This is a genomic window from Dysgonomonas sp. GY75 (assembly GCF_015234155.1).
Classification (GTDB): Bacteria; Bacteroidota; Bacteroidia; order Bacteroidales; family Dysgonomonadaceae; genus Dysgonomonas; species Dysgonomonas gadei.
Genome location: NZ_JADCLQ010000066.1, coordinates 1 through 55,673 on the forward strand (window position 1 = coordinate 1; position 55,673 = coordinate 55,673).

At 38.8% G+C, this 55,673-nt stretch carries 45 protein-coding genes and 1 pseudogene; 26 read left to right on the top strand and 20 right to left on the bottom strand.

Translation table 11 applies throughout. From position 1 onward, the window contains the following. Window positions 1-450 precede the first annotated feature (450 nt). Window positions 451-1,659: a hexokinase family protein gene (locus tag IR083_RS23485; RefSeq protein WP_194226142.1), complete on the top strand. Its 1,209-nt coding sequence runs from the start codon at window positions 451-453 to the stop codon at window positions 1,657-1,659. A 59-nt stretch (window positions 1,660-1,718) separates the two neighbouring features. On the opposite strand, the gene nadD is transcribed toward IR083_RS23485, so the two are convergent. Both nadD and IR083_RS23495 read right to left on the bottom strand, forming a co-directional pair. Next, window positions 1,719-2,315: a nicotinate (nicotinamide) nucleotide adenylyltransferase gene (gene nadD, locus IR083_RS23490; RefSeq protein ID WP_006799299.1), complete on the bottom strand. Its 597-nt coding sequence runs from the start codon at window positions 2,313-2,315 to the stop codon at window positions 1,719-1,721. A 74-nt stretch (window positions 2,316-2,389) separates the two neighbouring features. Then, window positions 2,390-2,551, bottom strand: coding sequence for a hypothetical protein (locus IR083_RS23495; RefSeq protein ID WP_006799300.1), 162 nt, complete (start codon window positions 2,549-2,551; stop codon window positions 2,390-2,392). A gap of 227 nt (window positions 2,552-2,778) precedes the next feature. Here IR083_RS23495 and IR083_RS23500 point away from each other — a divergent pair, with 227 nt between their 5' ends. Both IR083_RS23500 and IR083_RS23505 read left to right on the top strand, forming a co-directional pair. Then, complete coding sequence (locus IR083_RS23500; RefSeq protein WP_194226143.1) at window positions 2,779-4,395, top strand: ABC-F family ATP-binding cassette domain-containing protein; 1,617 nt, start codon at window positions 2,779-2,781, stop codon at window positions 4,393-4,395. Between the two features lie 78 nt (window positions 4,396-4,473). Continuing rightward, on the top strand, window positions 4,474-4,956 hold the full coding sequence (locus tag IR083_RS23505) for a hypothetical protein (protein ID WP_194226144.1): 483 nt from the start codon (window positions 4,474-4,476) through the stop codon (window positions 4,954-4,956). A gap of 70 nt (window positions 4,957-5,026) precedes the next feature. Here IR083_RS23505 and IR083_RS23510 read toward each other — a convergent pair whose 3' ends face one another. Further along, window positions 5,027-5,473 (bottom strand): tellurite resistance TerB family protein, encoded by a 447-nt coding sequence (locus IR083_RS23510; RefSeq protein ID WP_006799303.1) that lies wholly within the window; start codon window positions 5,471-5,473, stop codon window positions 5,027-5,029. Window positions 5,474-5,712: 239 nt separating this feature from the next. Between IR083_RS23510 and panB the strand changes: the two genes are divergently transcribed. From panB to IR083_RS23525, 3 genes are all read left to right on the top strand, one after another. Next, window positions 5,713-6,531, top strand: coding sequence for a 3-methyl-2-oxobutanoate hydroxymethyltransferase (gene panB / locus IR083_RS23515; RefSeq protein ID WP_194226145.1), 819 nt, complete (start codon window positions 5,713-5,715; stop codon window positions 6,529-6,531). A gap of 333 nt (window positions 6,532-6,864) precedes the next feature. Continuing rightward, window positions 6,865-8,967, top strand: a complete 2,103-nt coding sequence (locus tag IR083_RS23520) for a DNA topoisomerase 3 (protein WP_194226146.1) — start codon at window positions 6,865-6,867, stop codon at window positions 8,965-8,967. Further along, window positions 8,964-9,701, top strand: coding sequence for a hypothetical protein (locus IR083_RS23525; RefSeq protein WP_194226147.1), 738 nt, complete (start codon window positions 8,964-8,966; stop codon window positions 9,699-9,701). Before IR083_RS23520 ends, IR083_RS23525 begins: the two co-directional genes overlap by 4 nt. Window positions 9,702-9,836: 135 nt before the next feature. Here IR083_RS23525 and IR083_RS23530 read toward each other — a convergent pair whose 3' ends face one another. Further along, complete coding sequence (locus IR083_RS23530) at window positions 9,837-10,370, bottom strand: RNA polymerase sigma factor (protein WP_006799307.1); 534 nt, start codon at window positions 10,368-10,370, stop codon at window positions 9,837-9,839. 360 nt (window positions 10,371-10,730) lie between these two features. Between IR083_RS23530 and htpG the strand changes: the two genes are divergently transcribed. Beyond that, the gene (gene htpG, locus IR083_RS23535) at window positions 10,731-12,620 is read left to right on the top strand and encodes a molecular chaperone HtpG (protein WP_194226148.1); all 1,890 of its coding nucleotides are present in this window, start codon (window positions 10,731-10,733) and stop codon (window positions 12,618-12,620) included. 101 nt (window positions 12,621-12,721) lie between these two features. On the opposite strand, the gene IR083_RS23540 is transcribed toward htpG, so the two are convergent. Further along, window positions 12,722-13,222, bottom strand: a complete 501-nt coding sequence (locus IR083_RS23540) for an OmpH family outer membrane protein (protein ID WP_194226149.1) — start codon at window positions 13,220-13,222, stop codon at window positions 12,722-12,724. Window positions 13,223-13,536: 314 nt separating this feature from the next. Here IR083_RS23540 and IR083_RS23545 point away from each other — a divergent pair, with 314 nt between their 5' ends. The 7 genes from IR083_RS23545 to IR083_RS23575 all read left to right on the top strand — a co-directional run bounded on the left by IR083_RS23545 (window position 13,537) and on the right by IR083_RS23575 (window position 23,101). Next, the gene (locus IR083_RS23545; protein WP_006799310.1) at window positions 13,537-14,382 is read left to right on the top strand and encodes a hypothetical protein; all 846 of its coding nucleotides are present in this window, start codon (window positions 13,537-13,539) and stop codon (window positions 14,380-14,382) included. A 254-nt stretch (window positions 14,383-14,636) separates the two neighbouring features. Continuing rightward, window positions 14,637-16,091, top strand: coding sequence for a glycosyltransferase family 2 protein (locus IR083_RS23550; protein WP_194226150.1), 1,455 nt, complete (start codon window positions 14,637-14,639; stop codon window positions 16,089-16,091). Between the two features lie 5 nt (window positions 16,092-16,096). Next, window positions 16,097-17,038 carry a DUF4922 domain-containing protein gene (locus IR083_RS23555; RefSeq protein ID WP_194226151.1) on the top strand — a complete coding sequence of 314 codons (942 nt, stop codon included), beginning with the start codon at window positions 16,097-16,099 and terminating at the stop codon, window positions 17,036-17,038. Between the two features lie 95 nt (window positions 17,039-17,133). Beyond that, window positions 17,134-18,432, top strand: a complete 1,299-nt coding sequence (locus IR083_RS23560; protein WP_194226152.1) for a SpoIID/LytB domain-containing protein — start codon at window positions 17,134-17,136, stop codon at window positions 18,430-18,432. 34 nt (window positions 18,433-18,466) lie between these two features. Continuing rightward, entirely contained in the window at window positions 18,467-20,326 is a 1,860-nt protein-coding gene (locus IR083_RS23565; RefSeq protein ID WP_194226153.1) for an MFS transporter, read from the top strand. Between the two features lie 141 nt (window positions 20,327-20,467). Next, window positions 20,468-21,703, top strand: coding sequence for an exo-beta-N-acetylmuramidase NamZ domain-containing protein (locus tag IR083_RS23570; RefSeq protein WP_194226154.1), 1,236 nt, complete (start codon window positions 20,468-20,470; stop codon window positions 21,701-21,703). Between the two features lie 120 nt (window positions 21,704-21,823). Next, window positions 21,824-23,101 carry a DUF1080 domain-containing protein gene (locus tag IR083_RS23575; RefSeq protein WP_194226155.1) on the top strand — a complete coding sequence of 426 codons (1,278 nt, stop codon included), beginning with the start codon at window positions 21,824-21,826 and terminating at the stop codon, window positions 23,099-23,101. Between the two features lie 110 nt (window positions 23,102-23,211). On the opposite strand, the gene IR083_RS23580 is transcribed toward IR083_RS23575, so the two are convergent. Beyond that, on the bottom strand, window positions 23,212-24,033 hold the full coding sequence (locus IR083_RS23580; RefSeq protein ID WP_194226156.1) for an endonuclease VIII: 822 nt from the start codon (window positions 24,031-24,033) through the stop codon (window positions 23,212-23,214). A 37-nt stretch (window positions 24,034-24,070) separates the two neighbouring features. Beyond that, window positions 24,071-26,443, bottom strand: coding sequence for a cation:proton antiporter (locus IR083_RS23585; protein ID WP_194226157.1), 2,373 nt, complete (start codon window positions 26,441-26,443; stop codon window positions 24,071-24,073). A gap of 313 nt (window positions 26,444-26,756) precedes the next feature. Here IR083_RS23585 and IR083_RS23590 point away from each other — a divergent pair, with 313 nt between their 5' ends. Together IR083_RS23590 and pheS are read left to right on the top strand one after the other, a co-directional pair. Then, a complete protein-coding gene (locus IR083_RS23590; RefSeq protein ID WP_006799319.1) occupies window positions 26,757-27,905 on the top strand; it encodes an OmpA family protein in 1,149 nt (382 codons plus the stop codon). Between the two features lie 679 nt (window positions 27,906-28,584). Further along, a complete protein-coding gene (pheS, locus tag IR083_RS23595) occupies window positions 28,585-29,604 on the top strand; it encodes a phenylalanine--tRNA ligase subunit alpha (RefSeq protein ID WP_006799320.1) in 1,020 nt (339 codons plus the stop codon). Between the two features lie 92 nt (window positions 29,605-29,696). Here pheS and IR083_RS23600 read toward each other — a convergent pair whose 3' ends face one another. The 3 genes from IR083_RS23600 to IR083_RS23610 form a co-directional block, all read right to left on the bottom strand. Continuing rightward, entirely contained in the window at window positions 29,697-31,601 is a 1,905-nt protein-coding gene (locus IR083_RS23600; protein WP_194226158.1) for a DUF4139 domain-containing protein, read from the bottom strand. Between the two features lie 213 nt (window positions 31,602-31,814). Beyond that, the gene (locus IR083_RS23605; RefSeq protein ID WP_194226159.1) at window positions 31,815-33,293 is read right to left on the bottom strand and encodes a DUF3868 domain-containing protein; all 1,479 of its coding nucleotides are present in this window, start codon (window positions 33,291-33,293) and stop codon (window positions 31,815-31,817) included. 11 nt (window positions 33,294-33,304) lie between these two features. Then, entirely contained in the window at window positions 33,305-33,886 is a 582-nt protein-coding gene (locus IR083_RS23610; protein WP_194226160.1) for a DUF3575 domain-containing protein, read from the bottom strand. 540 nt (window positions 33,887-34,426) lie between these two features. Between IR083_RS23610 and IR083_RS23615 the strand changes: the two genes are divergently transcribed. Both IR083_RS23615 and IR083_RS23620 read left to right on the top strand, forming a co-directional pair. Next, the gene (locus tag IR083_RS23615) at window positions 34,427-34,864 is read left to right on the top strand and encodes an Hsp20/alpha crystallin family protein (RefSeq protein WP_194226161.1); all 438 of its coding nucleotides are present in this window, start codon (window positions 34,427-34,429) and stop codon (window positions 34,862-34,864) included. A 553-nt stretch (window positions 34,865-35,417) separates the two neighbouring features. After that, entirely contained in the window at window positions 35,418-37,829 is a 2,412-nt protein-coding gene (locus IR083_RS23620) for a carboxypeptidase-like regulatory domain-containing protein (RefSeq protein ID WP_194226162.1), read from the top strand. Window positions 37,830-37,833: 4 nt separating this feature from the next. Here the strand turns inward: IR083_RS23620 and IR083_RS23625 are convergent, their stop codons facing one another. After that, window positions 37,834-38,721: a hypothetical protein gene (locus IR083_RS23625; RefSeq protein WP_194226163.1), complete on the bottom strand. Its 888-nt coding sequence runs from the start codon at window positions 38,719-38,721 to the stop codon at window positions 37,834-37,836. Between the two features lie 193 nt (window positions 38,722-38,914). Between IR083_RS23625 and IR083_RS23630 the strand changes: the two genes are divergently transcribed. From IR083_RS23630 to IR083_RS23645, 4 genes are all read left to right on the top strand, one after another. Beyond that, on the top strand, window positions 38,915-39,871 hold the full coding sequence (locus IR083_RS23630; protein ID WP_317174793.1) for an iron-containing alcohol dehydrogenase: 957 nt from the start codon (window positions 38,915-38,917) through the stop codon (window positions 39,869-39,871). Between the two features lie 99 nt (window positions 39,872-39,970). Beyond that, window positions 39,971-43,345, top strand: coding sequence for a transcription-repair coupling factor (mfd, locus tag IR083_RS23635; protein WP_410492900.1), 3,375 nt, complete (start codon window positions 39,971-39,973; stop codon window positions 43,343-43,345). A 114-nt stretch (window positions 43,346-43,459) separates the two neighbouring features. Beyond that, on the top strand, window positions 43,460-44,635 hold the full coding sequence (locus tag IR083_RS23640; protein ID WP_194226164.1) for a DUF418 domain-containing protein: 1,176 nt from the start codon (window positions 43,460-43,462) through the stop codon (window positions 44,633-44,635). A 31-nt stretch (window positions 44,636-44,666) separates the two neighbouring features. Further along, entirely contained in the window at window positions 44,667-45,065 is a 399-nt protein-coding gene (locus tag IR083_RS23645; protein WP_194226165.1) for a VOC family protein, read from the top strand. A 79-nt stretch (window positions 45,066-45,144) separates the two neighbouring features. On the opposite strand, the gene IR083_RS23650 is transcribed toward IR083_RS23645, so the two are convergent. From IR083_RS23650 to IR083_RS23690, 9 genes are all read right to left on the bottom strand, one after another. Beyond that, window positions 45,145-45,594, bottom strand: a complete 450-nt coding sequence (locus IR083_RS23650) for a DUF4293 domain-containing protein (protein ID WP_194226166.1) — start codon at window positions 45,592-45,594, stop codon at window positions 45,145-45,147. A 9-nt stretch (window positions 45,595-45,603) separates the two neighbouring features. Beyond that, entirely contained in the window at window positions 45,604-45,936 is a 333-nt protein-coding gene (locus IR083_RS23655; RefSeq protein ID WP_006799332.1) for a DNA-directed RNA polymerase subunit omega, read from the bottom strand. Between the two features lie 37 nt (window positions 45,937-45,973). Next, window positions 45,974-46,825 carry an outer membrane protein assembly factor BamD gene (locus IR083_RS23660; protein WP_006799333.1) on the bottom strand — a complete coding sequence of 284 codons (852 nt, stop codon included), beginning with the start codon at window positions 46,823-46,825 and terminating at the stop codon, window positions 45,974-45,976. 94 nt (window positions 46,826-46,919) lie between these two features. Next, window positions 46,920-48,134 (bottom strand): aminotransferase class V-fold PLP-dependent enzyme, encoded by a 1,215-nt coding sequence (locus IR083_RS23665; protein WP_194226167.1) that lies wholly within the window; start codon window positions 48,132-48,134, stop codon window positions 46,920-46,922. 88 nt (window positions 48,135-48,222) lie between these two features. Next, window positions 48,223-49,563, bottom strand: coding sequence for a Fe-S cluster assembly protein SufD (gene sufD / locus IR083_RS23670; RefSeq protein ID WP_194226168.1), 1,341 nt, complete (start codon window positions 49,561-49,563; stop codon window positions 48,223-48,225). Beyond that, entirely contained in the window at window positions 49,563-50,324 is a 762-nt protein-coding gene (gene sufC / locus IR083_RS23675; protein WP_006799336.1) for a Fe-S cluster assembly ATPase SufC, read from the bottom strand. Before sufC ends, sufD begins: the two co-directional genes overlap by 1 nt. Before the next feature lie 195 nt (window positions 50,325-50,519). Continuing rightward, the gene (locus IR083_RS23680) at window positions 50,520-51,284 is read right to left on the bottom strand and encodes an exodeoxyribonuclease III (RefSeq protein ID WP_006799337.1); all 765 of its coding nucleotides are present in this window, start codon (window positions 51,282-51,284) and stop codon (window positions 50,520-50,522) included. An 86-nt stretch (window positions 51,285-51,370) separates the two neighbouring features. After that, a complete protein-coding gene (locus IR083_RS23685; protein ID WP_194226169.1) occupies window positions 51,371-52,144 on the bottom strand; it encodes an ABC transporter ATP-binding protein in 774 nt (257 codons plus the stop codon). Beyond that, entirely contained in the window at window positions 52,141-52,884 is a 744-nt protein-coding gene (locus IR083_RS23690; protein WP_395858103.1) for an MlaE family ABC transporter permease, read from the bottom strand. The genes IR083_RS23685 and IR083_RS23690 overlap by 4 nt, the downstream gene beginning before the upstream one ends. 167 nt (window positions 52,885-53,051) lie before the next feature. On the opposite strand from IR083_RS23690, the gene IR083_RS23695 reads away from it, so the two are divergent. The 4 genes and pseudogenes from IR083_RS23695 to IR083_RS23710 all read left to right on the top strand — a co-directional run. Next, a complete protein-coding gene (locus IR083_RS23695) occupies window positions 53,052-53,483 on the top strand; it encodes an acyl-CoA thioesterase (protein WP_044215910.1) in 432 nt (143 codons plus the stop codon). 1,250 nt (window positions 53,484-54,733) lie between these two features. Next, window positions 54,734-54,898 (top strand): hypothetical protein, encoded by a 165-nt coding sequence (locus IR083_RS23700; RefSeq protein ID WP_194226170.1) that lies wholly within the window; start codon window positions 54,734-54,736, stop codon window positions 54,896-54,898. A 131-nt stretch (window positions 54,899-55,029) separates the two neighbouring features. Further along, the gene (locus IR083_RS23705; RefSeq protein ID WP_199343267.1) at window positions 55,030-55,416 is read left to right on the top strand and encodes a hypothetical protein; all 387 of its coding nucleotides are present in this window, start codon (window positions 55,030-55,032) and stop codon (window positions 55,414-55,416) included. Window positions 55,417-55,420: 4 nt separating this feature from the next. Next, a pseudogene (locus IR083_RS23710) lies at window positions 55,421-55,673 on the top strand (hypothetical protein); the annotation flags it as partial.

A 55,673-nucleotide genomic window follows, 5' to 3' on the forward strand; every position in this document is an offset into this window, starting at 1 on the left:
TTTTAGTTTTTATGGTTATAGTTTTTGCTAAACCACATTGTCTAAATCTAAACTCTTAAGCGGGATTACCTTTGAAAAGTATCACCAATTATTTTACCTTCTGTGGTTTAAGCCATGCTGTTCATGGGGTTCGAAACACCATTGTAAACTTCGGCCTGGGCTGCAAAAACTCACGCAAGGTAAGCATCCAGGACGTTTCTTCATTATTTTAATCCGGAGCGCCGGATTGGTATGCTGTTCACTGAAACGTTGCCAATTCTCGGGTTTGCCCTAAAAAATAGTAGGAACATATTTTCATTTTTACAAAAAAATGAATGTGCATGGTGTTAAGACGTAATAAAATTAGTTATTCAGATGTCAATATGTTTATATAAATGACCAATATTCAAGATAGATTTATATTTTTGTAAAACAATTTTAATCTGCCTAATTTAACGATAGATATACCCTATGAAGAAAAACATTTTTAAACTGAAAACAAAGCAACTGAAAGAAATTGCCCAATCACTCCAAACCAAAGTAGAAAACGGTCTTGGTAAAGACAATACCGAAATACAATGTATTCCTACTTACATCAATCCCAAAACATCGGGAATAGAAGGTTCGGCATTGGTACTCGACTTAGGAGGAACCAACTATCGTGTTGCCACAATTGATTTTGTAGACGGAAAGGCATCTATACATCCCGAAAACGGATGGAAAAAAGATTTGTCCGTAATGAAAACTCCGGGCTTCACTGAAGCAGACCTGTTCAAAGAGCAGGCTGATCCAATCGGTGAAATAAAAATGGAAGGAAAGATGCCCATCGGCTATTGCTTCTCATACCCGGCTGAATCTATGCTCAATGGAGATGCTTCCCTTATCCGTTGGACCAAAGGAGTGGACATCAAAGAAATGCTGGGAAAACCTGTAGGTCAGCCACTTCGTGATTATCTAAACAAGGAAAACGGTGATAAGTTTACCGAAGTAAAAGTAATAAACGATACTGTAGCCAGTCTTTTTGCCGGTCTTACCGACAGTAGCTACGATGCCTATATCGGATTGATAGTAGGTACGGGTACAAATATGGCTACATTTATCCGTCCTGATAAAATAAAGAAACTGAATCCTGAATATAAGGGAGAGGGCTTGATTCCTGTAAATCTGGAATCAGGCAATTTCTATCCGCCGCACCTGACAGTGATAGATGATAAAGTAGATGCCTGTTCGGACAGCAAGGGAGCGCAACGCTTCGAAAAAGCGGTATCAGGCATGTATTTGGGTGAAATCCTTAAATCGGTTTTTCCTTGTGATGAATTTGAAGAAAGATTTGATGCTCAGAAACTGACTAACATCATGAATTATCCTGATATTCATAAGAAAAGATATGTAGATGTATCGCGCTGGATATATAAACGCTCGGCTCAATTGGTAGCCGCGTCGCTTGCCGGATTGGTGATGGTACTTGTATCGCATGACAAATCTATAAAGAAAATTCATCTGGTAGCTGAAGGCAGCCTCTTCTGGAGTGAAGACCGTAAAGGGAAGAACTACAAAGACCTGGTGTCGGAAGAACTTCGCAAACTGTTGATAGAATTTAACCTAAGCGATGTAAATGTTCATATCAGTAAGATGAAGAATGCCAACCTGATAGGATCGGCAATTGCAGCTTTATCCTGATTCAATTGAAAGTCCAAATATATTGCAGGATGCTGAAGGTCACTTCAGTATCCTGTTTTTTATTTATTATAAATCTTATTTTCAATCAGATATTCATATTCTCCAACTGGTAAAAAACTTCGGATATCTTTATTTTCCTTTATTGCATTTCTAATAAAGGTAGAAGATATTTCAATCAACGGGGCATTTACTTTTCGTACATTTTCGGGCAGATTATCATCAGATTTACTATCTTTTCTTGGATAAATCAATATAGGAACTTCCTTCTTTATCTGTTCGCTCCGATACCAATAATGAAAGTTTGTCCAATTATCTTCACCTAATAATAAAACAAATTCACGGTCGGAATGCTGCTCTTTCAATGCGATTATTGTATTTATCGTATAATAAGGCGGGGATAATTGTAACTCTATATCACAAGGGCGTATATGTTGATACCGGAAACAAAAACGCGTTAAAATATCCAATCGTATTGCAACATCTGCCATATCGGAACTCTTTTCAGAGGGGCAACGCGGAGTAACAACCATCCAGACTTCATCCAGGTTCTCGAATGCACACATATAATCGGCGATCATAATATGTCCCATATGTAAAGGGTTGAATGACCCGCACATGATACCTGTCTGTATTTTTTCACCAGTTTCTTTCCGCATAAATAATACTATTATAATCGCAACAGAAACAAATGTATAAATCTTATAATGAAAAAGAAAGAGTTAAATCAGTTTTATGCATCATCTTCTTCAAATTGAAAATCATCGGCACATAATTCTTCGAGAGCAATAGCTAATTTTACATATGGACTGTCCATTTTTTCGGAGGACTTCATTTTCAGGTTTTTCTTGTTATCTTGTCTTTTATTGTCTTTTTTATATTTATCGTCACTCATCTTCGTATTATTTCAAATGTTAAATCATCTATTTATTTAGACGAATGAAACAGGAAAATATTTTAGATACAATGCATTTATTTTTATGAATAATGTAAATATTTTTAATAAATATATAATGACTTTGTGGTGATAATAAATATTTCTCCTGCTATATCTCTCTGTCACTAATTGTTTGTTTCTTTTTCCTACCTTTGCAGCTCTAAAAAATAAAAAGGTAAATTTAGATGTTAATTGTAGATAGTTTAAAGGTAGAATTAGGCGACAGGGTATTATTCGATAATATCAGCTATATAATAAACGATAAAGATAAAATAGCTTTAGTCGGTAAAAACGGAGCAGGGAAAAGCACTATGCTCAAAATACTGGCCGGAGTGAATACACATTATAAAGGCTCGGTAACAGGCCCCGACGGGGTAACGGTAGGGTATTTACCTCAGGTCATGAAAATCACCGATGAGCGCACGGTAAGGGAGGAAGCCTCTTTGGCATTCTCTCACATTTTCGATTTGCAAGCCAATATAGAAGATATGAACAGGCAATTGGAAACCCGTACCGACTACGAATCAGATGATTATGCCAAACTGATCGACGACTTTACCCATGCGCATGAACGTCTGGCTATGGTAGAGGGTATCAGCTTCGAAGGGGAAGTGGAGAAGGCATTGCTTGGGCTTGGCTTTAAGCGTACCGACCTGGACCGTATGACGAGTGAATTCAGTGGCGGATGGCGTATGCGTATCGAACTGGCGAAACTTCTGTTACGGAATCCTGATGTAATGTTGCTAGATGAGCCGACCAACCATCTCGATATAGAGTCTATCGGGTGGCTCGAAGACTTTATCAATACTCAGGCTAAAGCTGTTGTACTTATCTCTCACGACAGGGCGTTTATAGATGCTGTTACCACACGTACGATAGAACTTACTATGGGACGTATTTACGACTATAAAGTCAATTACTCCAAATATGTGGAACTTCGTCAAGAGCGCCGCCAGCAACAAATACATGCTTGGGAAGCCCAGCAAAAGCAGATTGCCGAAATAGAGGAATTTATCGAACGCTTCCGCGCGCAGGCAGCTAAAGCCGTTTTGGTTCAGAGCCGTATCCGCCAATTGGAAAAAATGGAGCGGGTAGAGATTGACGAAGAAGATAAATCTCAGATACGCATCCGTTTTCAACCGGCTACACGCTCGGGTAATTACCCGCTCACGGTGGATATGATGACAAAGAAATATGATGATTATCTGGTATTCGAGAATGCCAACCTAATGATAGAACGAGGTGAAAAAATAGCTCTGGCCGGGAAGAACGGAGAAGGTAAATCAACATTTGTAAAATGTGTGATGGAAGAAACACCGTATGAAGGTAACATTATGCTGGGCCACAATGTAGAAATCGGATACTTTGCTCAGAATCAAGCTGATCTATTGGATGAAGACCTTACCGTTTTTGAGACTATAGACCGTGTTGCTGAGGGGGATATCCGCACACAGATACGCAATATACTAGGTGCGTTCATGTTCAACAGGGACGATTCCGAGAAAAAAGTCAAAGTACTTTCGGGGGGAGAGCGCACAAGATTGGCTATGATAAAATTATTACTCGAACCCGTCAACCTCCTTATTCTAGACGAACCGACCAACCATCTGGATCTGAAGACCAAAGAGGTTTTGAAAAATGCATTATTGGATTATGACGGTACAGTTATATTAGTTTCGCACGACCGTGATTTTCTTGACGGACTGGTGACTAAAGTGTTTGAATTTTCGGATAAGAAGGTAAGGGAGCATATCGGAGGTATAAAAGATTTTCTGGCGAAGAAAAAGGCTTTAACATCTTAAACTGTTGTTTTTCGGACTATTTTATTTATTTTTGCTCAAACTCATTTTTTTTCTAAAACTACTAAATTTTAACTTAACATGAAAAGAATCTTATTTTCTTTACTAACTGTACTGTTCGTTCTGACTTCTTGCGGTCCTGATGCTGTAAAATTCAACGACGCTATTGCCAAAGCAAATGTGGCGATCACAGAGGTGAGTGTTTCTTATGACGGAGACCTGACTAATGCAATTAACAATGAGGACTTTGCCTCCATTGCAGCGAAAACCGACAGCGCCTTGTCTAAAATAGATGCAGAGATAACAATTGTAAAAGCGCTGGATGTTCCTAAAGGTGGTGACAAATTTAAAGAAGCCGCTCTGAAAACATATGAGAGCCTCAGAGGAGTAGTCGAAGCCGGAAAAGGTTTTGCGACTTTGACCAAGGAATCTGCAATCGAAGATGTAAATAAATTGCAGGAAACATATCAGGCAAGAGTGGATGAATATTCAAAGTCATTCCAGGAATTAGCTGTAGCTCAGGCGCAATATGCAGCAGAAGCAGGTTATCAGGTGAAAAAGTAAATTACTTATAGATATAAAAAAAGGATGCTCTATCGAAGAGCATCCTTTTTTTATGGCAACCGGAATCCGGTTAACATTTATTCTTAATAATCATTACTTCGATGATAGAAATAGCTGTTTTCTCGTCTACTGCTAATGCTTCGGCAAGTTGATTAATAATATCCTTTTCATCATCTTCGAGTACCCCGTCGGCAAGAGCGATATCTACAGCACATGCGAACGCTGTCATTTTCAGATCATCACCCAGGCCATCTTTTGCAGCATCAACTAATGCTCCGGGACCTTCTTTTTTCAGCTTGGAAAACAATTTGTCAAATAATTTATCGAATGCCGGACCCGAAAAATTGTCATAGATACGAAGACGTCTGATGTAAGTCACGATACTGTTCCATTCCTGTGTAGATACTGAACCGTCTGCGCCTGCTACAGCTAATGCTACTGCTGCGAAAGACTCTTGTTGTGTAAATTTCTCATCTCCGCTCGGTGCCGATTTAAACACCTTGTCAAATAAACCCATAGTTTTTAATTTAGTTTGTTAATAAAGTTTTATATCAATAAAATATTACTGATGAACAAATATAATCCATTTTATGAAGAATGCAACATTTATGTCTGACATTTAGGCAAATTTTCATTTAGTATAATAACAATACACTGATATATAATGCCGTAATATTGGCAAGGTTTTTTTTAGGTTCATTCTTACATTTATTTTATAACTTTGCCCTGATTTTTATTAATTAAAAAACAAAAGATATGTCTACATACACCGAGGATAACCGCAAGGTTACAACACGCCGCCTGATAGAAATGAAACAACGTGGTGAAAAGATTTCAATGCTCACAGCTTACGATTACTCTATGGCATCTATTCTGGATCAGGCCGGACTGGATGTTATTCTTGTAGGCGACTCAGCTTCCAACGTAATGGTGGGTAATATTACCACTTTACCTATGACAATCGATCAGATGATATACCATGGACGGTCGGTGATGAACGGCGCAAAACGTGCTTTGGTTATCGTCGACATGCCTTTCGGTACAGTATCGGGTAATCCGCTTAAATCACTGGAATATGCTATCAGGATGATGAAAGAGACAGGAGCAGATGCTTTGAAAATCGAAGGAGGTGAAGAAGTGATCCCCGACATAAAGAAGATTATAGATGCAGGTATCCCTGTAATGGGACATCTCGGTCTGATGCCGCAATCTATTAATAAATACGGCACATACAATGTACGGGCAAAAGACAATGCAGAAGCGGACAAGCTTATAAAAGATGCTCTCCTTCTTCAGGAAGTAGGCTGTTTTGGCATGGTATTGGAGAAAATACCAGCCGAATTGACCAAAACAGTAAGTTCACAGCTTACAATACCAACTATAGGTATTGGCGCGGGTCCACATGCAGATGGACAGGTACTTGTAGTACACGATATGCTGGGTATCAATAAAAATTTCTCTCCTAAATTCCTACGCCGTTATGCCGACCTGCATACAGTGATGACAGAGGCCGTTCAAGGATATATAAAGGATGTGAAGTCTACCGATTTCCCTAACGATAACGAAAGTTATTAAATTTTATCTATATATCAGCTGGCTATCTTTGGTTGTCAGTTGGTAGTTCTTGCACGTATTAAGTTAAAGTAATAAGAAAAAACTTGCAAATAAAAATAGTCTAAAAAGTGTCAGGTTTGTCAAGTTTTGAGAAATTAACAAGTAGAAAAAGGTGTTACCTTTGTTACTTTTTAAAGAAGGAGATGTTTCGCAGCACTTAGCATGACAAAATAATTATTAATTGTTCATTATTAATTGTTCATTCTTAATTATTAATTGTTTTCCGTTACTTCTGTTACTTTTTAACTATATACAGTTAATAAATACTTTTTTTTTCTTGTAACTCTATAAAACATGAAAGTCTGTATAGCCGAAAAACCGAGTGTAGCACGTGAAATAGCTGGAATACTGGGGGCAAACGCCCGTAGGGACGGATATTTTGAGGGCAACGGCTATCAGGTAACATGGACATTCGGACATTTCTGTACGCTCAAAGAACCGCACGAATATGCCCCCCAGTGGAAACAGTGGTCACTAGACTTACTGCCTATGATTCCACCCCGTTTCGGTATCAGGCTTATCGAAAACGAAGGGGTGAAAAAACAGTTTGCCGTAATAGAAAAACTGATGTCTGAAGCTGATGAAGTAATCAACTGCGGTGATGCCGGACAAGAAGGTGAACTTATTCAGCGATGGGTAATGCAGAAAGCGCAGAATAAAGCTCCGGTAAAGCGTTTGTGGATATCTTCACTGACAGAAGACTCTATTCGCGAAGGGTTCAATAATCTGAAAGATCAGACCGCATTCGATAAACTTTATGAAGCAGGATTGTCCCGGGCCATCGGTGACTGGCTACTGGGAATGAACGCAACACGGCTATATACTGTAAAATACGGTCAAAACCGCTCCGTATTGTCCATAGGAAGGGTACAAACCCCTACCCTGGCATTGATTGTAAACCGTCAGCTTGAAATAGAAAACTTCAAACCCGAACCGTATTGGGAACTGAAAACAGTATATAGGGAAACGACATTTTCAGCGACTAAAGGCCGTTTTACTTTGAAGGAAGAAGGAGAAAAGTTTCTTGAAGAAATAAAGCTGTCTGAATTTGAAGTAACGGACGTTACCACAAAGAACGGTGAAGAATTGGCCCCCCGCCTGTTCGATCTCACAGCTTTACAGGTGGAATGCAATAAGAAATTCGCTTTCTCAGCAGAAGATACGTTGAAAACGATACAATCGCTATATGAGAAGAAACTAACTACTTACCCCCGCGTAGATACCACTTATCTGAGCGACGACATGTATCCGAAGGTACCCGCTATACTGAGAGGCTTAGCGGGGTATGAGGAATTGGTTAAGCCGGTACTGGCATTGCCTAAAATACCAAAATCAAAAAAGGTATTCGATAACAGCAAGGTCACCGACCACCATGCCATCATACCTACAGGAGTAAGGGCCAACGCCATATCGGCCGAAGAGCGCAAAGTGTACGACCTTATTACCCGTCGTTTTATTGCAGCATTCTACCCGAATTGTAAGATTTCCACCACTACCGTATTGGGCGAAGCTGCCAAAGTGGAATTTAAGGTAACAGGCAAGCAAATACTAGAACCCGGATGGCGTGTGGTATTCGAAAGGCCTGCCAATAACCCGAATAACCCTAATCAGGAAGAAGAGGAAACAGACAAGGAAGATGATAATATACTCCCTCCGTTCGTAAAAGGTGAAAAAGGCCCGCATGAGCCTGCACTGAACGAAAAGTGGACACAACCGCCCAAGTATTACACCGAAGCAACCCTGCTGCGGGCGATGGAAACCGCAGGTAAGTTGGTAGAAGACGATGAACTGCGTGATGCCCTGAAAGAGAACGGTATAGGACGCCCGTCGACCCGTGCCGCTATAATAGAAACATTATTTAAACGTAACTATATCCGTAAGGAACGGAAAAACCTCTATGCTACGCAGACTGGTGTGGAACTGATAGGCACAATTAAGGAAGAACTGTTGAAATCGGCAGAGCTTACCGGACTTTGGGAAAAGAAACTCCGCCAAATAGAGAAGAGTGAATACGATCCTCGCCAGTTTATCGACGAACTGAAACAGATGCTTACCGAGATTGTAACCAATGTAAAAAGTGACTGGGGTAGCCGGATAACAATAGAAGCGGCAGTGAAAGAGGAAGCCGAGAAACCAAAACAAAAAGCACCAAAAGAGAAAAAGCCTGCCTCGGAACGCAAACCGAGAGTAAAAAAGGAAAAAACGGAAAAAGCAGTTCAAACAGAATCCGTACAGCAGCCACTTCTTTGTCCCCTATGTAAAAAAGGGACGGTATTGAAAGGAAAAACGGCTTATGGCTGTTCGGAATGGAAAGCCGGATGTACATTCAGGCTGACATTCGATGAAGTGGGTGAAAATCTGACTGACGAGGAATTAAAAAAAATATTATATAAATGAAAAAGGTCTTGTGTGTGTTTTTGATGAGTATAGCGCTGTCTGTGCATGCACAGACTAATTGTAGCGCAGATGAATGGATAAAGGATTTTGTATTGGAAGCCGAAACCGTTTCTCCTGAGCCGGGTTTCCTTGACGATCTTGATTTTTCTCCCTTGTGGCTCGATAGTCAGACATGTTATCTAGGATATATAGGAAATGACTATCAACGCTTGTATATCAATTTTACAGATATAGAACGTACCTCGGCAAACACCTATCATGTTAAAGGCAATTCGAAAGTAAAAACAAACATTTGCGACTTTGAAGGTACAATAAAAATTACAGGTATCAGGGAATACAAAAATATCGATGTGGATGCAGACGAAGAAGTGGAAACACAACCTGTCAGCCAGGGGTATATTATGGCTGATTTTTCTTTCAGCGAAAATAAGGAACAAAAAAATAGTGGTATATTTTCAGGTAAGCTGATTACTTACTGGTATATAGATGAAGATGGAAATCTTTTGTATGACGATCTGATGTCCGATGCTGACGGTTATTGTAACAACCAGTTCCTTGGTACATGGTCCAGTTATAATCCTGCTATAAAATCGTCGAAACGTTGTGCATGGGGACATTACAGGATTCCTTGTTCCGATGATCTGGATATAGGTGCTGCTGAATTCTCTGTTGATTCCAAGTATATTAAAAACGGATGGGAAACAATTGTGGAGTATGACTATTGTGCAGAATAAAATAATTTACCGGACATAATCTTTCGACATATTTTCGATTATATAGAGTTTACCCTGCCCTCTGAAATGGGAAGCTAAAATATAAAAAAAGCCTGCAAAATACTTGCAGGCTGTATTATCAAAGTAGGAACAATATTATTCCCTGTCCTGGAATTTATAGTCAGCTAATAATTCCTGAAGGCGTTTTCTGGCGAAGAAAATACGGCTCTTTACAGTACCTATAGGCAGGCTTAATTGCTGAGCTATTTCTTCGTATTTAAATCCTGTAACATGCATTGAGAAAGGAACTTTATACTCATCTGAAAAGCTGTTTATTACTCTGGATATTTCAGATACAGTATACGCACCTTCCGGTGTATCGAATCCCGAATCCTGAGGCATATTCAGATGATATAAATTCTCTGTTTGATCGATCATTGTTTGGCTGCGAACCACACGGCGATAGTTGTTTACAAATATATTATGCATTATAGTAAACACCCAACCTTTAAAATTAACATTTTCGTAATACTTCTCCCTGTTATCCAAAGCCCTCAGAGTTGTTTCCTGCAACAGATCTTTAGCTTCTTCTCTATTTGATGTAAGGGTTAGCGCAAAATTCATCATATTGTTCTGTAAGTCTATCAACTTATCTTCAAAACCTTTATTATTTTTATCTAGTGTTGCCATCGTTTATTAAGTATTAAGTTGGCGAAATATAGTCTAATTTATTTTATAGTTGCAGCAGGCATTTCATATTTTCCTGTTGTTAAAACAAAGGTAAATACTTTTTTTCATCTTAGTTAAAAATTAGTTTATTTGTTAAATAAAAATGTTAATTACTGAAATTTACATTTTTAATTATTTGATAATCAGAAAACTAAAAAACAATCTGAGAGAGTTTATGTATTATAAATAATTTCTATTAACTAAAAATGTATATAAATAATACTTTTAGGCCTCCGACAAAATGTCACTACGAAAATTTTTGGCACTTATTTTGTCCCCTCATACTACAAAAACAAATATACGAATTTAAATATTAATAATATGCAACAAAATGGTAAAATTGGGGTTACAACTGAGAATATTTTCCCAATTATAAAGAAATTTTTATATAGTGATCATGAAATTTTTCTTCGTGAACTAGTTTCTAATGCCGTAGATGCCTCCCAAAAGTTAAAAACATACGCTTCTTTAGGAGAATTCAAAGGTGAGCTAGGAAATCTTTCAGTAAAAGTTAAAATAGATAAGGATAACGGAACACTTACAATATCCGACAATGGTATTGGTATGACAAATGAAGAGATAGATAAGTATATAAATCAAATTGCGTTCTCTTCAGCAAACGAATTCCTTGATAAATATAAGAAAGATGCCAATTCCATAATTGGTCATTTTGGCCTTGGGTTCTATTCGTCTTTTATGGTGTCCAAAAAAGTGGAGATTATCACCAGATCATTTAAAGAAGGAGCAGAAGCTGTTAAATGGAGTTGCGACGGCTCGCCGGAATACACTATAGAAGCTATAGAAAAAGCTGAGCGGGGTACAGACATTATATTATATATAGATGACGAAAACAAAAATTTCCTTGAACAGGGAGAGATTGATAAATTACTAAAAAAATATTGCCGTTTCCTACCTGTACCAATTGTTTTTGGTAAAAAAACAGAATGGAAAGACGGAAAATCAGTCGAAACGGAAGAAGATAATATAATAAATGATACCAATCCGCTTTGGACACGCAAACCTGCAGATCTGAAAGACGAAGATTATAAAAAATTCTATCAGGAACTTTATCCATTTTCTGACGAGCCCATGTTCTGGATACACCTGAATGTAGACTACCCGTTCAAACTGACAGGTGTGCTTTATTTTCCGCAAATAAAGAGCAATGTGGACATGAACCGTAACAAGATTCAGCTTTATAGCAATCAGGTATTCGTTACCGATTCGGTAGAAGGTATTGTTCCGGAATTTCTAACATTGATGTACGGGGTTCTTGATTCTCCGGATATTCCGCTCAACGTTTCACGTTCTTACCTGCAAAGTGACCAGAATGTGAAGAAAATATCGAATCATATTACTAAAAAAGTAGCTGATCGCCTTGAAGAAATATTCAAAAATGACCGCTCACGGTTTGAAGAAAGATGGGATAGCCTGAAAATATTTATAGAATATGGCATGCTCACAGACGATAAGTTCTATGAACGTGCACAGAAAATATGCCTATTAAAGAATACGGATGCCAAAGCATTTACATTCGAAGAATACAAGACATTGATCTCATCTAGCCAAACAGATAAAGGCGGTAACCTTATATATTTATATGCAAGCAATAAGGACGAACAATATTCTTATATCAATACGGCTAAAGACAAAGGTTATGATGTGATTCTTTTCGACGGGCAACTCGATGTGCATATGGCCGGTATGCTGGAACAAAAATTCGAAAAAAGTAAGTTTGTCAGGGTAGATGCCGACACTATCGACAACCTTATTCAGAAAGAAGACAGCAAAGAGGTTAATCTGACCGACAAGCAGAAAGAAGAGTTGAACGAAGCCTTCACATCCCAACTTCCAAAGATAGAGAAAACTGAATTTATCGTAGATTATAAGGCTTTGGATGAAAAGGATCAGCCAATCCAGATAACTCAAAACGAATTTATGCGCCGGATGAAAGAAATGTCCGCTATGCAAACCGGTATGGGATTTTATGGAGAGATGCCTAACAGCTACAATCTGGTATTGAATGTAGAACATCCGTTAATCAAAAAAATCATGGTTGATATTGATGGCAAAGACAAGGAAGCTGTAAGTTTGTACACTACCCAGAGCACAAATATACGTCAACTGATAGATCTTGCCCTCTTATCTAACGGTATGCTCAAAGGGGAAGCATTAAATAACTTTGTGAAAAGAAATATGGAAAATATCTGACAAGCCAGATATTATATAGATACAAGAAAGGCTTCGAATGAAACATTCGAAGCCTTTCTTCTGTTTGTAAATAAGTAATTAATTGTTCAATATGAACAATATCAATTTATAATTCCCAATTTAGCCTTCACCTGCCCGTTAGCATCTTTAGCATCAGCTCCTATATGGAGTAAAGCGCCTGAGTTGAAGATATAAGTATAACCATTTTCTTCTCCAACATCTTTTATTGCTTTCATCAATTTCTGTTGCAATGGAGCCAGAAGTGTTTGTTGTTCTTTTTCCAGTTCCTGTTGGCTATTATTTGAAAACACACGATATCTTTCCTGAAAATCCATCATTTGTTTTTGTCTGTCTTCAGCAATTGCCTGCGTTATACTATCGGTAGGGGTCTTTCCATACCTTTCAAGCATCTGATTGTATTCGGTTTGCATAGCAGTCAGGCTCTTTTTTACAGCCTCGTTTTTTGTCGATAGTTTTGTCTCTACATCTTTTAATTCCGGCATTTTAGAAAAAACTTCGTCAACATTGACATATGCAAGTTTACTTTGAGCAAAAAAAGTCAAAGGTAAAAGCAGGAATAATGTAAAAAATAAAGGTTTCATAGTGGATGTTTTAAGTAAATAATGAAATATATATTTCCGCAAATGTAAGATACTTTTCTAAATTAACTTATCAATTTGAAATCAATAAATCTAAGTTTACACATTATTAATAATTGTGTTTATTTGTGTGATAATTCAGTATAATTCCGACTTATTTATTAAAAATCATTATTTTGATTGGACTGTCACCACTTTTTTTTCATACTCATCGTTCCTATTTTATAAGTTGAAGGAATATAAAATAGTTAGGGGCAGAAAGAGTTAAACTGCATATCTATTTTTTATATCTTTGCAGGAAATAAATAAACAAACTTGTGATCTTAATCGCAGAAAGTGGCTCTACAAAAACCGAATGGTGTTTGGTAGACAGGGAAGGCATCGCAGCCCATTTCCTGTCGGATGGTATTAATCCCTTTTTTCAGTCACGGAAAGAGATTAGCCGTCTGATTCGGATACAGCTTCCCCAAATATTTTTCAGGGCGAAGTTTAATACCATTTATTTTTATGGCGCGGGGTGCTCTTCCCCTGAAAAAAAAGGTATTGTAAAAGCATCTTTTGAGGCGCAATTCAGAACTCCTGCCGTGATAGAGAGTGACCTCTTGGGATCGGCCAGAGCATTATTTCAGGATAAGGCCGGAATAGCCTGTATATTAGGTACAGGCTCCAATTCATGTTTTTATGATGGGACTGACATAATAAAAAACATCAAATCGCTTGGGTATATTCTCGGCGACGAAGGTAGCGGCGCTTCGATGGGAAAAACATTCGTTGCCGATTGCCTGAAAGGGCTTGCTCCTGCAATGCTAGCGGAATTATTCTACGAAAAATATAAGATCACCCCCGACGAGATAATAGACTATGTATACACAAAACCCTTTCCAAACAAACTACTGTCCGTCATGTCTTATTTCTTATACGATCATATGGACGACCCGTATGTAAAAAATCTGGTATATCGCAACCTACGTTCCTTCTTCGAAAGAAATATCCTGCAATACGATTACACGGAGTATCCTGTCAGAGTAGTAGGGACTATTGCCAATATGTATGCAGATATTATCAGGGAGATAGCCGACGAACTTAATATTCATATAGATATAATAATCGAGAATCCTATCAAAGGCTTAATAGAATATCATAAGAGTGATAAATATTTGTGAAAATATGTATCTAACATATAATAAATATTAATTGAATTATAATTTAACACCTCGCATCGTCTTATTTGAGATATAGAATATAAATTTGTGATAAGTGATTCACGACCTTAAAAGAATGCTGAAAAGGATTTATTAATCTATATACACAACAACCTGTCTATCGGTTATATAAAACATTGGTATCACTGGATTCTAATTTCAACAGATCAAATTATAACTTGTAACTAATATATAACAATAAAACCGGCATAAAAATGAAAATCAATTGTTTTATACCTTTCCAAAGCGCCGAACAGGCTAAAAATACAGTTATCACCCTGAAACAATCATCACTGTCAAACAAAATTTATTTGTTAACAGACAATGATACCAAAGATAAAATAAATGGCTGTGAAACAATCGGCATTGATTCTCTACGTTCAACGGCCATGATAAAAAAGATTGCAGCAAAAGCGGATACTGATTATACATTGATTTACACCAAATCAGCCGACCTTCGCCTAGGCATGTTTGCCCTTGACCGCATGTTGCAGATAATCAAAGATTCAGATGCCGGATTTGTTTATGCCGACCATTATCAGGTAATGGGCGAAGAAAAGAAAAACAATCCTCTTATCGCTTATCAGAAAGGTAGCCTGAGAGACGATTTCAATTTCGGATCCCTTATATTATATAAAACAAGCGAATTGAAAAAAGCTGTGGATAAGATGGATAAAGAATACAAATTCGCCGGAATTTACGACTTACGCCTGAAAGTATCCCAAGCTGCCAACCTGGTCCACATTAATGAATATTTATATACCGAAATAGAGAACGACACGCGTAAAAGCGGTGAAAAGATATTCGATTACGTAGATCCTAAAAACCGTGAGGTACAAATAGAGATGGAAGATGCCTGCACAGACCATCTGAAGAAAATCGGCGGCTATCTGGCTCCAAAATTCAGGAAAGTTGAATTTAATAAATTTGATTTCGAATATGAAGCATCTGTCATTATTCCGGTCCGTAACCGTATACGAACTATCGGAGACGCTATAAAATCGGTTCTGAATCAGAAGACCAACTTCAAATTTAACCTCATCGTTATAGACAATTACTCTACAGACGGAACAACTGAAGCCATTGATAAATTTGCTTCCGACAATCGTTTGATACATATTATACCCGAAAATAAAGAATTGGGAATAGGCGGCTGCTGGAATGCGGGCGTACATCACCCTAATTGTGGTAAATTCGCTGTACAGCTCGACAGCGATGATGTATATTCGGACGAGAATACACTGCAAAAAATAGTGGATGCTTTCTACGAACAGAATTGTGCGATGGTAGTAGGCACATATATGCTCACCGACTTCGATATGAAGATGATACCACCGGGTATTATCGATCACAAGGAATGGACTCCGGAAAACGGCCGCAATAATGCATTGCGTATCAACGGACTTGGCGCTCCCCGCGTATTCTATACTCCTGTACTAAGGGAGATAAAGGTTCCGAACACCAGCTACGGAGAAGATTATGCCTTAGGCTTGCATTTTTCACGGGAATACCAGATTGGACGTATTTATGACGTTCTATATCTGTGCCGCCGCTGGGACGATAATTCAGATGCTTCGCTCGATATAGTAAAGATGAATAACCACAATACCTATAAAGACAGGATCCGCACATGGGAACTGGAAGCACGTATAGCTTTGAATAAAAAATAAAAAACATGACTGCATTTTCTCTCAAGATAAGGGAGTTATTCCATTCTCAACTCGAAAAATGGGAACTCGCCCGGACAAATTATAAGGCTTTAGAAAAAGTGAAGTCCAAAGATTTTTCTTTTGGCTGTTTTTCAGTCAGGGTACAGTTCAATCCCGCACGTATCTTGTCATCTGCAGCAAAAGTAGACGCAAAGTCTATTCAGGAAAGAAAATGCTTTCTTTGCCCGCAGAATTTACCTGTAGAGCAAGAAGGCGTTCAATTTGGCACGGACTATCAGATATTGGTGAACCCCTACCCTATTTTTCCCGAACATTTCACCATTCCGACATATAACCATTTAGACCAACTGATACTGAACCGCTATGGAGATATGCTCGATCTGGCTAAATGCCTCAGTGAATATACCTTGTTTTACAATGGCCCTAAATGTGGTGCATCTGCTCCCGACCATGCCCATTTTCAGGCAGGAATAAAAGGGTTTCTCCCCATCGAGAAAGACATTTGGAGTATAGCCAAAGAGGAGATCTATAAATCGGAAGGCCTAACCGTATATGTTGTAAAGGAGTATCTTCGCAATTTCTTTTTGCTGGAGGCCACAAATAAAGACGATGCTGTTATCTTTTTCAAAAAACTATATGCTTTACTAGACTGGAACGAAGGAGATAAAGAACCTATGATGAATATTCTCTGCTGGTATGAGAACGAAAAGTATTACAGTTGTATATTCCCGCGCGAAAAACATCGCCCGCCCTGTTTCTTTGCCGAAGGAGAAGATAATTTACTTATTAGTCCGGCAGCTGTAGATTTAGGTGGTGTATTTATCACGCCATTAGAAAAAGATTATGACAAGATAACCGCTAGAGACATTGAAGGCATCCTGAAAGAAATATGCATCAGTGATGAGAAGATACAAGCCATTTGTAAATTAATGAAAAATGAAGAATGAAGAATGATAAATTATATGAGATACGAGTAGCTAACTGCTCTCTGTCGCCAGCGCATTTTTCACTCTTCACTTTTCACCTATAACTTTAAACTGATATGGAACCGGAAGTAAGTGTGGGCATTTTGTGGAACAAGGAAATATCCTTCGTACTCGACAGGCAATATATCTGTCAGAAAAATGAAGTTACAGGCAAGCAATCCGTATCTTGCAAGTATGGACTAATATCCTGGAACGACAGTTTTTACAGGGAATTACTCTTTATTCCTAATGATAACGAAGCATCATTCATGCTAAAAGAGGTAACTATCGGAATCAACTTTCACTGGGAACGAAAAGAAGACCAGCGGTTTCAGGGTGCATTGAAACTGATAGTGGAAAATAATGAAATCACAGCTATCAATATACTCAAAATAGAAGATTATCTTACCAGCGTCATTTCGTCTGAAATGAGTGCGACTGCTTCTCTGGAATTACTAAAAGCACATGCAGTTATATCCCGGAGCTGGCTGTTGGCCCAGATCGAGAAAAATAAGGAGATTGTTGCAAACAAAGAAAAATATAACACCTTCACTGAAACCGAAGATGAAATTATCCGCTGGTACGACCGCGAAGACCATCTTAACTTTGATGTCTGTGCTGACGACCATTGCCAGCGATATCAGGGTATAACCCGCGCCTCGGCGAATATCGAAATTGTAAGAGAGGCAATCCTTAAGACACGGGGACAGGTATTGATGTCGGAAACTAAAATATGTGATGCACGCTTTTCGAAATGCTGCGGCGGAGTGGTGGAAGAATTCCAGAATTGCTGGGAGGATATAAAATATCCCTATCTGGTAAAATTACGGGACAGTGAAAATAGTACGGATATTCCCGATCTTACCATGGAACAAGAATCTATAAAATGGATAGAATCGCGCCCTGCTGCATTTTGTAATACACAGGATAAAAAAATACTGGGACAGGTATTGAATAATTATGACCAGGAAACGACAGACTTCTATCGTTGGCAGGTCACATATTCACAAGATGAAATATCAACCCTGATTCATAAACGTTCCGGTATCGACTTCGGCACTATTCACGAACTCATCCCTATCGAAAGAGGAACTTCAGGCCGTCTGATAAAGCTGAAGATCGTAGGGTCTAAAAAGACAATGATCATAGGTAAAGAACTGGAGATACGCCGTACTCTGTCCACATCACATCTTTACAGTTCGGCTTTTATTATAGATAAAACGGACAATAGTTTCACCCTCACAGGTGCAGGTTGGGGACACGGCGTAGGGCTTTGCCAGATAGGAGCAGCAGTGATGGGAGAAGAAGGATATTCTTATGATAAAATATTACTGCATTATTATGTGGGTGCAAGAATAGAAAAAAGTTATGAGTAGGAAGTAGGAAGGTTAAAAACGAAACCGAATATAGATGAAAAACAACAAAAAATCGCCTTGGGCATGGATTCCGACGCTATATTTAGCCGAAGGATTGCCATACGTCGCCGTGCAAACGATATCCATCATTATGTACAAACGGATGGGTATTTCAAACACGGATATAGCACTTTACACGAGTTGGCTGTATCTGCCGTGGGTTATAAAATTCCTATGGAGTCCGTTTGTAGATTTGTTAAAAACAAAGCGTTGGTGGATTGTAACTATGCAACTTCTCATCGGTGCAGGATTTGCAGGCATTGCATTTACTATACCCGTTCCTTTTTTCTTTCAGGCTACTCTGGCCATCTTTGCCCTATTGGCATTCAGTTCCGCCACACACGATATTGCCGCCGACGGTTTTTATATGCTGGGACTCGATACGAATCAGCAGGCCAAATATGTAGGTATTAGAAGTACCTTCTACCGCATAGCAACGGTATTCGGACAGGGAATCCTGATCATTCTTGCCGGCTTCCTCGAAAGCAGCACCGGCTGCGAACCCGTAAGAATAAATATAGACGCATCCCCACAGTATACTCAGTCTACATTATATATCCCCCAGATTCAGAATATTGCTCCTCAGGATGGAGAAATTCACTTTATAGTTCACAACGACAATCTGCAAATAGGAACACATGGCGTAAACAAAGACAGCCTGAAAATATTTCTCGACAGCATATCTACTCTGAACCTGAATAATGGCTTTGTTACAAAAAACGAAGAAACAAAAAAGGATAATGACGGATGGTGGAAAACGAATATATCCAAACCTCTTGGCAACTGGATAAAAGACACATTTGGAGAGAAAAGATATGTAGCCAAATCGGAACGTGTAGGCAATGTAGCAGTAGCAATTGTCAGCCTATCCCAAAAGCCTGAACAAGGAAAGGATATGGTGTTGAATACAACGATGAACAGAGGGGATAAAAGTATCGCCCTTATAGAAGGTGACCGTTTATCTTTCAACGAAAATAACTGGGATAAGCCTGCATATATGGTATTTCAGGTCGACTCCAAGCTGGCAGCAAACAGTTCTGTGGAATATAAAGGATTATCAGGTAATATTCCGTTTGCATGGTCTATTACATTCCTTGTTCTGGCAGGCCTGTTCGTCTTCTTTGGTTTCTATCATAAAATAATGCTGCCAAAACCCGATTCGGATAAGCCGCATACGCATGTAACTGCAAAATCAATATTTGAAGAATTCGGTATCACATTCGCCACTTTTTTCAAAAAGCCGCAGGTATGGACAGCGATATTTTTCATGCTTACATTCCGGTTCTCGGAAGCACAGGTAATAAAACTGATCAATCCATTTCTCCTCGACCCTAAAGATGTGGGAGGACTCGGACTCACCACAGGAGAAGTCGGTCTGGTATATGGTACGGTAGGCATCATAGGGCTTACTCTGGGCGGGATAATCGGAGGTTTTATTGCAGCGCGTGGCGGTCTTAAAAAATGGCTATGGCCTATGACACTAAGTATGCTGCTGACTATAGCAACATTCCTGTATCTTAGTTTCTCGCAAACGGACAATCTGCTTATAATCAACATATGTGTATTTATAGAGCAATTTGGTTACGGGTTTGGATTCACCGCATATATGCTTTATCTGATGTATTTCTCCGAAGGGAAGCATAAAACAGCACACTATGCATTCTGTACGGGACTAATGGCTGCCGGAATGATGCTTCCGGGCATGTTTGCCGGATGGTTACAGGAGCAGTTAGGGTACAATCATTTCTTTATCTGGGTGATGATATGTAGTATAATTCCTATTATCGCTGTATCATTATTGAAAATAGATCCTGACTACGGAAAAGCAAAAGGCGAAGTAAAAGAAAAGAATTAGTATAATAATAGAGTTAACCTTTTTCTAATAGGTGATTGATAGGTAAAACGGCTTTTGGCGTTCCCTTTATTTATAAAGCCGTTTTACTTTTATCATTCGTAAACATCTATCAACAAAGTATTCATAATTTAATTTACTATTATGAAAAAAATATTTCTGATATTGGCAGCTATATCAATAATCCCTGCCTTATGTTTCGCTCAAAAAATAAGAATAAAAACTGGCATTGAAGTTCTGAAAGATCAAAACTTTAAAATACTGGAAGGGAAACGCGTAGGTCTGATTACAAACCCTACAGGAGTCGATAACAATATGAAGTCTGTTATTGATGTACTCTATGAGGCCCCGAATATAAATCTGACAGCACTTTTTGCTCCTGAACACGGAGTACGAGGCGACAGGCATGCCGGAGACTATGTAGAAACCGTCACCGACCCCAAAACCGGGCTTACGGTTTATTCCCTTCATGGTAAAACACGCAAAGCGACACCCGATATGCTGAAAGATATCGATGTTCTTGTATATGACATACAGGATATAGGCAGCCGTTCGTTCACATACATCAGCACAATGGGGCTGGCTATGGAAGCAGCCGCAGAAAACAATATCGAATTTATCGTCCTAGACAGGCCCAATCCTCTGGGTGGACAAAAGGTAGAAGGCTGTCTGGTAGAAGACGGCTTTATATCATTTGTGAGCCAGTTCAAAATACCATATGTATATGGACTAACCTGCGGAGAACTGGCATTGCTGCTCAATGGGGAAAATATGTTGAAAGGCAAATGCAAGCTACAGGTAGTAAAAATGAAAGGCTGGAAACGAAAAATGACTTATGACCAAACAGGCCTGCAATGGATACCATCATCACCTCACATTCCCCAGCCGGTTTCTGCTATATTTTATCCGGTTTCGGGCATATTGGGAGAACTGGGATATATGTCTATCGGTGTAGGGTATACAATCCCTTTTCAGATGTTTGCAACAGAGTGGATCGACGCTGACGATTTAGCGGGAAACCTGAATCGTTTACGACTACCCGGTGTACATTTCCGACCTATACACTTAAAACCATTCTATTCGGTAGGACAAGGCAAACTATATCAAGGGGTGCAGGTGCATATAATGGATTACGAAAAGGCAAGATTGTCCGAAATACAATTCTACGTTATGCAGGAAGTAGCTAAGTTATATCCGGACAAAGCTGTATTCAACAATGCTGACCAAAAGCGTTTCAGGATGTTCGACCAGGTTGCGGGAAGTGATTATATCAGATTGACCTTCGCAAAAAATAACAGCTTCGACGATATTAAAGATTTTTGGTATAAAGACACAGAGGCTTTCAAACGGCTATCAAAAAAGTATTATTTATATAAATAAAGTAGACAGATATCAATATTTACATATCTTATATCGACAAATAATCTTTTATTTTATAGCATTTTTATTATCTTTGTTGAAATAGTTAATTATTTTATTTAATACCAAAGCCCTAATTTAATGAAACCAAAAATTAAAAACTTTATTGCATCATGTGCTATCTTGTCCATAGCATTGACTTCCTGCAACAGTACACAACCCGAAAACACTTTATCGGAAAAGGAAAAAGCCGAAGGATGGCAATTGCTATTTGACGGAAAGACAATGGCCGGATGGAAAGACTATAACGGTACAACTCTTACGCAGCCGTGGCATGTAGTTGAAGGTTGTATCCAGGCCAAAGGCGATGGCAGCGATGCCAGCGGTTATATTGTAACTGATAAGCAATACGAAAACTTCGAACTTTCATGGGACTGGAAGCTATCTAAAGGCGGCAACAGCGGTATGTTGTACCATGTGGTAGAACGCCCTCAATATAGTGTACCTTATGTTACAGGCCCCGAATACCAATTGATAGATGCCCCTAATTTCCCCGACAAACTGGAAGACTGGCAAAATATGGGTGCAGATTATGCGATGCATATTCCTGATACATCTCTGATGAAAGTAAACCCACAGGGAGAATGGAACAATTCTAGAATTGTATTCGACAATGGGCATGTTGAACATTGGCTCAATGGTGTAAAGATAATTGAATTTGAGGCATGGACCGACGACTGGTATGCGCGTAAGAACAGCGGCAAATGGCACAATGCGCCGGAATACGGACTGGCTAAAAAAGGTGTGCTATGCCTGCAAGATCACGGATATCCGGCATCGTTCCGCAATATCAAGATAAAAGAGCTTCCCCGCAAGACAAAAGAGGTGACACTCTTTAATGGTACAGACCTTACAAGATGGGATGTATACGGAACCGAAAAATGGTATGTACAGGACGGGCTGTTAGTTTGCGAAAGTGGCCCGGACAAACAATACGGCTACTTAGCCACACGCGAATATTATGATGATTTCGACCTGACTGTCGAATTTAAGCAGGAAGCCGACGGAAACTCCGGCGTATTTATCCGCTCTTTTATAGAAAAGGATGTGAAAGTAAACGGATGGCAAGTAGAAGTAGCTCCTAAAGGTCATGGTACAGGCGGTATTTATGAATCTTACGGACGCGGATGGATCATAGAAGCTCCAAAAGAAAAAGATAATGTGCTAAAAGTCGGAGACTGGAACACAATGCGCATTCTGGTTCAGGGAGATAAAGTTACTACCTGGCTCAACGGTGAAGAAATAGTAAATCTCGTGGACGAAAAAATCGGACAGGGACAAGGGCGTATTGCGCTCCAAATACACGATGGTGGAGGAATTAAAGTATTGTGGCGCAATCTGAAGCTGAAAACACTATAATAAAAAACACTACTTTTTCTGCAATAGCTTTTCATATTGTACCATATACTAAAAAGGGTTACCCGCTTAGGTAACCCTTTGATTTATTTATATGACCGTAATGATATTTATTATTTCTGGCAAGATGGACAATAATACACTGTACCCCCCAGATATGCTTCTTTCACAATTTCGCCTCCACAATTAGGACAAGGTCGCTTATACGTATTTTTGGAGAGAAGGCATTTATATCCTCCAAAATTGCCATAGAAGTCCTTTTCTGTATCGCGCCCTCCTTTATCGGTCATGCTTTGCAATGTAACCTTCAGACAATGAAACAGGTCTCCCCTTTCAAAATCGGAAATAGTTGATATTTTTCGCTTCGGATGAAGCCCTGCCTTAAACAGTATATCCTGCAATACGCCGTTGCCCAGCCCCGGTATGCGTTGTTCGGTAGCCAGCAAGGCTTTTACTGACATATCTTTTTTCACGTTGCTGAATATGCTATCGAAATACTGCCTGTCAAACTTATCTGCCAGAGGAGAAATACTATTGAGGCTGTTGCGATGATAGAAGTTGTCCATTTCACCTTTATATGCATAGATGGCGCCATACATAGACACGGTGAAAGCCATAAAGCTTTTATCGTCGAACTCTATCAATAACTGATGCTTGACGGGATGGCTTTCGAAAGAAGGATAGTATTTCAGATTTGTGCCATCACCTATGGAGATTTTCACATCTTCGTCGCAAAGTATATCTAAAAAAGCTCCATGCCCTCTTACCCCCTCAATCTCTCGTCCGACAAGTATATCGGGATACAAGAGTGGATCGCCATTATACCATGTAAACTTATGCGGACTAGTAGCCTGTACAACCTTTACTATCCGCTTCCCTGCCAGAATTGTTTCGGCCTGACGGCTGATTGTATTTGATTCGGGTATCTCAATCATGATCTCTAGATTTATATTCCACGATTAAAGAAGTCTATTAAGGTATAATTGGTTGTAAATCACCAATATTTTCTTCAAAAGAATTCAGTTTCTCCTTCTCTCCGGCAAGCCATATGATATCCCCTTCTTCAAACATAAAGTTAGGAGTAAACTGTATAATAGATTCATCATTCCGGTCTATGCCAATAACCATACATTCGGTTTTCTCACGTATAGCGGCATTAGCTATGGTCTTACCCACGAGCGGAGAATCCGGCTCCACAAGGAATTGCGACAAACTCACATGGTGTTGGGCTTCTTCTTCCATTTGCGAGGCCTGCTCCCGCTTATCGTGAAGATATTGAGCCAAAGTCTGCATCTCTTCATCAGAGCCTGAAACTACAAGCTTATCGAAGGGATAGAGACGTTCGTTCCCATCAGGAATATTTATTTTTTTACTTCCACGTATTATTGTTACAATATTCACACCCGTCTTTTGCCTGAAATTAAGTTCACGCAATGTCTTTCCTATACTAGGTGACGATTGGGAGATTTCAAATTCTTCGACATGTATACTCTTGGAACGCAGATCATTAGCTACTGTAGGTAGAAATGCCGCTTTTTTCTCATCGTATTTTTGCTTCAGATTCAGATTCTCAAGGAAACGAGCCTCTATTTTTCGCGACTGCTTCTTGAATCCCTGAGAAAATACAATCAATGTAACTACAGCCAGTGATATTATCACCATCAGTATTGTCAGCCTTGGGAATAACGGGATCAGAACCATCAGTACCAATGCAACACAGATAACGATGCGGAAAGCGATAAGAGAAATCAATGCTCCTCTGTTGAAACGGTTGTCTCTCCACAGATTCTTGAATTCTTCCGAACGGTTTTTCTTCATCATGACAGCACGCAGGAATGGGGCCATCAGCGTAAGGGTAATCACCGCCGCCAATATATTCCCCCAGATACTTCCAGGTACATATTCAACGATATATGGATTTATAAAATTCTGAAATACAAGAAGTATTGCAATAGAAATAGTCGTATATATAGCAACTAATTTGAGTATGCTTTGAAGTAATTTCTTCCAGTCGTTTTGTTTATTAACGGTATTATAGCTTGACATACCATACCCCTCTATCAGTTTATCCCATTTCTTAGGAATGCGTTTTTCGAGCCAATTATAAGCAGGTTCAGCTCCCTTGATACAATATGGGGTTGTAAATGTAGTTATCACCGATACGGCAACAATGATAGGGTAAAGCGTTTCGGTAATAACCCCCAGTCCCATTCCCAGAGAAGCAATAATGAATGAAAACTCACCGATCTGAGCCAGACTGAAACCCGATTGTAAGGCTACCTTCAGGCCTTCCCCCGATGCCAATACTCCGACAGTAGCAAAAATAGTACGTCCGATAAGGATAACTAATGTCAGTATCAGAATAAGCACGGCATATTCTCCGATCACAGCCGGATCTATCATCATACCTACCGATACAAAGAAAACGGCTCCAAACAGGTTCTTCAGTGGTTCGATAAGATGTTCTATATGTTTAGACTCGATTGTTTCGGCCAAAATTGATCCCATAATAAATGCGCCCAAGGCAGCAGAGAAACCGACACTAGTAGCAAACAGTACCATGCCCAGGCAAAGACCAACAGCAACAATAAGCAATGTTTCGTCATTCAGGTATTTTTTCAGTTTCTTCAGCATTGTAGGTATCATATAAATACCCACTACAAACCAGATAAGCATAAAGAAGACCAGTTTAACCACACTATTTGCGACTTCGCCGCTCTCGAAATGCTGGCTGGAAGCAAATGTGGTAAGCAATACCATCATTACAATGGCCGCAATATCTTCTACGATAAGCATCCCGAATACTATGCCTGCAAACTTTTTCTTTTGCAGCCCCATATCGTTAAATGCCTTTATAATAATAGTAGTGGAGGACATGGACAACATACAGCCGAGATAAATACTATCCATTGAGGTCCAGTCATCGATAAGATTGACAATAAATAGCTCACCAGCCAGATAACCGATTATTATCATCGATCCCAAATTGATGAGCGTAGCTATTGAGGCCTTTCCCCCCACATCTATCAGTTTCTTGAAACTGAATTCCAGCCCTAGCGCAAATAGAAGAAATATGACCCCGATTTCAGCCCAGATGCTAACATTAGCCATATCTGATATTTCCGGCAATACCTTAAACACATCGGCAACCTGCCCTTCGGGGATGTCGGTTACTTTTACAACCAGGTCTTCTATAAATTTTTTGAAATGAAGACTCGCAATGAATCCTGCAACAATGTACCCGAGTACAACAGGTTGTTTCAACCATTTAAATACAATGGTTACAAACCCGGCTGTAATAAGTATTATAGCCAAGTCACTTATAAAATCTGGAAGATGCGCCATATATTTATAATAATCTATTTTTTGTGTATATTTTCTCTGTTCCTAGAAAGGATGTTACCAACAGATGTTTTTGGCATTTAAAAGTAACAAAAAAAAATGATTTTAGAAATAAAAAATCAAATTGTCATTAAAGTTTATCAATTTGCCTCTTTTTTAAGATTCTTTCCTCTTTGCTGTCAACTAGGCGTTTAGCCTGTTGATTTTTATATTTATTAATTAACAAATTATTTTGTTAACAATTTATTCTACTTTTGCATTTGAACAATGTGATATTCACATTCGTTTAAATAAAACAGTAACAAAATTTTAGAAAATGAAAAAGGTTCTTTTAACTATCGCAGCAGTTGCTATATCTGCAGCTCCTGCATTGGCACAAGAAAAAGCCATTGTTCCGTCAAAATTTGGCGATAATTGGTTTCTACAATTACAAGGCGGCGCATCCTACACAATCAGTGAGTATCACAAAGATGCATCTTTCGGAGATGTTGTAACTCCATATGCTGCAGTATCTCTTGGTAAATATTTTTCACCGAAAACAGGTGCACGTCTACAAGTTGGCGGATGGGAATCCAAAAACTATTATAAATTGAATAATACAGATGGTACATACAAATCGAAGTATTTCCAAATCAATGCTGATGGATTACTTAACCTTACCAATTTGGTACTTCCTTACAAAGAAGACAGAATGTTCAATCTGATTGGTTTTGCCGGTCTTGGTTATGTACATGTATTCAAAGATTCTGAAAATGGTATCCATACTGTAAATAGCATTGTACCACGTGCAGGTTTGCAAGCTGATTTCCGTGTAAGCGAAATAGCAAGTATCAACCTGGAAGTTGCAGGTAACCTTATGCGTGACGATTTTAACGGTCGTGAACAAGGTTCACACTATGATGGTACAGTAAATGCATTACTAGGAGTTTCTTTCAAATTATCGAAAGGCGGCTTCAAAATTGTAGATGCAGCAGACCCTGCAGAACTACAACGTTTGAATAACCAAATAAATGATCAGAGAGCTTTACTTGGTAACAAAGATTCTGAAATCAGCAGACTGAAAACAGAATTGGCTAACAAACCTGAACCTCAGGTAATAGTACAGGAAACTAAAGAAATTAAAGAACAGACAGAAGTATTGATGAATGCTGTTGTGGTATTCCGCATTGGTAGCGCTAAACTTGAGCAAAACCAGGATATCAATATCTTCAATGCTGCCCGCTATTTGAAAGACAATCCTAGTGTTAACGTGGTAGTTACAGGTTATGCTGATAAGAGCACCGGTACAGCTGCAATCAACCAAAGGCTGTCTGAACAACGTGCCGAAGCAGTAGCAAAAGTACTGATCGACAAATACGATATTGCTCCTAGCCGTATCACAACAAAAGCCAGTGGCGACAAAGAACAATTGTTCCCTACCGACCAATGGAATCGTGTAGTCGTGTTTACAGCTGTAACTAAGTAAAAATATAATACAGTGTTATATGAAAAGGATGTCTTTCGAGGCATCCTTTTTTATTTGGTCAGGTCAAGAGCTATATCTGCAGAAATATATCAGGAAAACCGCACAGCATTTAGTTTTTTCTGAAAAAGTTTATCTATGTAATTAGAGCCGATAACCCTTAGCTGTTAGCTTACAGTTCTTTGAAATATTGGAATAAGTGGTAAGTAGTAAGTTTTAAGTAATAAGTTGAAAGACCTGCATTTCTGTTTACTGCTAACTGTTTACTGTTAACTGTAAATAGTGTTACCTTTGTTACCTTTTAATGAAAGAGATGCTTCGCACCATTTAGCATGACAAAATAATTATTAATTGTTCATTCTTAATTATCAATTGTTTTCCGTTACTTTTGTTACCTTTTAATTAGACTTTGTTAATTAACGTAAATATTACAGGTGAAAAAATAATGAAAAAGTGTCAGAAGTGTCAGGTTTTAACAATCCATAGTTAATAGATATAAATATGGCTGTAAATTATAAGTAATGACCTGAATTTTGCGCCTTAGCGTCTTTGCGAGAGAATACTGTTAACTGAAACGTGGCCTATTTCGTGAGTTTGCCTTAAAAATGCAATGCATCTATCGGATATAAAGAAAGAAAAATGTATTTTTGTACTCGTTTCTTAGAAAATACGAAAACTAGATATGATTGACAAAATTAACCAGCTGTTGTCTGAAATAGATAACCTGAAAGCCGCTAAGGCAGAGGAAATAGAAGCTCTGCGCATTAAGTATCTGAGTAAGAAAGGTGAAGTTTCAATGTTGATGAACGATTTTCGCAACGTTGCTGCCGAGCAGAAACGTGAGGTAGGAATGAGACTCAACGAGCTGAAAGAAAAAGCGCAGGAGAAAATCAACCAGTTGAAAGATTCACTCGAAAACTCACAAACGGGCGATTCTTCTATAGATCTTACCCGCACTGCGGCTCCAATAGCATTGGGTACCCGTCATCCCTTATCAATTGTTAAGAAAGAAATCTGTGATATATTTCGCCGTCTCGGATTTTCTATTGCCGAAGGACCGGAAATAGAGGATGACTGGCATGTATTCTCATCCCTCAACTTTGCCGAAGACCATCCGGCACGTGACATGCAGGATACATTCTTCATTGCACGCAGCCCCGAAATAGTGCTCCGTACGCATACATCGTCCGTGCAAACCCGTGTGATGGAGAAACAACAACCTCCCATCCGTATCATCTGTCCCGGACGTGTATATCGCAACGAGGCTATTTCATACCGCGCACATTGTTTCTTCCATCAGGTAGAAGCTCTTTATATTGACAAAAATGTGTCATTTGCCGATCTTAAACAAGCATTATTGTTTTTTGCTAAAGAAATGTTCGGCGCGGATACTAAAATTCGCCTGCGTCCTTCTTACTTCCCTTTCACAGAGCCTAGTGCAGAAATGGATATATCATGTAATATCTGTGGAGGCAAAGGTTGTCCGTTCTGCAAACATACAGGCTGGGTAGAAATATTAGGTTGTGGTATGGTAGACCCGAATGTATTGGAAAACTGCGGCATTGACAGCAAAGTATATACCGGTTATGCCTTAGGAATGGGTATAGAACGTATTACCAATCTCAAATACAGGGTAAAAGACCTACGCATGTTCTCTGAGAATGACAAACGTTTCTTAGAACAGTTCGAAAGCGCACATTGATTATAATTATTCAATCTTCTTAGAATAAAAAGCCATCTCCTTGTATTGAGATGGCTTTTCATTTGTAGCATTTGTCTTTTACAGTTAAGTAATTATTCTATTGTCAGATTCCGGTCTTTTGGATACTTCACTTTATATTTGAGTTCCAGTTCTTTTTTTGCTGACGGGTTCAATTCCATTTTCCACTTCACCTCCCCTGTATCGGTATTCAGATCCGCACCCGATAAATTCTCTGCATTAACTTCTATCTCTGTGGTAGTGGATACGGGTATCTGGTCGAGTATAACAAAATTGATGGGCTGGCTCTTGTTATTCCTTACACTAATCTTCCAAGCCCGTGTATCTTCCTTCTTTGAACCTAAAAATTTCTTCGTATTAAAGTCCTTTACCTTATCGCGGCTGACCAGAATGTTCTTGTCGCGTCCAAGGGATATGCTTAAGGTATCCGAGACATAACGTGTATCAAGTATCGTCTTGCCTATATAGGTATTCTCAAAGAAAATATTGGCTTCACCTTCTAATAAGTTATACTTTTCCCAGTCGGTAATATTTGCAAGAAGAAAAGCATCTTTATTAATTTTAGGGATTGCGAAATATTCATAATCGGCAGGCAGTTCATAACGATCTACCTCTACAATCGTATTTTTATTGTCCGATTTAATTGTATAAGGTATCTTAATTTCGAATTCAACCGCTGTCTGATTTTCTACCTGAGCGGTCGGCATTGCTACATCTTTTCTTTCAAATGCCGGAGCGGCAGGAGGAGCGGATTTTGATTTCTGAACCTGAACTCCTGCCACAGCACCTGCAAGTTCCTTCTTCACTGTTCCATAACCAACGACCACTACCTCCTCCAACATTTTGGAATCTTCCTGCATATATATATGCATACTTGACCCTGTGATAGGTAGCGTCTGCGACACCATACCTACAAATGAGAATACTAATTCTTTGCCATTTTGAGGAATTGCAAGCGAAAAACGACCGTCAAGATCTGTTACCGTACCTATAGTCGTACCTTTCACTACGACAGTTACTCCGACAAGAGGCTCGCCCGAATTTTCAAACACAACACCGCTTACCTGATTATTATCGACCTGGGTATCGTAACGCGGGGGAGCTGTATAATAATTCAGGAAATACGTTTTAAGTTTAGGTGCTATATTTCCCTGATTCGGATCGGCCGATGATATTTTCAACCTCACGTCTTTCCATTCTTCTTGTGTATTCTGATGTATATTCGCCTTATAAATCAGTTGTATCGGTTTGTCTATACTGATAGCCCGCACGTCATATGTCGGATACCAGCCTGCATTTCTGACATAATACATAAGTTCCATATTAGCTCTGGTGGCTCTTTTGCAATCCACTTCCACCACAACTTCCCCCATAGGCGTGCGTTTAGTTGTGTTTCCATCTTGTTTGCCCTCACTGAGAATTGCTCTTTTTTCGGCTTCCAGCATTTTAATACGATTTGATATTTCAAGGTCTTTTACTTTTAGGGCCGTCATGCGTTCCCTGTAGTAATTTGCGGTCTCCTTTAATGTCAGCAGACTCACACCTGTATTGGTGCCGCCAATTTTCTTGTTTTCTTCCAAAAATTTCAATTCATCCTGAATTACTGCTCTAGAAATTTGCTCCGAAGCCAGCTTATCATCTATATCCTTTACCTGCTGGTCGGCAGTTTTTGGTACAACAGGCTTCTTCAAACTATCGAGAAAACTCGATTGATGATTTACAGATACAACCATCACTTCACCATCTATTTTGACCTGTACACTTTTAGCGTCAATGTAGGGAGAAAGATTTGTAAACCTTATTTTGGTCTTGCCCGGCAATAAGTCAACAGTTTTTTTTCTTAAGACCTGTGCTCCATTTATAAAAACCGTTGCTTCAGATACATCCGTTTTCAAAACTATCTCCTTTGACTCTTGTGCAGTTAGGGATAAAATGGGTAGAAGCAGTGCTAGGATTGGCAAAAGTAAATGTTTCAGCATAATATATAGATTTTAATTAGTAATCTTACATTAAAGCAAGCACTAGCGAAAATAGGTAAAGATTAATAAATGCTGAAATTTTTCCTGATTAAAATACATTATTACCCAGTGAAGAAAATAGAATCCTTATTACTCAATAGAATGAAGCAGGATTCGAACTTACCATCCGAATCCTGTCTTACTATTGATAACTAATTTAAAAAACTAACCTGATTATTTAATCTGAGCATCATATTCGATTTTCTTTTCCACTTCTTTTAAATTATATCTTGCTGCCTCTATACCACTTCCGGCAGCCTTACTAAACTGAGCTTTTGCCTTATCCATATCACCACTTAAAAGATACAGCACACCTATATTATTCGCATATTCCGGTGAACTCACATTCGACCTCTTCAAATATTTCTCTGCATTGGTAAGGTTATTTGCCGACAGAGCCGCAGCCGCAGCATTCAGATTAGCAACTTCATCGTCAGGGAACATCCTTACAGCTGTTTCAAATACATCTATGAAATCGTTACTACCTGCCTGATAAGAATTCGCAATACGAAACATTTCTTCGAGGCTCAACTGTTGTGGACGTGTTTTTATTATTTCTTTCGCTTCAGCAACATCAAATCCTTTCACATTATAAAAAGCATGAGATTCGACCTTACGCAGTTTAGGGTATATTTCTTTCAGCATCTGCTGATAAGGTTCTCCATTATCCAAGCTTTTCAGTTTCGTTTTTCGGGTTGCCAGCTCTCCGGTATTTCTTATTATATCTATCACAGCGTCTTTATCCTTCATATTCGAGGCCTCAAGGGCAGCAAGCAATCCCGACCAGTTTTCTCCACCATACTCCACTTTGTACATATCGGCAGGATAATCGAGTTTCGAGGTCAGATATGCTTTAAATGATTCGGCTCTGCCTTGCGACAATTTCTCATTATTTGCAATAAGACCTTCGGGCGAAGCATATCCGATAATATGAATACGTGTAACAGTCAAATTATTATCTGCTTTCACAGCCTTAAGCATTTCCTCTATTTTAGATAATTCGACAGGGTTTCCCATATAACCGGGCAGTATATTGGTTTTATTTACCGGAAAGTCTAAATATGTCTCCCACTGTTCTTTACGCAATTTCACATCTTCTACTTTAGGCTGTATATAAGCCAGCTGAGGCACCATTACATATGGAGCAACCGGCAGCTGCGGCACATTTTCTATTACCTGCTCCACGGCTACCTCCTGCTCATGCCCACCACATCCGCAAAGGTCTTCTTTTATATCCAGATGAGCCGTATCCATCCACTTTTCGTAAGGGATTGTTTGTTTGTAATGCAACTGACCTTTCGACTTCTTATCCAGTTTTACTACACTATAAGACGACTTATTCACATTCTGGTCACCTTCCAGAGCCTGCGACCTCAGATAGGCCTTGTGACGTGCAGTACCGTTTATTAATATATCCGGCAATTCCATGTCGTGGCTACCATTAGTCAATATTGGAGTTAGAGTAAGAGAACGGCTCTTATCCAGTTTCAAATCCGACATATCTACGATCATATGTACATACAGAAAATCACCTTCGCGGGTCATTTCTCCCGAAGCTATATTTATTTGTCCATTATAGATCTGTTGTGCCATAAGGGGCATAGCCAATACGGACAACAAAAAAATTATGCTGATATTAAATATCTTTTTCATTCCTTTTACTTTTATTTGATAACGTAAATTATACTTAAGCCGGCTTTTGTAGGGCCCCAGTAATCTCTCGTATCATCTTTTATTTTTGTCCCACACTTTTCACACTTATATTTTTCGTAGTCCAGATGGGCATAACCGACTCCTATAGTAGCTTCTATACTCCAATGATTACTCAGTATCCAATGGTATCCGTACGAAATGCCCCCACCCCAAAGGTTACCCTCGTAGCGATATTCTTTTAATCCTAGTTGTTTAATACCGCCTACGCTATACTCACCATAGTGTCCATGTAAACCAAAGAAATGACCATTGAAGCGTTCGCAAGGCCAATATCTTAATTCAGGTTGAACAAGCCAATGTTTTAGTTTTTTATCATCGGAAAACGTCCACGGATTATAATTACCGGATATATCTAATGTAAATTTAGTGGATAAGCCGAATTCAACACTCAGGTTTGGAGTAGTTGTAGCCCAATACAAGGCATTTGTCTTCAAAGCAAAGGTGGGTAAATAAGCCTGTTTCCGTTCCTCTTGGGCGTGTACTATATTCACAAATGCAAGAACAATGCATATTAAAAATAATCGTTTAATCATTATTTTGCTTTTTTCTCTTAAAAATTTGTCGTAATCTGTAAAATGAAACTTGAAATAAAAATTCCCGAATGAGCTGTTTTTCTTGCTTGTATATAAACAATAATTAAATCGGAAAAGTTTTGAGTAGTGTCCTTTTTACATATATTAACCTTACATATAAAGTTAATATGTAACGAAAGTCTGAGAGACCTATAAACGAATACAAATATTGGATAGAAGATCTGGTGACCCAAATAAATAAAAGAGTAAATACAATTACTTTTATGTAAGAAACAGTAAGCCTTAGGCCTCCCCTTTGTATTACGCTCAATAAAAAAACGACATTATGTCATAAAAAAACACAATAACAGTCAAACTCAAATACTAATACAAAACATTATAAAACAAATATTTATCATCATAATTTGAGTTTTTAAAATATTTTAGCACAGACAACAACTGCCATTAAGTCATTTTGCATACTTTTTGCAATATACTTTACAGATACAAAAATGTATAACATAAAGACTAAACTAAAATAAATTTAAGGAGGACTACATTATGAGAAATCAACTTAGAAGGTACGACAGAAACGGAAGTTTTTTCCCTACATTCTTTTCTAATTACTTCAATGATGAAGTATTGAATAGCTTGGGAAGTGCATATCTTCCGGCTACTAATATTTCGGAAAACGAAAAGGCTTTCAACATTGAATTATCTGTTCCGGGATTTGACAAAGATGACATTAAAATAGAAATAGAAAAAGATGTGCTTAAAATTTCGGCTCAGAATGAAGTGAAAAATGAAGAAAAAGACGAAAACGAAAAAGTGCTTCGCCGTGAATTCAAGAAATCTTCTTTTACTCGTAGTTTCACTATTCCGGAAGATATAGACACTGATAATATCTCAGCCGTACAAAAAGATGGAATTCTGCAAATTACACTACCTAAACAAGATAAGGCTATCGAAGACAAGGTAAAGAAGATAGAAATACAATAACTACATAGGTTTTAATTTAGGTTTTTAGGTGAATTAAAAAGGTTACTCAAATATTGGGTAGCCTTTTTTGATTTTCACACAATAAGTTTCTACCTATTCTTTTTAAAAAGTAACAAAGGTAACAAATATCAGTCCTCTCCCTTCCACAGAAAGGAGTCGCAATACTACCCCATACGACAAACCTAAAAAAGTAACACCTTCCAATATAACGGATAGCTCATATTTAATAATCAATATATCAAAGACCGCTTACATTTAACCTATATTCACAATATATAGTTAAAAGGTAACAGAAGTAACGGGAAACAATGAATAATTAAGAATGAATAATTAAGAATTATTTTGCAATGCTAAGTGGTACGAATCTCCTTCATTAAAAAGTAACAAAAGTAACAGGTTTTTCGGCTATTCCTTTTACCCTCTCATCAAACACGAAAAACATCACGGATATTCGCTAATACCCGTAGATATAGATAAATATAATCTGTAATAATTATTTGTTCTCCGGAAATATATCCATAAATTTGTTATTTATAAAACCAAACGCTAAACAATGGCTAAAAAACAATTCCTGTTATTACTCTTTTTAATTTCGGTTTCTTCCTATGCGCAGAAAGTAAAAATTGCAGGAATAGTTACAGATAAGGATTTCCATCCGCTGGAACAGGTGTCGGTATCACAACAAAATACAAGCAATGGTGTATATACAAATAACTACGGATTCTACGAACTGGAGGTATTGCCGGGTGATTCTGTCAAACTTATTTTCTCACTGATCGGCTACCGGAAGCACCTCTATGTCATACCTAAGTTGGCAAAAGATTTCAATCTGAGTGTTACACTGTACGAAGAAGATAATAGCCTGGCTCCTGTTACAGTGGAAGGTGAACGCATGGTTACGACCGTAATCGGACGAATCGACTATATAGCTGCCAGGCGCCCTTCAAACCCTTGGAATAGCATAGAGTCCCTCCTGGCCACTATGGGAGGAGTAAGCTCTACAAATGAGCTGAGTAACCAATATTCGGTACGTGGAGGAAACTTTGATGAAAACATTGTCTATGTAAACGGCATAGAGATATATCGCCCCCTGCTAGTACGGTCGGCACAACAGGAAGGCCTGAGCTTTATCAATCCCAATATGGTACAGACGGTCGGCTTTTCTGCCGGAGGTTTCAGCGCCGAGTATGGAGATAAAATGTCGTCGGTACTGGATATTACCTATAAAAGGCCGCAGCGATTCGAAGGCGCTGTTTCGGCAGGACTGCTCGGTGGAGAGATATATGTAGGTAATTCCTCTGAAAAATTTTCACAGGTTACCAGCGTCAGGTATAAAACATTGCGCTCCCTGTTGAGCACTACCGATACAAAAGCCGAGTATGACCCTTCTTTTCTCGATTTCCAGACATATATCACTTATAAACTGGGTTCTAAATGGGAAGCCGGTTTCTTAGGGAATTATTCCTATAATAAATATGAATTTACACCCGAAACCCGCGAAACATCATTTGGCACATTAACGTCTCCCCGTACATTTACAGTCCATTTCAATGGATGGGAAAATGACAGCTTCCTTACTTATCAGGGGGCACTGACTTTAAGAGGGAAGGTCACAGACAATCTGAATATCGGGCTTACAGCCTCCGCTTTTTCGTCCGACGAACAGGAACGATACGACATAGACGGACGCTATCTTTTACAGGAGTCAAGTCTGACAGGCGATGATGAAAATATCGGGTCACAACTGGCTATAGGCACCTACCATGAACATGCGCGCAATAAGTTGAAGTCGGATGTGTATACTTTCACTCATTCCGGCAATCTGAAGATAGACCGGAACATGCTGAAATGGAGTATCAGCTACCAAAAAGAAAAAATAAACGATAAGATAAAGGAATGGGAAATGCGCGACTCGGCAGGCTACTCCTTACCGAGTACCGGAACCGATGTAAATGTATTTTCGAACCTGAAATCGGATAATAAAATCAACCCTACCCGTATTTCGGGATATATACAAGATACCTACAATTTCAGTACAGATGCAGGCTTATTCATACTCAATGCAGGTGTGCGTGCCAGCTACTGGACTTTCAATGAAGAACTGATTGTAAGTCCGCGTGGAGCATTGGCTTTTGTGCCGACAGGGCTGGATAATCTTTCGTTGCGGGTAGCGGGAGGAGTGTATTACCAGGCTCCTTTTTATAAAGAATTTCAGCGCATTGTTAATGTAGATGGTAATAATGTCACAGAGCTGAATAAAGACATTAAGTCACAGAAGTCAATACATATCGTACTGGGTGCCGATTATTACTTCGGACGGGATATACAGAAGAATATTCCTCCGTTCAAATTATCAGGTGAAGTATATTACAAGAAATTGTCCGATCTTGTACCATATACCGTCAACAATGTAAAGATAAGATACACTGGAGAGAACTCCTCCAAAGGTTATTCTATGGGGGCAGACGTAAAATTATATGGCGAATTTATCCCCGGGGCGGATAGTTGGATAAGCCTGTCGTTCATGAAGACCGAACAGGATATAAACGAAATAAAAGTACCTCTGCCTACCGACCAGCGATTCAATTTCGCTCTCTTCTATCAGGACTATTTCCCAGGATATGAACGTTTAAAAATGAGCCTGCGCGGTCTATGGTCGCAAGGGTTGCCTGTATCTGCGCCATACAAAGGGTACGAAACCGGATATTTCCGTACGCCGAATTATAAACGTATCGACATCGGATTCTCATGGCTGATACTCGGAGAAGACTTTGCGATCCGCAACAGAAATTCATTCTGCAAAGCCTTTAAAAACATATGGTTGGGACTGGATGCATTTAACATCTTCGACATGCAGAATACAAATACTTACTATTGGATAACTGATGTGAATAACCAGCATCATGCCGTACCTAATTATCTAACGGGAAGACAACTGAATATGAGATTACTGGCAGAATTTTAAGAGTTTACTCCATTTCTATGGAACATTCGTTTATTACAGTAATATCGCCATTGGTGACTACCTTTTGCATAATACTGTAAATAACCCAGCCTGAATCATGAAGGGCTGAATGAGTAGTGGTTTCATTCTCAAATTGCATATTCCGTACTGCTTCCATATCAAAACTTTTACCAACCGATTCCGATAGCTTCTTTAAATACTCGAGTGTAGCCACCGTCAGTTGTTCTTTATCTATGCTTTGCACCGATTTCAGCAAATATTCTTCATCCGACATTATCTCTTCCAGTCCGAAATAAGTATTGGCTGTGAAGGGCTTAGAACCCAATACATTCGGCACCTCAATTTCACCCTCCATATAATCACCTAACTTATATGTAACGCCATGAAACATATGATATTGAATAATTTCGTTCACTCCTACCGACTCGATTGCTTCTTTAGTTGAGAAAGTAGATGTTATTTCTTTTTCCAACTTACCCAGTGATTCATCACTCGTTTCACCTTTTTTTAAACCTTGCAGAATGCTGTTCGTTGTCCTGTTTACAAAATCCCTTATTTCTTCCCAGTTCAGAACTTCCTCAAATTCGCCCAGTTCATTTGTTTTATATATTACTTTCAGATCTTTATTAGCATTATTCTTATAAAGCCACTGTATGGTATAGGAATTTGCCGTAGAGTCCAGCACCGATAACTCTACATTATAAACTACGGAATCTGAAGATATTATTTCTTCATTTTTCAATTGGGTCTTCTTGTTGATAACCTTATAATTGTGAGTCTCCCCTTTATCCCAGTAAGCAATGACCTGCACTGTAGAATCCTCCGGATTGATTTGTCCGAAAATAGCGGCACTGCTGAGTAACAGAAATATTAAAACCGTAAGTTTTTTCATCCTTCTATTTTTTTGATGGATAAAAGTAAATAAAAAGATTGGGCTTATTCCTTCTGAAAAAATATATTGTGTCGGTGCTCTTCATTTAGACTATTTTTTAACAACTTTAATAATTAATGCATATACATATTCTATCAAATGATATACCTTTGCTCCAGTTACAAAAAGATACAATTAGTACGAATTCGCAGGAATAGAACCTAATCCGCATTATGAGACTTGCATGAAAGCTGTAGAGTTTATCAAGGAAAAAGGGATAACTTTCCTTCTGTCCGTTGGTGGAGGCTCGGTACTGGATGCTACTAAATTTATCGCGGCAGCAGCCCTTTTCGAGGGCAACGAACCGTGGGATATCCTGTCGAAAGGCAGCGAAATAAAAAAAGCGATGCCATTTGCCGATATTATCACTTTACCGGCCACAGGTTCGGAAATGAACAATGGAGGTGTTATTACCCGTGTATCCACAGAGGAAAAACTCGCCTTTTCTTCCGACTTCACTTATCCGTTATTTTCTGTACTCGACCCTACAGTAACATTCAGTCTGCCTGTACGTCAGGTAGGGAACGGTGTTGTAGATGCTTTTGTACATGTGATGGAGCAATATCTCACATATAGCGAGAGTAATTCCTTGCTCCAGGATAATATGGCCGAAGCCATCGTTAAAACACTGGTAGAAGAAGGCCCGAAAGCACTAAGCGATCCCCATAATTATGATGTACGCGCAAATCTGATGTGGGCTTCGACATGGGCACTCAACGGATGGATAAACTGCGGTGTGCCTCAGGACTGGGCTACACATATGATCGGGCATGAGATTACAGCATTCTACGGCTTAGACCATGCGCAAACATTAGCGATCGTATTGCCGGGAGTAATGACCGTGCTGAAAGAACAGAAGTCGAAGAAAATAATCCGTCTTGGCCGCGAAGTATTCGGCATACAAGGTGACGGAACTATAGAGAAGACAATAAAAGCTGTAGAGAATTTCTTTGAAACAATGGGTATTAAAACACATTTGTCTGACTATAACCTCGGTAACGAAGCTGTGGAAAGGATAAGTAAACGGCTTGCCGAACGTGGCTGGAAGTTAGGCGAATGCCATAATATAACAGCCGATACAATAAAAGAGATACTTACATTGAGAAAATAATATTCTATTTTATTTAATAGAAAGAGTGAGGACTATGATTCTCACTCTTTTGTTATTGACAGACCAATCAGAATTAAGCTTTGGTATAGAATTTGTAGTATGTTTTTTACTACTTTTGTATCCCGAAGATTAAATAAGTTTACTACATTGAAATTAGCTGCTTTACAAGAGGTTTTCGAGTCTCATAAAAACATATCTGCTGTTGTTAATATTTTGCCGAAGCATAAAAGTCTCTATGCAAAAGGACTACAAGGCTCATCGGCTGCGATGTTTGCAGCAGCCGTCTACCACAAAACGGACGATTGTTTCCTGTATATCCTGAACGACCTGGAAAGTGCAGGCTATTTTTATCACGACCTGATACAGATACTGGATACGGATAAAGTACTATTCTTCCCGTCAGCATATAAACGTGCCATCAAATACGGACAAATAGATACTGCAAACGAAATACTCCGTACCGAAGTGATGGGTAAATTACAGACAGACAACAAGCATCTGATCATAATTACATATCCGGAAGCGCTCGCAGAGAAAGTTGTTGCAAAAAGTATTCTGGAAAAGAATACAATACACATCAATGTTAACGAAGAAGTAGACCGCGGCTTTGTATCAGAGATGCTGGATAGCTTCGGGTTCGAATATGTAGACTATGTTTATGAGCCGGGGCAGTATGCTATTCGTGGAAGTATTCTCGATGTATTCTCTTTTTCTTATGAATTCCCGTACCGTATCGACTTTTTCGGCGATGAAGTGAGCACAATACGCACATTCGATATAGAGACACAATTGTCGAAAGAGCGTTTGCAACAGATACAGATTATACCTGATATGCAAAAATCCGACCTGGACAGGGACTCATTATTAAAACTGATTCCTAAAGACAGCATAATCGGGTTCAAAGACTTTGCATGGGCTGAAGAAAAAATAGAATCTGTCTACAATGACTCTGCAATTCTCGACAATCCCGAATATGAAAAAGACATACAGATTAAATTATCCAACAGGGAAGAATATGCAAACCTGATAAACGGATTCAGGCATATTCATTTCGGAGCAAGAGCAGGAGGTATACCCGAAGCAACAATAGAGTTTGAAACAAACCTGCAACCACCCTTCCATAAAAACTTTGACCTGATAAGTGAGACTTTCCATAAAAATATAGAGAAAGGCTTCAGAATATACATTCTGAGCGACAGTGAAAAGCAACATAAACGCCTGCAATCTATCTTCGAAGACAGGGGCGATAATATTACCTTCATACCGGTAGAAAGGACATTATCAGAAGGGTTCAGTGACGAAACATTGAGGATGTGTTGTTTTACCGACCACCAGTTATTCGACCGTTATCATAAATATAATCTGAAATCGGACAGGGTACGTTCCGGTAAGTTCGCCCTATCACTCAAAGAATTACAGCAATTCCAAATAGGAGACTATATTGTGCATATCGACCACGGTGTAGGACAATTCGGCGGGCTTGTGCGCTCCGACATGAACGGGAAGATGCAGGAGCTTATCAAGCTGATATATCTCAACAACGATTCCATCTTTGTTTCCCTGCACGCCCTGCATAAAATATCCAAATACAGAGGCAAAGAAGGTGAACCGCCTCGCATCAATAAACTGGGAACCGGAGCTTGGAACAAGATAAAGGAAAAAACTAAAAGCAAAGTAAAAGATATTGCCCGCGACCTGATACAATTGTATGCTAAACGCCGCCAGGAAGAAGGCTTCAAATTTTCCCCCGATTCATTCTTGCAGCATGAACTGGAAGCATCCTTCATCTATGAGGATACTCCCGACCAGGTAAAGGCTACTTCCGATGTAAAACAGGACATGGAAAACAGTAAACCTATGGATCGCCTCATATGTGGTGATGTAGGTTTCGGAAAAACGGAAGTGGCTATCCGGGGGGCTTTCAAGGCTGTATCAGACAACAAACAAGTAGCAGTACTAGTACCTACTACCGTACTGGCATACCAGCATTACCAGACATTCAGGGAACGGCTGAAGGATTTTCCGTGCCGTGTAGAATACATCAGCCGTGCCCGCAGTGCAAACCAGATAAAAGAAACTCTGAACGATCTGAAGGAAGGTAAGGTAGATGTACTTATAGGAACTCACCGCATAGTGAGTAAGGATATACAATTTAAAGACCTTGGACTACTGATAATAGACGAGGAACAAAAATTCGGAGTAGCGGTAAAAGAAAAACTGAAACAGATGAAATCGAATGTGGATACACTCACGATGACAGCCACTCCTATACCACGCACATTACAGTTCTCTTTGATGGGTGCACGGGATTTATCTGCTATCACTACCCCACCGCCAAATCGCTACCCTATACAGACCGAAGTGCATACATTCGATCCGCATATCATACGCGAAGCCATAGAATTTGAAATGAGCCGCAACGGTCAGGTATTTTTTATCAACAATCGTATAAAAAACATTTACGAACTGGAGGATATTATCCGGCGTGAGGTTCCTGATGCACGTGTAGTAGTCGGTCACGGACAAATGGACCCTGCCAAACTGGAATCGGTAATTATAGATTTCGTAAACCATGAATATGACGTATTGATCGCCACATCCATCATAGAATCGGGAATAGACATACCGAATGCAAATACAATCATCGTAAACAATGCACAGAACTTCGGGTTGAGCGATTTGCATCAGCTTCGCGGACGTGTGGGGCGAAGCAATAAGAAGGCTTTTGCATACCTCCTTGCTCCTCCCCTCCATACATTGACACCCGAAGCCAGAAGGCGTTTGCAGGCAATAGAAAATTTTTCCGAGCTTGGTCACGGATTCCATATAGCCATGCAGGATTTGGATATACGGGGTGCAGGGAACCTACTCGGAGCAGAGCAAAGCGGATTTATCGCCGATTTAGGATATGAAGTATATCAAAAAATATTGACGGAAGCGGTTAACGAACTGAAGAATGACGAATTTGCTGACATCTACCATGAAACCGATGGCGATGAAAAAATAGCCGGAGATAACTTTGTGGATGACGTACAGATAGAAAGCGATCTGGAATTACTTTTCCCTGCCACATATATACCGAACGATTCGGAACGCATCACACTTTATCGCGAGTTGGATAATATGGAACGCGAAACAGACGTGCAGAACTTTATATTACGGCTCGAAGACCGCTTCGGTAAAATACCACCCGAAGGTCGCGAACTAATCATGGTCGTTCGTTTACGGATACTGGCAAAAACACTCGGTATAGAAAAGGTGGTACTGAAAGGCGGGCGTATGAGTCTGTTCCTTATCTCCAATCCGGAGTCACCCTACTATCAGTCGAAAGCCTTTGATAAACTACTGGATTATATACAGAAGTATCCGCGCAGTTGCGAACTGAAAGAACGTAACGGTAAACGCTCGGTAAGTATTCAGCATATTCCGAATGTAGAGACGGCTTGTATGGCTTTGATGGAGATAATAGGGTAAAACGGGTCCGTATATTAAAAAGACGAATCCGTAGGTCCAAAATGAATAATTATTCTACATTTATTTAGAAAAAATAGTAATATCTTGCATCTCTAAATTTTGTAACTGATTATCATGATTAAGACACAACAGCGAATCGATGTCGCAGATGCCCTGAGAGGATTCTCCATTATGGGAATTTTTCTCCTTCACAGTATTGAACATTTCAATTTTTATTCATTTCCGGAGACCGACAGTCCCTTGTTACAGTTTACTGACAAATCTATATGGGATTCCCTTTTCTTTATTTTTGGAGGGAAAGCTTATGGCATTTTTGCCCTCTTGTTTGGATTCAGTTTCTTTATACAGGACAACAACCAGTTGCAAAGAGGAAATGATTTCAGACTGCGTTTCCTGTGGCGGCTGTTCCTCTTATTCATTTGGGGAAATATTAATGCCATGTTCTTCACAGGGGAAATATTGGTGCTTTATTCCATTGTCGGCATATCCCTCATTTTTGTGGCCCGGCTAAAGATTAAGACTGTCGTTATCATTGCTACAATACTCATATTACAGCCGATGGAATGGGGTAAACTCTTTTACGCCTTATTCAATCCGGATTATATTCCGGCAGAACCTTTAGCCAATTATTACTGGGCTCAGGCATATCCGGTACAAAGTAATGGAACTTTCCTTGAAACAGTAAAGATGAATCTTTGGGACGGGCAGCTAGCCAGCCTCGCTTGGGCATGGGAAAACGCCCGCTTCTTCCAGACTCCGGCCTTATTTATGTTCGGTATGGTAATCGGTAAAGCAGGTCTATTGCTACACAATGAAAAGAACAGCCGCTTCTGGATGAGAGTTTTAGTAGTCGGAATTATTTGCTTTTTCCCTTTAAACGGGTTAGCAAGTATGCTTTCCGGATTTATAGAGAACAAGGCAATATTAACACCTTTGCACTTAATTATAAGATCGCTGGCTAATATGGGCTTTATGGCATTTCTGGTATCCCTGATAATTCTTGTTTACTATCATACCGTTAAAGGACATAACTGGTTGGATAAACTTCGCCCTTATGGAAAAATGACATTGACTAATTATATTATGCAATCTGTTGTAGGTTCATTTATTTTCTATAACTGGGGATTGGGTATGCATAATAAACTGGGAATTACTTATTCGTTCTTGCTGGGAATAGTGCTATTTATATTGCAATATTTCTTCTGTTACTGGTGGATGAAAAGCCACAAACATGGACCGCTTGAATATGTATGGAAAAAACTGACCTGGATAGGTGTAAAGAAAAAATAATCATATATCAGTAACTTTAAAGCATGGCTATATGAGTACAGGTTTTGAAAACAAGTTATCAATAAAAAAGATCAATATTGTAATAGATTGCGTTGACGCAGGTATCATGGCCGATTTTTATAGTAAGCTATTGGATTGGGAATGGACACATCCACAGGCAAACGGATGGGCTGCAATTACATCTCCATCAGATACAGTAATTGCATTTCAGGAAGTAGAGGGCTATGAAGCACCGGTATGGCCTTGGACACAAGGAAAACAAGGACAAATGATACATCTCGACTTCTATGTAGATAATCTGGAGGAAGCTGTACAAACCGCTGTAAAATATGGAGCTAAACTTGCTGAAGAGCAATATTTCAGAACATCAAGAACGATGATTGACCCTGCGGGACACCCTTTCTGTCTCGATACTGAAGAGCCGGAATAAATAATGATATCTCATCATTTACATAAACACAAAAAAGGAGAAGATCGAAATCTTCTCCTTTTTAATTATTTCTTATTTATTACCGTATACGATCTAACGATTTTACCAGCTTTTCATCTTTCTTTATCCGGGAAATAGCCAACAAATCAAAAATAAGCGCTACAACCGGAAATATAATGCCGAATTGGAGATTTATATTATAAGCACTATCTATTTGTCCTAAAAAAGCATTCATATACACCAGTGCTGTAATATAATACACAACTATCAGGATAGCTGTCAAATAGCCTATATTTATCTGCAACTTTCTTTTCTTATAAAGAAAGATATTGACCAATGCCAATAATCCACTTGCAACAGCGAAAATCAGAACTCCCCATGTAGGGAAATCAACTCCTATTCCGTAAGAATGGAAAGCAGTAGACAATTGAGGGGTTCCGTTTACGATTTCAGCCAATGGGCAAAAAGCCGTGGCTCCCATCAATATCACCACCAAAAGTAGAAATACTGTCTGTATACGTTGTATCATTCGTATTTTTTAGAAGTTGTCTTTATCCTTGTTTGGATTCCTGTAATAAAGTTTACCTTCTGTATATTCCTGAGCAGCTATCAGCGTTGCTTTAGGCAGCTTCTCATAATAACGGGAAATTTCTATTTGTTCTCTGTTTTCGAAAACTTCTTCCAGATTATCGTTATATGAAGCAAATTCCTGCAGCTTTTTATCCAAATCCTGTTTCATTTCAACAGAAATCTGATTAGAACGTTTAGCTATGATTCTCACAGTTTCATATACATTACCTGTATCTTCCGACAAAGTCATCATATCTCTGGTAACTGTATTGCTGGCTGCATTTGATTTTCTGTAATCCATTTTAATCCTTTAATTTATATTAGTAGAAATATTTTGCTTATTTACTTAATTCTTGTTGTACTGCCTCATTAGTGATCTGATCGGCTTCCTGTCCAAGCGCTTTTAAAGCCTGACGGTAGTATCTTTCACTTTCTTTGAGGTATTTTCCGCTAGGAAACATATTCTTATAGTTGAAATGTTCGTCCATCAATTCACGGTAGCGGGTAGGTTTCTTTTCTTCAATACTGTAATATGCCAGTTCATATCTTGATCTCACAATTAGTATTTGAAATTCTTCTGAGAACTCCGAAAATGGGTAATTCTTCAGCGCTTCACGCGATGTAACAATACAAGATTCATAATTATTACCCATATACAACCCTAAGTTGAAATAAAGGCGTGCAGCCAAAAACTCTTTATAAGACAGTTTTTCCTGCAGTTTGAACATCAAATCCTGAGCCTCGGGAGCCTTTTCACTTTGGGGAAAATACTCAAGGAAATTTTGGAATTCCTGAATCCCCCTTATCGTACTTGTCTGATCCAAACGGGCATCCGGTGAATCAAGATAGAGACCATATGCGGCATTAAACCTTGCCAACTCTGTATAATCCCCTTTAGGAAATTTGTTATAGTATCTTGTATAATATTGAGTAGCAGTAGTATAATCTTTATCATAGAAATAGGCCTGCGCCATAAGAAACAAAATCTCCTGCTCTTTGGAGGAGCCTGTGTATGTAGAAAGAATTTCGTCCAACAAGGTAGTAGTCCTACCATATTTTTTTTCATCGAAATATTTCTTGGCATATGTATATTTCAGCTCGGCATCACGGCTTTTCAGTATTTTATTATACTCTCCACACGAAGCTAATAATAAGGCCAATAATAGTGTACACAGAATTTTAATCTTCATTCTACTCAAAAATTAGTTTGCAAATTTACACAAAGCTTTTATAATTTGAAAATAAACTTTTACAATTATGTTTTTTTGAGATTAATAGCTGTCATTAGCCAAACATGGTAACTACCCGTTTTATGCCTTCGATGAGCTTATCTATCTCTTCCCTTGTATTATAAAATGCAATCGAAATTCTTACAGTACCTTCTATACCAAGCTCTTCCATAAGCGGCTGGGCACAATGGTGACCTGTACGAACAGCTATTCCCATTTTATCCAAAAGCATTCCCATATCGTAATGATGAATATTTCCTATAAGAAACGAAATAACACTGCTCTTATTGTCAGAAGTGCCGAAAATACGGATATTTTCTATTTTCTTCAATTCATCGGTACAATAGCTTAATAACTGGTCTTCGTATTCTTTTATTGAGTCCAGTCCTATATTTTTTATATAGTTTATAGCTTTCGCGAAGGCTATTACATCCGGATAATTGGGTGTACCGGCTTCAAATTTGAATGGTAATTCATTGAATGTCGTCTTCTTAAATGAAACCTGACTTATCATTTCCCCACCTCCCTGATAGGGGGGCATATGGTTCAGCCACTTCTCTTTTCCGTAAAGTACCCCTACTCCATTTGGGCCATATACTTTATGTGCCGAGAAAACAAGAAAGTCGCAATCGAGCTTTTGCACATCTACCTCCATGTGTTGCACAGACTGTGCCGCATCTATTAGTACAGGAATATCGTGGCCATGCGCAATCTCAATAATATCTTCTATCGGATTCACCGTACCCAATACATTCGAAATATGCATAACCGATACTAAGCGAGTCTTTGGTGATATGAGCTTTTTGAACTCATCCATCCTCAGCTCACCTTTTTCGTTGATCGGGATAACCTTTAGCCGTATGCCTCTTATTTCTTCCTGCAATTGCCAGGAAACAATATTAGCGTGATGCTCCATTGCTGAAATGATAATTTCATCACCTTCTTTGCAAAACTGCTGGCAAAAGCTATGTGCCACCAGATTGATGGATTCTGTAGTACCTTTGGTAAAGATAATTTCCCTACTATGCTTTGCATTAATGAATTGCTGCACCACAGCACGGGATTCCTCTGCCAAATCTGTAGCCTGTTGGCTTAAATGATGTACACCACGATGCACATTTGCATTCGTGGTGTAATATACTTTTTCTACTTCTTCTACTACGCATTTTGGTTTTTGAGTGGTAGCACCATTATCGAAATAGATAAGTGGCTTACCATAGACGGTAGTGGAAAGAATAGGAAAATCGGCTCTTATTTTTTCAATATCCATTTTTTTTTGTTAGCAGTTAGCAGTTAGCAGTCAACAGAATAAGCTCCTGCGACTTATAACTCATAACTTAAGTTTATAACTACTAATCTTATTTGCATACCATGCAGTTGCCACAACGTGCACTTTCTCCGCGGAAGCGTTTTTCAACCAGATCCTGCAATCTTTCTCTCAAACGCGGGATACGCACATGCTCCAAAACCCCCGCCGTAAAGGCCTGCATCAACATCAGTTTCGCAGCATCATATCCTATACCACGCGAACGGAGATAGAATAGTGCTTCTTCGTCCAGTTGCCCTGTTGTGAGACCGTGAGAACATTTTACATCGTCGGCATATATTTCGAGCTGCGGTTTAGCATACATTTTTGCATTCGGCGATATACAAAGATTGTTATTAGACTGATATGCCATTGTTTTCTGCGCATCTTTCTCTACCAGAATACGACCGCAAAAAGAACCTTTAGCCTCATCCTGCAATACATATTTAAACAACTGCGTACTAGTGCAGTGTGGTTTAGCATGATCGAGGAATGCAAAGTTATCTACATATTGCTGCCTGTCGGCAATAACCATTCCACATACATACGCTTCTGCATGTTCACCATTTAGCTTTACATTGTAATTGTTACGGCTCACACCTGTATTCAATGTCATATTGTTCACCAATACGTTTGAAGATCCCTCCTGTAATACAAATGTATTTGTCAGCCGGGTCACCTTATCCGAATTTTCTTCCAGGTCGTAACAGTCTACGACTGCATTCCGTCCGGCGTATATCTCGGTTACCTGAGTAGCCAGGAAGTGGGATTCGTCTACCGTATGGTCACAAATAAGCAATTTTACCTGAGCATCGTCCTCAGCAATAATCAATATACGTCGATTTACGAGATAATTAAACTCACTTTTCAGTATATTAATTAACTGTATCGGTTCCTCAACAATCACTCCTTTAGGTACATATATTGCCAGTCCATCCTGAGCAAACATAGTATTGAATGCAATGATACCATTGTTATTCACATCTGCTATTTGTCCGTAATATTTACTGCAAACTTCGGGTTTCTCCTCTGCAAATTGCTTCAGGCTACCTACAAATACACCTTTAGGGTATTCTACGTGTGGCCTGTGTTCCTGATGAAACAAATCGTTCAGTACAAAATACAAATTTGTTGTCATATTGGGAATCTCACACCTGAATGCCACATATGGATTTCCCTGGAATGGAACACGGTTCAAGTTGAGCCCGAAATCGGGCATAAACTCCGCCGCCACATCCAGATAAAGGTAATCCTCCAGCTTTTTTGTAGGGAAACCTTGCTTCTGAAAGGCTTCAAATGCTTTATCACGTTGGCTGTTCAGCCCCGGCGCGGATTTAGCATCGATCTTATCCCTGTACTGATTGAATATGTCTATATATTGATTCTCTATCATTATTCCTGAAATTCTTTAATAATCCAATCGTAACCTTTTTCTTCAAGCTCCAAAGCTAATTCAGCCCCGGCACTTTTCACAATACGTCCTTTGTAAAGAACATGTACAAAGTCCGGTTTGATATAGTCCAGCAAGCGTTGGTAGTGAGTAATCACCACAGTCGCGTTATCTTTACGTCTCAGCTTGTTTACGCCGGCTGCAACGATACGGAGTGCATCTATATCAAGCCCTGAATCGGTTTCGTCCAGGATTGCCAGTTTCGGCTCAAGCATAGCCATCTGAAATATCTCGTTACGTTTTTTCTCTCCTCCTGAAAAACCTTCGTTCACCGAACGTCCGGCAAGATCCTTATCGAGTTCTACAAGTTCTCTCTTTTCTTTTATCATTTTTAGAAAATCAGAAGCCGATATCGGTTCTTGTTCTCTGTGCTTACGAATTTCGTTAAGAGAGGCACGCATAAAATTAGTCATACTCACACCCGGTATTTCCACCGGATACTGGAAGCTAAGGAAAAGACCCTCACGCGCCCTGTCTTCCGGATCCATATCGAGTAAGTCGTGTCCTCTGTAATCTATTTCTCCCTCTGTTACTTCAAAGTTAGGGTTACCTACAAGTACAGATGCCAAAGTGCTTTTGCCTGCTCCGTTAGGTCCCATTATTGCATGAATTTCGCCTTCGTTAACTTCAAGGTTTAATCCTTTCAGTATTTCCTTGCCTTCAACATTGGCGTGCAAGTCTTTTATGTTTAATAAGTTTGCCATTATAAATTTTATGTTGTTTAAATAATAATCCCAGTGTTTACTAACCATTTTAACACTAAGAAATAATATATGTTCAAGTCGTAAAGACTTCCGGACACAAAATTAATAAATAAAAAGCAAAATAGCTTGTTTATGACAAGCTATTAGTTATTTATTAAATCTATATCTCTAAAGATATAATTCAGATTATTTATTCTAAAAATCCATCTCCACCACTATCGGGCAATGATCCGAAAAATCTATATCGCTCAATATTGCCGCTCCATTAAGGCGGGGTCTGGCTTCTTCCGATATGATATGATAGTCGATGCGCCAGCCCAGATTCTTTCCTCTGGCTCCGGCCCGGTAGCTCCACCAACTGTATTTATCGGGACTTTCGTCATATACACGGAAAGTATCTATCAATCCTGTAGCAATATATTCGTCGAACCATTGGCGTTCCTCAGGCAAAAACCCTGAATCTTTGGTATGACGCTCCGGGTGGCTGATATCAATTGGTTTGTGACAAATATTATAATCGCCACAGATGAGTATCTGAGGTCTTTCTTTCCGGAGTTCATTTATGAAATGGGTGAAATCGGCGAGAAATTTCATTTTTACATCCTGACGTATATCGCCCATTGTTCCGGAAGGGATATAAACACAGATCACTGTCATATCACCATAATCTGCACGTAGTACCCTCCCCTCCCTATCATACACAGGCATATCCATACCTGATTTTACAAAGTCCGGTTTCTTTTTTGTCAGGATGCCGACTCCGCTATATCCTTTTTTTTCGGCGGAATGAAAATAATAATGATACCCCAATGATTGAATGGTCAATACATCGATCTGTTCTTCCATCGCCTTTATCTCCTGCAAACAGAGTATATCCGGCGATTCTTTTTCCATCCATTCGTATAACCCTTTATTTACAGCGGCACGTATACCGTTAACGTTGTATGATATTATTTTCATAGTTTATTGATCCAATAAATTGGCTTATTTATCAATTAGTAAATAGCATTATGTCTCAATTTACTAATTTCCGAATTCCTCAATTTTTATGTTAGTTTTATACCTTCGTTTTCTGCGGCCTTGACTTTCTTGAATAAATCCGAAGCAAAGACAAAATCATTGAAATCTTCGTTTGTAGAAGACATCACATCGGCACTGGTCCCCTGCCACTCCAGATTTCCCTCTTTGATATAATTGATCCGTTCACCGATTCCCATCACCGAATTCATATCATGGGTATTGATAATCGTGGTCATATTATACTCTTTTGTGATATCGTGTATCAGGTCGTCAATAACCAATGAAGTCTGGGGATCAAGTCCTGAATTGGGCTCATCGCAAAACAAATATTTCGGGTTAAGAGCAATTGCTCGGGCAATAGCTGAACGCTTCATCATTCCTCCACTTATTTCGGAGGGATATAAATGTCCCGAATCCGCCAGATTTACCCTCTCGAGACAAAACTGTGTACGCTTTGCCTGTTCGGCTCTGGACATATCAGAAAACATCATCAACGGAAAGTTGACATTTTCGAATACTGTCATGGAATCAAATAATGCGGACCCCTGAAATATCATGCCCATTTCCTGACGCAATGCTTTCACTTCAGCCGTTCTCATTTTTGTAAGGTCTCGTCCATCATATAGAATCTGCCCGCTGGTAGGGCGCATCAGACCTACTAAGTTCTTGAGAAGTACGGTTTTTCCCGAACCACTCCGCCCTATGATAAGATTTGTTTTGCCTGCTTCAAATACAATGTTTATGTCTTTCAGCACTTCGCGCCCATCGAACGACTTATCTAAGTTTTTTACTTCTATCATGACATCATCAATTGAGTGATTAACAAGTCTGACACGAGTACAAGTATACTACTCATAACTACAGAATCTGTACTGGCTTTACCCACATCCAGCGAACCTCCTCTGGCAGCATAGCCATAAAAAGACGCTACAGATGCTATGATAAAAGCAAACACAATTGTTTTTACAATCGCATACCATACATAGAACTCTTTAAAGAATGATTGCAAACCATATTGAAATGTATCGGCAGGCATTATCTGTCCTATTATACAAACAGCAAAACCGCCAATAACACCGAACACCATACTTAATACCACCAACACAGGAATAAAAGCCATTAATGCTGTGATTTTAGGAAGAATTATGTAATTTGCGGAGTTTACTCCCATGATTTCAAGGGCGTCTATCTGTTCGGTCACCTGCATAGTCCCTATTTCCGAGGCAATATTAGATCCTACTTTTCCGGCTAGTATAAGGCACATGATAGTGGACGAGAATTCCAAAATCAGAATCTCACGCGATACATATCCCACTGTATATCGTGGCATAAAAGGAGAATCTATATTCAACTTAATCTGTACTACGATTACAGCTCCGATAAAGAACGAGATAATGATAACTATCCAGATGGAATTTACTCCAAGCTTACTCATTTCGGCAAAGAACTGACGAAAAAACACATTCCACTTCTGCGGCCTGGTAAAAACCTTTTGCATCAGAAGCGTATATCGTCCCAATTTTTCTAAAAGAGATGTCAACATATATTGATTATTTCTTTGTGCAATAATATAAAACTCCGACAAAGATACATCTTTTTAATAAATGTAAGTTTGTATCATTCTAAAAATTCCCTAAACATAGGCTATTGAAGAGAGTTCAATTTTATAATAATATCATAACTTTGCAGAAAAACAAGATGAATATTATGGATGAAATATCATTTAAGCATACCATTCCACTACAACTGAGAGCTAATGACATTGATCGGTTCGGACATATCAATAATGCAGTTTATTTTACTTTCTACGATTTGGGAAAAACTAATTACATTGAAACTATTTGCCCGAATGTGAATTGGGAAGAAGAAGCTATTGTTGTGGTTGAAATCAATGTAGTGTTTAAATCTCAGATATTTGGCACCGACCATATCGCAACACAAACCGCGGTAACTGCTATTGGTACAAAAAGCTTTGAACTGGCTCAACGTGTTATTGATGTTAGTACCGGGGAAGAAAAATGTTTTTGTCGGTCAACAATGGTTACTTACGACTTGATTCAGCATAAGTCCAAGCCGGTACCACAAGATTGGGTAGAAGCTATTTGCAACTTTGAAGGAAAAGATTTAAGAAAAAAGTGATTTCTCAAATACACTACTTCCTATACATGCATGATAGTATTAATTTAAACGGACTCAATGACAACAATCTGATAAATAATAATGAGTAACCTCTTAAATATTCGGACTGTTACCACTTCACTATAATCATTTAACAAAAAAAGGAAATTAATATTTTAATTACGCTTCTTTTCTTGTTCTTTGTATAGGTCTATTTGTTTATCTATCGACTTGCCTATTCTTGAATCGAAATCTTCAGGAACATTAATTTATCGCAGTGAATTACACAGTAGTCGCAATTGTCAATACATTTTCTATCACAATCAGTATAATTACACCTATCTAGACCCAGCATAGATTCAAGGACTATGCATGAATTAAGTAAAACTGCAAATGTTAGTGTTAAAATTATTTTCATCGGTAAATATTAAAAAAACAGAAATAATAAAATATTTTGAATTGGCTCTTATGCCCAAAAGAAAATTAGATAAACAATCCTGCCGATAATGATAAAGGCAGGATTGTTGGAAAAATGATATGTTCCGGCTACGCCTAGAACTACAAGGATTTAATAGATAAATTACATCAAGCTCCAAGAGAAAGCTAAAGCGCGTAGAAATCTTCGTCAGTTGTTTCCAGAATCTGCCTTTCACAGCTCTCTTCCGAGTTGATGAAAGCGACAAGCTATAATTATCAGGATCACTGTCAAACTCTACCTTTGTCGGAGATATAATAATTAAAGTATCCGCCAATGGCAATTTGGAGCCCATCAGGATTCGTTGTGTATGTTTTAGAGACTTTCTATACAAATAATAGGACTGAGCTGCAAATCCGTCAATACGGCCGAATTATAAGCTGACACGGTCCAGCATCAACGATGCTGCTCCTATCTGGCTGAATCATATCAATACTGAGCGTCATGTAAGTATCTAAAATAATAGGCGTGTAAATCAATGATTTACACGCCTATTCACTTTTTAAAAGTGACCACGGCAGGACGTTTTCACAAAACAATGTATATCCTTGAAAATTAGAAGGTATCACGGCAAAGAACTATGATCTATATGCTATTGAATGTAATTATGACGAGGATAAAGTATATGATGTTATCCGAGAAAAAAACAGCTAGAGGTGAATATGCGCATCAACGCGGTAGTATCAATTCCCATTTAAGTAAACAGCAAGTTCAGGCATTTGTATTGAATAATGCCGGTCTAAACTATGAGTTTATAATGCTTCATCAATCAAGTGAATTTTAAAATAATACAATTATGTCTACATACGATCAAAAAGAAAAATGCAAATACTCATATTGCCGAAGAGGTAACCTCTGGGCGGTATATGACAATGAAACAGGCTCTAAGGTAGATTCTTTTATCGAAAAAGAAGGTGCTCGGAAGAAAGTATATGATCTTAATGGATGGGATTACTCTTAAATCTGGAGAATTTCTATTTGAAGATGGATATACCGTAGATCCTGATCTGTTTTGGTTGGATCGTCAAGGCGAAGAATGGGAAATCGGATGGGATTATTTTCCTGAATAATTAAAAATTCAAAATATTAATTATGACACTCCAAGAAGAAGCTCAACAAATACAGGATTATCTCGACATCGAATGTTCCGAGAATCCAGAAGAAATACTCGAACGTATCCGTGCTATTATGCCATATATCAGCCGTACTGCTTTTATGTTGGCAGAAGCAAAGAAAGCTCTGAGACGTAAGAAAGCTTCCGAAATAAGCAATACAATCATCAATATAGCCAAAGAACAATGTTTGTCAGCAAAGGTGCAAAATACATTGATAGATTCGATTGCCGAAGAAGAAGAAGAAGCATACTTGGTTGATTGGTTAGACCGACTCAACGCTGCTGCAACTCATCAGGTGGATGCTTTATGCTCTATACTAAGTTATGAAAGAGAAAATTTAAGAATTACTAAAACAGGATATTAAAATTATGGGATTACAAAAGAAAACATTACCCGTAGAAGAAGCCAACGGCTGGTATTTAATGCAGTCAGAGTACCGTTATTGGAACGAAGATTTTATTGATGAAGATACAGGTACACCAACATCTGTTGAACGAAAAGAATCGCTTTGCGGAAAAGGTACATTGATAAATGATATCACCAAATCGTTGCTTATCGAGAACGGTATTAAAAATGTCAAAGTTTCAAATATTCCTTTGCTTGGTCAACAAGACAAGAATC

Excerpts from the sequence above, each read along its gene's own strand:
- IR083_RS23485 (WP_194226142.1), top strand. The coding sequence starts at position 451 with ATGAAGAAAAACATTTTTAAACTGAAAACAAAGCAACTGAAAGAAATT.
- nadD (WP_006799299.1), bottom strand. The coding sequence starts at position 2,315 with ATGCGGAAAGAAACTGGTGAAAAAATACAGACAGGTATCATGTGCGGG.
- IR083_RS23495 (WP_006799300.1), bottom strand. The coding sequence starts at position 2,551 with ATGAGTGACGATAAATATAAAAAAGACAATAAAAGACAAGATAACAAG.
- IR083_RS23500 (WP_194226143.1), top strand. The coding sequence starts at position 2,779 with ATGTTAATTGTAGATAGTTTAAAGGTAGAATTAGGCGACAGGGTATTA.
- IR083_RS23505 (WP_194226144.1), top strand. The coding sequence starts at position 4,474 with ATGAAAAGAATCTTATTTTCTTTACTAACTGTACTGTTCGTTCTGACT.
- IR083_RS23510 (WP_006799303.1), bottom strand. The coding sequence starts at position 5,473 with ATGGGTTTATTTGACAAGGTGTTTAAATCGGCACCGAGCGGAGATGAG.
- panB (WP_194226145.1), top strand. The coding sequence starts at position 5,713 with ATGTCTACATACACCGAGGATAACCGCAAGGTTACAACACGCCGCCTG.
- IR083_RS23520 (WP_194226146.1), top strand. The coding sequence starts at position 6,865 with ATGAAAGTCTGTATAGCCGAAAAACCGAGTGTAGCACGTGAAATAGCT.
- IR083_RS23525 (WP_194226147.1), top strand. The coding sequence starts at position 8,964 with ATGAAAAAGGTCTTGTGTGTGTTTTTGATGAGTATAGCGCTGTCTGTG.
- IR083_RS23530 (WP_006799307.1), bottom strand. The coding sequence starts at position 10,370 with ATGGCAACACTAGATAAAAATAATAAAGGTTTTGAAGATAAGTTGATA.
- htpG (WP_194226148.1), top strand. The coding sequence starts at position 10,731 with ATGCAACAAAATGGTAAAATTGGGGTTACAACTGAGAATATTTTCCCA.
- IR083_RS23540 (WP_194226149.1), bottom strand. The coding sequence starts at position 13,222 with ATGAAACCTTTATTTTTTACATTATTCCTGCTTTTACCTTTGACTTTT.
- IR083_RS23550 (WP_194226150.1), top strand. The coding sequence starts at position 14,637 with ATGAAAATCAATTGTTTTATACCTTTCCAAAGCGCCGAACAGGCTAAA.
- IR083_RS23555 (WP_194226151.1), top strand. The coding sequence starts at position 16,097 with ATGACTGCATTTTCTCTCAAGATAAGGGAGTTATTCCATTCTCAACTC.
- IR083_RS23560 (WP_194226152.1), top strand. The coding sequence starts at position 17,134 with ATGGAACCGGAAGTAAGTGTGGGCATTTTGTGGAACAAGGAAATATCC.
- IR083_RS23565 (WP_194226153.1), top strand. The coding sequence starts at position 18,467 with ATGAAAAACAACAAAAAATCGCCTTGGGCATGGATTCCGACGCTATAT.
- IR083_RS23570 (WP_194226154.1), top strand. The coding sequence starts at position 20,468 with ATGAAAAAAATATTTCTGATATTGGCAGCTATATCAATAATCCCTGCC.
- IR083_RS23575 (WP_194226155.1), top strand. The coding sequence starts at position 21,824 with ATGAAACCAAAAATTAAAAACTTTATTGCATCATGTGCTATCTTGTCC.
- IR083_RS23580 (WP_194226156.1), bottom strand. The coding sequence starts at position 24,033 with ATGATTGAGATACCCGAATCAAATACAATCAGCCGTCAGGCCGAAACA.
- IR083_RS23585 (WP_194226157.1), bottom strand. The coding sequence starts at position 26,443 with ATGGCGCATCTTCCAGATTTTATAAGTGACTTGGCTATAATACTTATT.
- IR083_RS23590 (WP_006799319.1), top strand. The coding sequence starts at position 26,757 with ATGAAAAAGGTTCTTTTAACTATCGCAGCAGTTGCTATATCTGCAGCT.
- pheS (WP_006799320.1), top strand. The coding sequence starts at position 28,585 with ATGATTGACAAAATTAACCAGCTGTTGTCTGAAATAGATAACCTGAAA.
- IR083_RS23600 (WP_194226158.1), bottom strand. The coding sequence starts at position 31,601 with ATGCTGAAACATTTACTTTTGCCAATCCTAGCACTGCTTCTACCCATT.
- IR083_RS23605 (WP_194226159.1), bottom strand. The coding sequence starts at position 33,293 with ATGAAAAAGATATTTAATATCAGCATAATTTTTTTGTTGTCCGTATTG.
- IR083_RS23610 (WP_194226160.1), bottom strand. The coding sequence starts at position 33,886 with ATGATTAAACGATTATTTTTAATATGCATTGTTCTTGCATTTGTGAAT.
- IR083_RS23615 (WP_194226161.1), top strand. The coding sequence starts at position 34,427 with ATGAGAAATCAACTTAGAAGGTACGACAGAAACGGAAGTTTTTTCCCT.
- IR083_RS23620 (WP_194226162.1), top strand. The coding sequence starts at position 35,418 with ATGGCTAAAAAACAATTCCTGTTATTACTCTTTTTAATTTCGGTTTCT.
- IR083_RS23625 (WP_194226163.1), bottom strand. The coding sequence starts at position 38,721 with ATGAAAAAACTTACGGTTTTAATATTTCTGTTACTCAGCAGTGCCGCT.
- mfd (WP_410492900.1), top strand. The coding sequence starts at position 39,971 with ATGTTTTTTACTACTTTTGTATCCCGAAGATTAAATAAGTTTACTACA.
- IR083_RS23640 (WP_194226164.1), top strand. The coding sequence starts at position 43,460 with ATGATTAAGACACAACAGCGAATCGATGTCGCAGATGCCCTGAGAGGA.
- IR083_RS23645 (WP_194226165.1), top strand. The coding sequence starts at position 44,667 with ATGAGTACAGGTTTTGAAAACAAGTTATCAATAAAAAAGATCAATATT.
- IR083_RS23650 (WP_194226166.1), bottom strand. The coding sequence starts at position 45,594 with ATGATACAACGTATACAGACAGTATTTCTACTTTTGGTGGTGATATTG.
- IR083_RS23655 (WP_006799332.1), bottom strand. The coding sequence starts at position 45,936 with ATGGATTACAGAAAATCAAATGCAGCCAGCAATACAGTTACCAGAGAT.
- IR083_RS23660 (WP_006799333.1), bottom strand. The coding sequence starts at position 46,825 with ATGAAGATTAAAATTCTGTGTACACTATTATTGGCCTTATTATTAGCT.
- IR083_RS23665 (WP_194226167.1), bottom strand. The coding sequence starts at position 48,134 with ATGGATATTGAAAAAATAAGAGCCGATTTTCCTATTCTTTCCACTACC.
- sufD (WP_194226168.1), bottom strand. The coding sequence starts at position 49,563 with ATGATAGAGAATCAATATATAGACATATTCAATCAGTACAGGGATAAG.
- sufC (WP_006799336.1), bottom strand. The coding sequence starts at position 50,324 with ATGGCAAACTTATTAAACATAAAAGACTTGCACGCCAATGTTGAAGGC.
- IR083_RS23680 (WP_006799337.1), bottom strand. The coding sequence starts at position 51,284 with ATGAAAATAATATCATACAACGTTAACGGTATACGTGCCGCTGTAAAT.
- IR083_RS23685 (WP_194226169.1), bottom strand. The coding sequence starts at position 52,144 with ATGATAGAAGTAAAAAACTTAGATAAGTCGTTCGATGGGCGCGAAGTG.
- IR083_RS23695 (WP_044215910.1), top strand. The coding sequence starts at position 53,052 with ATGGATGAAATATCATTTAAGCATACCATTCCACTACAACTGAGAGCT.
- IR083_RS23700 (WP_194226170.1), top strand. The coding sequence starts at position 54,734 with ATGTCTACATACGATCAAAAAGAAAAATGCAAATACTCATATTGCCGA.
- IR083_RS23705 (WP_199343267.1), top strand. The coding sequence starts at position 55,030 with ATGACACTCCAAGAAGAAGCTCAACAAATACAGGATTATCTCGACATC.